Consider the following 57,671-nt stretch of genomic DNA (forward strand, 5'->3'; position numbering starts at 1 on the left):
TCCCTGCCTTCGCCATCACGAATGGCGGTCTCGCGCAGGCGACGCGCCCATTGCACGGCGTCTTCACGCCCATTCAACTTGCCAATGGTATCGAGCACCCGGGTGAACTTGGATTTGCCCCGGTCGTGCGTGTCGGAGTATCCTTTGATCAGTCTGCGGCACTTCAGCACTTCCACGCCCAGCTCATAATCCTTGTGCGCTGCCTCGCTGACGCGGACCAGCCAATCGGCGATGTGCGCCGTCTCTGTCTGGTGGCGCAGTGATGCGCGTCGCCATCCGCGCAACCCGCCCACTACATACAGGACTACGAACCAACCGATCGAATAAGTCCGCACCCGACGGCCCTTGTCGATCCTGCGGTCCAGCCAGCCGTAGAATCCGGCCTTGCTCTGCAGCCAGCGTGCAAGTCTGGCGGGCAATATGCCGGCCAGCTCCTCCAAGCGCGGGTGCATGTATTCCGTTGTTTGCAGGATCTGGTCTTCGCCCACGCCGATCTCCCCGGCTATGCGCTTCCTGCGTTGCGCTCGCGTCTTCAGGTCAGCAACGCGCACGATGTCGTCATATACCATTGCATTCGCAAGGTATTTCGCTGCCTGAAAGGTCAGTTCGTGGTCGCGGCCGGCGCCCTTGAGCGAACGGTCCAGCTCCAGTAAGCCCTGCAACCGCGCCAGATACTCTGCGCCATAGGCAACGTCCTGGAAATCGACTACCTTGGCCAGCCCATGCAGTGCCATTTCTGTCACCCGCTGCGGCAGCCCCATGGCCTCAACCCGGCGCGCCAGACCTTCCATGCGCGCATCGGCGAAGCGCGGCATCCGTCCCGTTGGTGCCATCTCCGCCGGCTTTTCGGCCACTGCAGGCACTTGGGGCTCCTCTCGGCCCTGCGCCCGGTCGAACGCCGCGTCGAATGTGCGCAAGCTTGCCGCCACACCCTTGCCCTCGGCGGAAATCACCGCGTGATAGGCTTCGCGGGGGAAGGGCAGGGCGCCCGATCCCGCCAGCGCGCCGAACATGGCGGCAGAGATCACGCTGCCATTGGCTGTAGCTAGAGCGTCCATGTCAAACACCACCAGCCGTCGGGCAGTCACGCCAGTCGCATCGTTCACTGCACTGCTGTCGGCAATGCCCAGCCCTGGCGCGCTCTTTTCCGATATTGCCAGTGCGCGGTGATCCGATGCGATCAGCGTGGTCCGTTCTGGCGTGACGATTCCGCGCAGGATTGATCGGCCCGCTTCCATGAACTCGGATGCGATCACGATGTCGACATCGCCCGGCGTAGGCATCTGCGCCAGAATTGGCTTCAGCCCGTCCTGCGCAGGCATCATCTCCACATAGTATATCGTCGCGCCGGTTCGCTGGGCCACGCCGGGCACCGATGTGGATTGGGCCACCCAGCCCGCATCTTCGGCCAGCCGCACCACCCATCCGGTCAACACGCCGCCGCCCTGTCCACCCATCGCCACGATGGCGATCGAAATCGGCCGCTCGGTCGCCTCGCCAGCGGGGGCGATCGCCAGTCGCACGGTTTCGTCTCTAAGCATCAGGCAAACTCCACCGAGATGCGGCGGCGGGCGCGATAGGCCTGCAGCAAGCCGATCACGGCCATTGTCACGCGGGACTTGGTCCGGTCCCACCAGGTCGGGTTGTGGATCACGTCGGCGCGGTAGAACGACGGGCACAGTACTGCCGCTTCCGAAACCTCGCCGCAGTTGCCGCAGCCCACGCAGGAATTGTCGATCGCCGCAACCGGATCGTCGCGCAGCGGATCATCCAGTTGCTTGACCGATAGCGAGGGGCAGCCCGACAGGCGGATGCAGGCGTGGTCACCCGTGCACACATCCTCGTCCACGCCAAAGCGTTCCTTCACCACACGCTGGCCGCCCTTGATCGCCTTGGCGATCTGCGGTTTCACCCGGCGCTGCTTGTTCAGCATGCATTCCGATGATGCGATGATGATCTTGGGGCCTTCTTCGGGCGTAGTCAGTGCTTCGGTCAACACCTCCTTCATCCGGCCTACGTCATAGGTGCGGTCCACTTCGCGCACCCAGGTCGCGCCCACACCCTCCACCGCCTTGATGATCGGGTTGTTGGTCTTGCGATTCCTGTTCGGCGCGCGGGATGAAAGGATGTCCTGCCCCCCCGTGGCCGAAGAGTAGTAATTGTCCACAATCAGGAACACGCCGTCGTGCTTGTTGAACACGGCGTTGCCGATGCCGCTGGTCAGGCCGTTGTGCCAGAACCCGCCGTCTCCCATCACCGCGATTGACCGCTTTCCGCCCTTCTGGCTGAACGCGGCTGACGATGCAGCGCCCAGTCCGAAGCCCATCGTCGTGGTGCCGATGTTGAACGGTGGCAGGATCGAAAACAGGTGGCAGCCGATATCGGCCGAAACGTGGTGCTCCCCCAAATCCTGCTGGACCATCTTCATTGCCGCAAAGATCGGGCGTTCCGGGCACCCCGTACACAGCCCCGGCGGCCGGCTCGGCACCACGGACTTCAACCGCTCCACCTCAGGCAGCGCCAGCACCGGGCGAGCATCGGGCAGCGGCGGCCGGTTGCCCCGCAGGTGGGGATGGTTCTGGTCCAGGAATGCGTTGATCCCCTCCATCAGCGCCTGCACCGAATAATCGCCGCCCATCGGCAGCACGTCCTTGCCATGCACCCGCGTTGGTGCATCCTTGCGCTTCAGGATGGTGTTGACTGCCTGTTCCAGGTATTCGGGCTGCCCTTCCTCCACCATCAGGATCGCGTCCTTGCCCGCCGCAAAGGCGGCGATTTCGCTGTCGATCACGGGGTAGGTCACGTTCATCACATAAAGCGGCACCTGCGTCCGGCCATAGGCGTCCGACAGGCCCAGGTGCTGCAATGCGCGGATCACGTTGTTGTACATCCCGCCCTGCAGCACGATGCCAACCTTGCCCTCCCGCGGACCGAACCACTCGTTCAGCCGGTTCTCCCGAACGAAGTCGATCGCTGCGGGCAGGCGGCGCAGGATCTTCTCCTGTTCATGCTGATAGGCGGCAGGCGGCAGTACGATCCGGTCAAGGTCGCGTGTCGGTGTTTCCAGTGCATCACGCAGAGTGAACTCTGGACGCACGTTGTCCTTCGCCACGAAGCTGCCATGCATGTGGCAGGTCCGCACCCGCACTTCCAGCATGACCGGCGTGTTCGATGCCTCGGAAAGCTGGAAACCTTTTTCGATCAAGTCGACGATACAGCCATGATCGGGGCGCGGATCGAGCAGCCACATCTGCGATTTCATGGCAAAGGCGTGGGTGCGTTCCTGCATGATCGAGGAGCCTTCGCCATAGTCCTCGCCGATGATCACCATAGCGCCGCCGGTAACCCCGCCAGATGCGAGGTTGGCCAGCGCGTCGGAGGCGACATTGGTGCCCACCGTTGATTTCCACGCGACGGCCCCGCGCAGAGGATACATGACAGAGGCCGAGAGCATCGCCGCCGCCGTCGCCTCGTTGGCCGAACTCTGGAAGTTCACGCCCAGCTCGTCGAGAATGTCCTTTGCGTCCGAAAGCACGTCCATCAGATGCGAGATGGGCGAGCCTTGATAGCCCCCGACATACGAAACACCCGCCTGCAACAGACCCTTGGTGATCGCAAGGATGGCCTCGCCCTTGAAGGTCTCGCCGTCACCCAGGCGGAGGTGTTCTACTTCTTTCGCAAACGAGCGCTCCGCCATGACCTGCCTCTCAAATCTCGATTCCTATGCAAATGCATAGGTTGAGATGTAAAGCAGGTCAAGGTGCCACCGGCCTAGATTGGCGTGCCCGCCAGCGCTCGCGCTTCGTAGTAGGGGGCGATTGCCTTCACGACCGCAGCTGTCTCGTTGCGCGTGTACCCCAGCAGGGCAACCATCGCCGGATCCGGCTCATATGCGATCTGCGTGGTCCTTCCTGCATAGAGCGATTCGTCAACGAACACCGGGTGCGGCTCGTCGCGCACATGGCGGATCGGACCTCGTCCCATGCCTTCGAGGAGCAGATTGCAGTAATGCTCGTACGTCCAAGTTTCGTCCCCCATGAGGTACGCGGCGCCGCCTTCACCCCGTTCGATCGCACCCGCTGCGGCTTCGGCAAAGGCATTGGTTGAAATGAAGTTGGAGCCGCCAGGAATGATCCACGCATCGTCCCCTTCTGCGATCAGGAATCGCACCAACGCGTCGATCGGTAGCGAACTTACGCCGTCCACCTTCCCCGGCACGAACGGGGCATTCAGCGAGCAGACCCGGAAGGTATCGTCCGAAAGCGCCAGCAGCGCTTTTTCCGCTGCAAGGCGGGATCGAAGGTAAGGCTCGCCAGCCACCACTTCGGGCGCCACCAGATGCGGGTAATAGGTACCCACATAAACGCAGCAGGCCATGCCGGCGCGCTTGGCCCGCGCGATGAACGCTGGAACCCCGATCGTGTTCGCGTGGTGGAAATGGTTTCGCTCGGCATCATCGGGTGGAACCTGGCGCAGGTCGTTCCCGGCCGCGAATACCAGTGTGTCGAAAGGGGCTAGCCTCGCCTTGTTGATTGCAGGATCCAAGAAGCTTCCCTGCATAAAAGCGATACCATCCAGGCCCCCTTTTGCCGGGGCGCGGCGGCCCATGATTGTCACGTCATGGCCAAGTGATCTCAAGTGGACAGCGATAGCACCGCCGATCAGGCCGGCTCCCCCGACAACAAGAACACGTCGCATCATCTTTTCTCCCCCTTTGACCGACCGACCGGGGAGTCCATCCCGGCTGGAGGCCAATCACCCACCCGGTCGTTGCCGGTGTCGGATTGAGGTATGAAGACCCCAAGCCGGCATGTCGACCATTCATGGAGGGCCGCGCGGAGATCACTGCACGACAGGGTCAGAGGCAGGGCAGGGGCAGTTCGGCTTCAGGTCAGGCCAGTGTCAGGTCAACCCGCTGCAGGTTGAGGCTGAATCCTGGCATCGATCGTTTGAGCACACCAGTCTCGATTATCGTGCGCTCTTGCGCGGTGGTGGCCTTAGCCAGTGCAGCCTCCAGTTCGCCCTCGTGTGCACCGAACTCGCGAATGCCCTTCAGGTCGGGCCATACCAGCCAGAACGACTTGCCATCCGGTGCTATCCATCCCGGTGCGATTTGCGGGGCATAGGCGCGTGAAAGCGGATCACCGCCTGGGGTCCAGGCCGTGTCCTCGTGGATCTGGCGCCACGGGCCGGTCGGCCTCTCGGCCACCCACAGGCCCATATAGCTCGGCTTGCCGAACTCCGTGCCATCGTCTGCCACGCCGATGCCGGCGCTCGCCATCATGTAAAGGCCGAGCGGCGCATTGTAGACCACGCTGGGCAGCCATGATTCAACCACAAGATCGCCGGGAAACAGGTTCACGCTGTTCACCCATCCGCGCGGGAAGGTGTGGACCGGCCGGTGCTCGGCAATGTCGGCGCTCCAGCGCGGTTTCCCGGCGGAATCATGGCCGGCAAAGAAGCGATAGCTCTGCCGCAGGGCCAGGTCCTGCGGTCGTGCGCGGAACAGCACAAGTTCGTTCATCATGCCGTCGGTGCTGCCGTTCAGCCCATAGACGTAGACATAGCCGTCCGGCGCCGGCCTGCCCGCGCCATGCTGCAGAACGCTCAGCAGCGAAAAGCAGCCACCGGGTTCGAAGAACACCATGCGCTCGCGGGTCTGGTCCTTCCAATCTTCCCACACCACCGGCGTCGATCCGTCCTGGTTGTGCCACGTTTTGCCGTTGTCGGTGGAATAGACCAGCTTTGCCCCGGTCCAATGGCGCGGCCGATCCTCTGCATGGTCCAGTGTGCCCAGGAACTGATGGATCGTGCTGCCGGTCTGGATCACACCGTGGCCATAGTAATGCGGCGCTTCTGCCGGGCGTTCCGATCGGTTCAGCACCGGATAGCCGGGAAGGGCGGCGAAGCGCGCGTCCAGCGGGCCGCCTGTCATCTGCCAGATGCGCGTGCTGTAGAATTCGCGCGGGGGCTCCGCCCATCCCGGACTGTCGTTCACCACGATCAGCTGCGATCCGTCGGGCCGCAGCGTCATCTTGTAGCCATCGCCCAGTCCGCCCAGGTTGCGTATGGTCTCGTCCCGCCGAACCGCGCCGGTAACCCGGGGCAGGGCACCGGCCAGCGCTCGGCCGGCACCAACCAGGGCTACGGTAGAGGCCAGGCCCTGAACGAGCATTTCGCGCCGGGTGGCCATTGTCTTACTTGATCTCGTCTGCGGTCTTCATTTCGACCGTGCCGTCTTCCTTTACCCGGAACAGCGGGTCTTCGCGGTCGCAAAAGTATTCCATGATCTGGTAATCAGGGTTGCGCTTATAGCCATAGGTGAAGCGATAGGGTTCGCTCAGTACCTTTGGATCGTCGATGGTGATCTGGTTCTCGATCAGGCCCGGCCCGGTCACCTTGATGCGCTCCGTGATCGTCATTTCAAGACTGTGCGGGATCTCGAAGAACCGGGTTTCCGGCTTTACGCCCTTGGTGGTCACGATCAGCGTGTCACCCTCCCAATGCCCTACCGACATGCCATAGAAGTTGGGCGTCATCTCTTCCAGGGGGGGCATCGTCTTGTTCAAGTAGATGCGCCGCGTCTGGGTCAGGAATTCTGCCAGCACGGTCACCTGCCCCGGCGTTTGCAGGAACTCCAGGGGGAAAATCGCGCCCATGATCGAAGGCATGCCTTCTGGCAGGCACTGCGTGCTGGCATCCACCAGCGGGGTGCCCGCCTTCAGCTTGGCATCGCGGTTGGCGCGCAGCGTCTTCCATTCTGTTGCATAGGGTTCGCGCAACTTCGGCCCGTCGCCTGGCACGGGCAGCTCCAGGAACGTGTTTTCCTCGCCTGCGAAAGGATCGGGATAGATTTCCCACACGCCGTTGATGTCTGGTGCTTGGGTGGCAGGCGCGGCTGCCGCAGCAGGTGCGGCCGCCTTGGCCGGCGCATCGGCGGCCCGGGCGCTCACCGAGGCGAAGGCGACGGGTGCCATTGCAGCCACGCAGACCAGCAGGGCGGAGTTGCGAAGACGCATGCAGAATTCTCCCTTGCGGCGCGGTGCAATGCCGTCCGCCTTTGTCTGTTCGGGTGATCGGTACGGGTGTTCTGGGGCAGGGGACGGATAGTCGGCCCCTGCCATCCCGATTTGGCCGTTGCTCACCAGCCGCTCAGCGTGCGGCCGTCCGCCACCTTGATGGTCTTCAGCATCCCACCCGGCTTGCCGTTGCGCAGCGGATAGAACGTGATGTCCACGGTGTCGCCGGCCTTCAGCGTGTTGGGCTTCCAACCTGCCCGGCTCATCATGTTCACGCTGCTGCACTCCAGCGCATAGCGAGTGATGCCGGCGCCTTCCCGCACGTTCACCACCACGAACGAATGCGGATTGGTAAAGCGGAATTCCGCTACAGTTGCCTTTGCCTTCGTGCTGATCTTGGTCTGGTCGAACATGGCGAAGGAATGGTGGGCAACGGCCGGGGCCGCCGCAAACAGGGCAAGGGCACCCGCTCCGATCAGGGCGGCGGCGGTCTTGCGAATGCGGTTCATGTGGTACTCCTCTCGATCGATCAGGCCTGCCGGGACAGCGGCGTTCTTGGCGGCCCCCGCGCATCAGGTGGTCCGCACTGCGGCTCACCCGGCCACTGCCTTGGCAGGATGATCGATTGATGTGGCCGAACCACCTGATTCCGAAGTCGATTACAGTTGTGAAACCGTTACAGTAGCGGCAAGGTGCCCGAATTATGCTGCTTGGCGCACCTTTGTCCTGCTGGACTAGGGGGGGGTGGTTGTCTGTTCCATTTTTGCAACAGAGATTGCATGAATTCTGGAATTGTTGATATTTGATCGAATGAGTCATCCCCCGACCGGAACGTCTGCTGGCCAAGGCGAAGTCAGCGCAGCCATGCGTGCCGCTGCGTCCGAGGTGCGCCCTCGTCTGGGGACGGGGAGGTCTGATCGCCTGCCCGCATTGTTTGATTTCCTGCTGGAGCGCACCCTTGCCGGGGCACCACCCAACGAACAGCAGATCGCTGATGAGGTGTTCTCCAACGGCCGCACCGGGCTTGATCGGCGCGACGCCAATGTCCGGGTCTACATCCATCGCCTGCGTCGGCTTTTGAATGATATGCCGGCCATGGCCGATGGCACCCGGCTGGACCTTCCGGTTGGCAGCTATATGCTCCGGCTGGTCGAACCTTCGGGGGAGAATGTCTTGGACGCCACGCCCGATGTGCTTGCGTCGCCAGCGCCCCGTCCGTTTGGCCGAAGTAGCGCAGGATTTGTCCTCGCGCTGGTTGCAGCAATCCTTCTCGCCATCGGCGGTTGGTTCGCGTTCCGGCCCGCGACGGGTGCGGGTCTGGCCAAGGCCATGCCTTGGGCTGCGCTTGTCGGCTCGGATCGGCCGATCACGCTCGTCATGGGCGATTATTACCTGTTCACCAGCATTTCGGGTCAGGGCGCAGGCGCGGCGCGGCCCATTCAGGTGTGGGATCGCACGGTGCCCACGCGGGAGGACCTCATCATCTACCAGATGCTGAACCCGGACAAGGCGGCGCAAGTCGCGGATCACAACCAGCAATATGTCACCTCCGGCACCATCGCGGCCACGTTCGCCATTCGCAACGCACTGCGGCGCGATGCTGCATTCCGCAAGCGGTCGATCCGGCTTGTCTCCGCTTCGCAGCTTTCGCCCGAACTGCTCAAATCCACCGACGTGGTCTACGTCGGGCAGATGAGCGGTCTTGGCGCGATCCTGCGCGATCCCTTCGTCCAGGCTTCGCCCTTTCGCCTCGACGACAGCCTCGTCGGGATGACCGACATGGCCAGCGGTAAGCAATACCACTCGGATGGCGTGGAACTGCGCGATGAAAAGATGCCCCGCCGCGATTATGGCTATATCGCACGCATCCCGGGGCCAGCCGGCAACAGCCTGCTGGTGATTGCCAGCCTGCGCGATCCCGGATTGCGCGAAATGGCTGATCTCGTGGTGGACACTGTGCGGCTCGGCACCCTGCGCGACACCGTGGCACGGGCGCCACAGGGGTTCGAAGCGCTTTATCAGGTGCGCACCCTCGGCAGCGCCAATCTCGGCGCAACGCCCGTGCTGCAGCGTCCGGTGCGCACCCAAGGCATCTGGGATCGCTCCGCCAGCACGCCCGAGTATCGACCCATCGCTACGTCGACCGCAGGCCAGCGCTGAAGGCGCCGGCTGCGCGGTGTCAAAGCCTTCTGGCCGCGCTGGAAAAGCAATCGTCCGTTTCGGTCATACTGGCAATCCCGGGCAAAGGGCATAACCGTGGCATGAGCAACTTTCCCCGCTTCCATGCTGCCGTCCATTCTGCCGCCGCTTTAAGCCTGGCCATCACGGCCATGCCGGCATCGGCGGATACGGTTGACGATCTCGTGGCCGCAGAACGGGCCCGCGCCAATGTGCCGGGCATCGCCGTCGGCGTTATCGATCACGGCGTCATCCGTCGCCTGCAGGGCTATGGCCTCTCGAATATCGAAACAGCCACCCCGGTCGGGCCTGATACCCTGTTCAAGACCGGGGCGCTGGGCATGCAGTTTACCGCGGCGGGCATCCTGCTTCTGGCCGAAGACGGGAAGGTTGCGCTCGATGATCCGGTACGCAAATACCTGCCGGAACTTCCTGCTACCTGGGCGCCCGTTACCATTCGGCACTTGCTGAACCACACCTCTGGCATTCCCGCCACGCCCAGCGGTGATTTCCAGAAGGAATATACCGAGGCTGAACTGCTCGGCATCATTGCGGGGCAGCAGCTTAATTTCCGTCCCGGTGCGCACTGGCGATTCAGCTATGCCGGTTACATCGTTCTTGGCTTCGTCATCCGCCGCGTTACTCGTGATCACTACGCCACCTTCCTGCAGAAGCGGGTCTTCGCCCCCACCGGCATGGCGCGGGCGCGCGGGATCGATGAACTTGCGGTCATTCCGGGCCGCGCCTCTGGCTATGAACTGCGCGATGGCGCCTGGCGCAATGCCGAACGGATTTCTGCCACGGCCAATTCCACCGCCGATGGCTCGCTTTACCTTTCCGCGCTCGATTATGCCGCCTGGGCGCAGGCGCTCTCGCGCGGCAGGTTGCTCTCGCCCGCGTCTTGGCTGCAAGTTGCTCAGCCGGCCGCCCTGGCCGATGCCGCGCGCTGCGGATATGGCGCGGGATGGTATCTCGAAGGCGAAGGTGGTGGCCACTCGTGGTCGCATGGCGGCAGCTGGCAGGGTTTCCAGACCTTTGCGGTTCGCTACCCTGCGGAGGATCTCACCGTCGTCGTCCTCGCCAATGGTGAAACCGCCGACGTTTCCAGCCTCGCGCGCCGGATCGTTGCAACGCAGCGGCCCGGTCTGGCCGGACCGGCGACTCCGATGCCCGATGCACCCGCCTCGCTGGTTGCGCATGTGGGAACCCTGCTTGATGGCATTGCTGCAGGCCGTGTCGATCGCGCGCATTATGTCGACTTTGCCAGGGTTGATCTCGAAGAGATGGTCGCCCAGTACGCCCAGCTCCTCGCCCCTCTTGGTGCGCGGCGGGAACTGGCGGTTTTCGGCAGCGGGCCGGGCTGCGGCGGCGTCACCTGGCGCCTGCGCGCCCGCTATGATGGCGGTGTGGTTGATATCCGCCTTGGCCAGGATGCAGGCGGCCGTGTCACCTCGCTTGACATCGTTCCCCTGTCCGCTTGGGACGCCCCGCTCTAGCCGTTCTCAATCAAGCCTGCGGATCGAGCTGTTCCACCCCGCGCAGACCTCGCTGTGGCATCGGTTCCCGAGTTGTGCATGCGCGTACCGTCGGCGGCTTCAGGCAGGTTGCGAAAGCCCTTCGGCAATATGCGGGCGAATGTCTTCAGGCCACGGCGTGGCGCGGTGGGTGGTCAGATCCATGCACACCAGTACGACCTGGGCATGAAGGCGCAATTCGCCTTTGCAGGTGAACCGGATGTCGAGATCGCAACTGCTGCGGCCGAGCCTTATCGGCATGACGCCAATTGTCAGGCGATCACCGAGGCAGCTGGGGGCTGAGAATTCGACGGACATTTTCACGGTGGGAACGCCCACCTTGCGCACGATATGCAATTGGTGGAAATCGGCGCCCAACGCCTGTTCGCACCAATCTTCCACCGCGCCGTTGAGCATCTCGAAATAGCGCGGATAGAACACGATGCCCGCGGGATCGACGTGGGCAAATCGCACCTGCGCAGTCGTTTCGAAAGCCTTGGTCACGCGTTCTCCCCCATCATCGTTCTCAATTCTCCAGGGCTTTGGAACAGGCGATTGGCCCCGAGCGCCCAAGTCTTCAAGGCGGGCCAGAGTCGTCTCAAGGCTCGATCCGGCTGCATGTCATCCGCCCTCGCGCAACGCCGCCACAGCCGCAGCTCAGGCGCGCTTGCACCTGCCGGGTCATAGCGCTGAACGATATCGGTCATTCATGATCCCCTGTCGCACCGGTCAGGACCGGTGACGCATGACTCGATCGAGCACGATGGAATCACGGTCGGCGCGGGTGTGGCCGGGCAAAAGGAACGACATTGGAACTTTCATATTCTTTTAGGCTTAAAGCAAAATGGCGCGGGGGCCAAGGGGAATGTCGCATTCCTAGCCCAGCGGATGGGAGGCAACGAGGCGACGGTCGGTCTGGATGCCGTCGATCGAGCGGACTTCGAACAGGGCTTCGTAAAGCTTGCGCCCCGGCTGACGCTGCTCGATCTCCCTGAGCGCCGCTCCATCGGTAACAAGGCGCACCATGTCCTGCGTGGCGAGATCGCCCAGCCCGGTGACGAAGATGATGCGTCGGCCGTCGGCACTGCGCATGCTCGCGACAAGGCCGAGATCGGACTGGCCCGATGGCGTGGCATCCTGGCGGTCTGGCATGGGCGGTACGTGGAGCCGACCAGAGGCAAGATCGCGCACGGCGGCATCGCCATCCGTCCGAAATCGCGATGTGGCGACGAATGTGGACGAGAGCTGGCCCAGATCGGCAAGACGGCCGACGTAGACCACGGTGGGTGCGCGCAGGGCTTGCTCGTCGGCGCCGGACAGCGGCACGACCAGCGACTTGCGCACTTTGCCCGACCGCGTGGGCGGCAGCGCGGCCTGCAGCTCCCAAGCCGCTTCAGCCGTGCCAACGGGCGCGAAATGCAAGTCAAGGTCATAAAGCCTGTAGAATGCATCGGGGTGGGACTTCAGGTGCTGGCCCAGTTGCTCGCGTGATTGGATCGCGGGGTCGCGGATCAACCGGCTGACTACGCGTTGATCGCGCGTTTCGGCGAGGAGGTATGAATCACCGGCGGCCAGGGTGACCGGCGCACCGTCATCGAGATTGCTCCAGAACCGCGATGCGCCCAGCGTGCGGGTGTCGCTGTCGATCCGGTCCGAGGCCGGCAGCAGCACGGCTGCAGCGATGGCGATGCAGGGAATCGCCGCCAGCACCAGCAAGTGGCGATGGGCGCGGCGTTGCACGGATTGCATCAGCAGGTGCAGGCGGCTGGCTGTGGCCGCCGTTACTTCCGGGGCTTGGAGGACAAGGCGATATTCGCCTTTGGGAATGACAAGGCGCGGACCGTCCTGCCCGGCATAGAATTCGTCAATGCGCTTGCGCAGGCGGTGTACATAGACCCGCACGCCTGAATCACCGGCGCTGTCGGCCAGACCCGCATCGTTACCGAACACAGCAAGCGCGATCTCGATTTCCTTGGGCGAGCGGGCATCGGCAGAGCGTTCCGCCAGAAAATCGAACAGCTTGAGCTGCGCCGCCGACCGGCTGGCCGAAAGCGAAGCGCGAAAGCGTGCGATCTCACGCGCCATGTCTGCTGAAACGGGCGTGTCCTTCGCCTCGTCTGGGCTGTCCAAAGCGTATTCTCCCCGCTCGGCCAAGGCATTCACCCGACCGTGGCTGCCGTCACCATAGGGTAGTGTGGCAGCAACATACAATTTGCATTTATTTTATGTTTAAAATAAATCGAGATCCAGACATGAGTCGTGAAGTCGGGCGCACATGCGTTCGAGGCAAGCCGGATCGAAGGGGCGGTTCGGGGCGCTGGACTGTGCCCGTCGAGTTTGCGGACACCGGCCGTAACGGCGTTACAAAAGGGAGAAAATCCAGTGACATCGAAAATCCAGTTTGAACGCATGACCGCGATGAGGGCGATGCTTCTGGTGGGCTGCGCGTTGTCGCTTGCCGGCGTTCCGGGGCTGGCGGTTGCGCAGGAGGCAAGCGATGCTGCGGCCGACGCTGCCGTCGATGCAGGCGCGGTGGGAGAGATCGTGGTGACTGCCACGCGCAAGGCCCAGTCGCTCAGCCGCGTCCCCGCCAGCATCGTGGCCAAGGGGCAGCAGGAGCTGGACGTGCAGGGCGTGCGGTCGGTGGGCGATATCGCCCAGATCACCCCTGGCATCAGCTTTGGCCAAAGCGCCACGCTTTACGGCACGGGGCAGACCACCATCGCGATCCGTGGCGTCGATTCCTCCTCGGGCATTCCGACAACCGGCATCTATATCGACGATACTCCGGTTCAGACCCGCGTGGGGGTCAGCCCTTCGTTGAGCAACCCTTACCCCCAGGTCTTTGATCTTGACCGGATCGAGGTGTTGCGCGGCCCGCAGGGCACGCTCTTCGGCAGCGGGTCGGTTGGCGGCGCGCTTCGCTTCATCATGCCCAAGCCAAGCTATGATTCGATTTCGCTCTATGGCCGGACCGAAATCGCGGCAACGCGCCACGGTGCTGCGAGCTATGAAGCCGGTCTGGCCGTGGGCGCGCCGATCGTCACGGACAAGGTCGGGCTACGCGCCAGCGCGTGGTACCGCCGCGATGGTGGCTACATCGATCGTCTCGATCGCGTGACCAAGCAGGTGGTGCAGAAGGACATCAACGGGTCCGATTCATTCTCCGGCCGGATCGCGCTCGGCCTGAAGCCGAGCGAGACGTTCACGGTAACGCCCTCGTTCTACTACCAGCACCAGACGATCGACGATGGGTCGCGCTTCGAAGTGGCGGTCAGCGACCTGGGTTCGGGTGACCAGCGGTTGAGCCTCAATCGCCTGCCTGAAAGCCACAAGGATGATTTCTACCTTCCCGCCCTGAAGATGGAGCTGGAGCTGGGCGGGGCCACGCTGGTTTCGGACACGTCGTACTTCTATCGCACCACCACCACGCAGAGCGATGATTCGACGCTGAGCCTCGCGTTGCTGGGCCTGGTGTCGGGCGCGTTCCCCGCGGGCTTCGTGGACTACACGCCGAGCACCGCGAGCCGGACGAAGCAGACCGCCTTCACGCAGGAACTGCGGCTGCAGAACGACAATTCCAACGATCCGTTCAACTGGATCGCAGGGGTGTTCTATCAGAAGTCCTATGTGCGAGATCAGTATGCAGGGCGCGACCTGCGGCTGCTGGAGGTGACCAACCTCGGGCAGGACAATCTCGGCGAACCGCGCTTCGCATCGCTGACCGACGTATTCGGGGTGGAGCTCTACCAAGGGCAATACAGCCTGTTCCAGCGCAACATCCATCGCGATGAGCAGATCGCCGCTTATGCCCAGGCGGACTATGAAGTGGTGCCTCGCCTGAAGGTCACGCTTGGCGGGCGATACACCATTGCCAAGTACCGCTTCGAAGGTTTCACGGCGGGTCCGTTCTATACAACCGACGGGCAGACCGAGAACCTGCGCGTGACCAGCCGCGACTTCACGCCGCGGTTGGGCCTGTCATTCCAGTCGGACCGCAACAACCTGTTCTACGCCAGCGCGGCCAAGGGCGTGCGTGGTCCCGGCGTTTCGCCGCCCGTGGGTGCGACCTGCGCTCAGGATGCGGCGGCAGTGGGCTTCGACCCGCTGGCTTCGCTTAACGTTAAGCCGGATTCGATCTGGAGCTATGAAGTGGGCAGCAAGAACCGCCTGTTCGGCGGGAAGGTGGCCATCGATGCATCGGCCTTCCACATTGATTGGAAGAACGTGCAGACGTTGCTGCCGCTGCCGGTCTGTACGATCTACACCACGCTGAACCTGGGCAATGCCAAGATCGACGGGTTCGACCTGTCGCTGGCGGTAAAGCCGGTCGACGAGTTGCAGATCGGCGCCTCGGTCGCCTATACCAACGCGCGCTACACCACGACGATTCCGGGCCCGAACAACAGCGTGATCCGCCGCGCAGGCGAACCGTTCGCCACGGCACCGTGGGCTCTGCAGCTCAACGCCCAGTGGACGCAGCCGGTTGGATCGGGCGATGTCTACGGCCGCGCAGACTTCTCCTACAACAGCAAGAACAACAAGCCGATCGACGTGAATTCGCCTCTGGTGGATCCCGCGTTGCCGCGCCCGCCGGCAACCTCACAGCTGGATCTCCGCTTTGGCGGCCGCTTCAGCGTTGGGGGCAAGTCGGAAGTCGACCTGAGCCTGTTCGTCAACAACGTCACCAATGAACAGCCGCTTCTGGCGCTCTATCACGATACGCCGGATTCAACCTGGTTCCGCGCGGGCAGCTTCCGTCCGCGCACCATCGGATTGACGCTGTCGCTGCGCGATTGATCATCGCCGGCGGGCCATTGGCCCGTAATGACAAAGGCATGACCGCCCGCGCACTCAACCCGAGTTGCGCGGGCGGATTATGATTGCGGGGCTTGCATGCTAGACCTTGCAGGGATTCCACGACGACGGAGCTGGACATGGGCTTTTCCCGCACTTCCCTGATTGCAATCGGCGCGGCCCTGATCGGCATTGCGCCCGTGGCCGCTGCTGCAGAAGAGGAAGTGGGCCTGAAGCCGGTACGCGTGGAGGATCGGGAATACCGTTTCGACAGCGCTGAGCAGCACGGTGTGGCCGTACGCGTGATCGCGCGCGGCCTTTCCCACGGATACAGCATGGCGTTCCTGCCCGGTGGCGATGCCCTGGTGGTGGAGCGTGGCGTTCGCCTTCGGCTGCTGCGCGGCGCCACATCGGATGCGCCGCGGCTGCTGGCCGATGCGATTGCGGGCGTGCCGGACTACAGCAAGCAGGAGCATGTCCATCCCGATGACGTGCTGGGCATCCAGGACGTGGCCCTGCATCCTGATTTCGCGCGTAACGGCCTGATCTATTTCACCAACAACAAGCCGATAACGTTCGACGCCAAGGCTGGCCGGCTCAAGTCGTCGCTGGTTCTGGTCCGTGCCCGGCTGGATGGAACGCGGCTGACCGACATGGCCGAGATCATGACCGGGGCGCCCGAAGTCGGCATTGGCGGATCGCGCATCCAGTTCAGTCGGGATGGGCTGGTCTATGTATCGGTGGGCGGGCTGAGCACTGGCGACGATGCATCTTCCCAGCGGCTGGACACGATCTACGGCAAGGTGCTGCGCCTGAATGCCGATGGGACGCCGGCCGCTGGCAATCCCTTCGCCGGGCGCAAGGATGCCCGACCCGAGATCCTGACATATGGCCATCGCGATCCGCTGGGCCTCGGCATCGAGCCGCGCACCGGCGCGCTGTTCGCTTCGGAACACGGGCCGCAAGGGGGCGACGAGCTCAACCGCATCCTGCCAGGCCGCAATTATGGCTGGCCCACGTCCACCTATGGAAACCAGTATGGTGGGTCGCCGCTGCCGCAAGCGCCCGTGGCTGCGGGCACCGAAGGGCCGACGATGGTGTGGCTGCCGGCCATCGCGCCATCGGGCATCGCCTTCTACACTGGTGACCGGTTTCCCGGCTGGAAGAACAGCCTGTTCATCGCCAGCGCCCGGCGCGGGCAGGTGAATGGCACGGGCGGGATTATCCGCGTGGTGCTGAACGACAGGATGGAGGAATTGCGGCAGGAAGTCCTGCTCGACAGCCTGCACCAGCGCTTCAAGGATGTCCGTCAAGGGCCCGACGGGCTGCTTTATGCGCTGACTGACGAAGATGCCGCAGTGGTGGTGCGCATTTCCCCGGCGGCAGACTGATAGTGAGGCGCCGGGCCTGAAGGCCCGGCGCCTCGATCTCATTTCGAAGCCGAGCGCGATGCGTCGTCGATGATGTAGCGCCAGCCGCCGTCGGCCTGCTTGCGCATCACTTCGATCCCGCCGCCAGTCATCACCTGGGTGGTGCCGTCCGCGCCGGGATAGGTCATGCGCCAGTGGTTGGTGGTCAGCGCCACGTCCTGCCACAGGATGTGCCTGCGATCGCCCAGCACGATCTGGGGTTTGAGCGCGAGAATACCCTCGAAGTCCTTGCGCACGGCGTCCTTGCCATGGAGCAGCACGCCTTCGGGGTTGATGTAGGTTACGTCCTCTACGTAAAGGTCCACGAGCCCTTCGAGATCGGCCGTGTTCATCCGGTTCTGCCAAGCATCATAAAGGTCATCGATGCTGGTGACAGGCGGGACGCGGCCGGGCTTTGCGCTGGCGCCGGCACAGGCCGAAGTGGCAAAACCTGCGGCAACCGTGCCTGCGGCGGCCAGCTTGAGGAAACCGAGCCGCGTCAGGCCTGCTTCGGGCATGCCGTCGGCGGGTGTGGCCGGTGTTGCTCGGTCATGGCCTGCCAAGGCCCGCAGTATCGATCCGATCATTGCCTGTCTCCCGGATAAGCTTCGTCCGCGCGCGATCACGCGGCACGCATGGCCCAACTGTTAATGGCGGCCGGGTGCACCGGCCATTTCAACTTCGGACGAAAACCTTGTCGTTTCGGCCCTTCCGTCCACGGGTCATTTCATGCCCCCGCCCTGATTGTTCGAACGGAAAGGAAAGAGGATGCTTCAGCTTCTTGGAGGGGCGAAAGGACTGGAACGCCTCCACGTTCCCGGCATAGGGTGAACGCGGCCTTGCTGGTGTGTGGCTCGCCATGGTCGGTCATTGGTTGTCACCGGAAACAGGCCTCTGTCGCCGCGCCATGCTCGGCATCACGCCTGTCTCTTCAATGTAGGCGCGCGTGAACGAAGCTGTCTCTGCATAGCCGGCGAGTTGCGCAACCTGGAGGATCGAAAGGTCGGTCTCGCGCAGATACCGGGTGGCGAGGGCACAACGCCGCTGGCGCAGCATCGCGCGAAACGAAACGCCTTCGCGCTTCAGCTTGCGGCGCAAGGTCGCTTCGCTCATGCCAAGGCTCGCGGCCACGCGGCGGCATGATGCATCACCTGTTTCGATCAGCTCTGCCAAAAGGCGATCGACTGCCCCCGCAATCGTGTCGCCTTGGTCCAGCTCGGGCCGGCCGCGCTCCAGCGCATTCTGCAGGATCGAAACCAGGTGGGGATCGTGCATCCGCCCTCGCGATGCCACGGCTCCGGGATCGAGGACGAGCGCATTGCTCGACTGTTCGAAATAGACCGGGCAGCCGAACACGGCCTCGTAATGCAGCCGCGGCCCCGCGCGTGGATGTTGGAAATGCACTTCGCGCGGCGCCTGATCGTGGCCCAGAAAGCGGCGGATCAGGGCGTGCACATACCCCAGTGAAAACTCCACGTCCTGTCGTCGCGGATGAAGGCGATCGTCGAAGATGGAGTAGCGCACCACCGGCACCGCCGCCCGTTCATAGCTCAGCGTGGTCACACCCTGGATGCTGAAGACGGAACTTGCGAACGCCTCGATCGCCTGGTCGAGCGTCGCGGAATGCATGAAGGCATAACCGAGTGCCCCGATCAGTTCCGGGCCCATGCGCAGCGACAGATCCAGCCCCAGGGTCGGTTGCTCAAGGATCTGGGCCAGCCTTTCGAACATGCGCATGTAGCTGCCCAGGGGAATCGATGCGTCTGCCCCCAGCAGATCGTTGTGCCGCAGTTCCTCGGTGTCGAGCATCTGCGTGCGAAGGACCGGGCTGACGCCTGCCGCGTCGAAGATCGCGGTCAGCACCCTGCCATGGATGACCGGCCGGGCATGGGGGATCAGGGATGGCGTGTGCTTCAGGCCCCAGGCTCCATTCCAGCGAAGTTCTACGCTTGCCGAACCATCGATGCCCGTCTTGCGATGTTCGAAAATATCAAGCAATCGCCCGAAACAATCAACCCGGAATAAGACTATCGTCTATTTTAGCTCCAGGACGCCTTCCGGCTTAGTCAGGTGGCGCTTGGGGAGAAACAGCAATGGGCGCGAATGTGCCGGATCGGTTTGCAACTGTCGCGGTGGTCGACACCAATGGCCTGCTGCGCGGGCAGAAAGTCTGCGGGGATGACCTGTCGGGCATTCTGGAAGACGGCATGGGAATGTCTCCTGCTCAGCTCGCGCTTGATCCAACCGACGTATTCCTTCACCTGCCCGGGATCACCGACGACACCTCGGACTATCACGACAGCCGCCTGAAGGTGGACCAGTCAAGCCGGGTCACGGTCCCTTTCGAGGCGCCGCAGGACAGCGCGCTTTATCTGGCCGAATTCACCGGTGATGCCCAGGCTCTCTGCCCGCGCAGCGTTCTGCGTCGGATGGTCGATCGGGCGGCAGAGGCGGGATATGCCGCAACGCTGGGGATCGAACTGGAATACACCCTGTTCGATGAAACCGCACGGACCCTGGCCGAAAAGGATTTCGACCAGCTCCTCACGGCAACCAGGCATGCCAGCCATGACCTCGTGATCTATCAGGCGGCGCAGTCGGAATTCTATGGTGCGGTCGCCGATATGTGTGACACGCTGGGTGTGCGCCTGGCCAAGATGCACGAAGAGATCGGCGGGGGATTCATGGAAGCGTGCATCCGGGCCGCGCCGGCCCTTTCCGCTGCCGATCAGGCCGTGCTGTTCCGCAATTTCGTCCGGGTTCTGGCGATGCGTCGCGGCCAAACGGTCAGTTTCATGCCGCGCTGGTCCGAAGAAGCGGACAGCCAGTCGTCCCACATCCACGTTTCGCTGCGCGACCGCGCCGGCGAACCGGTGTTCTGGGATCCGTCTGAACCGCACAACATGTCGGTAACGTTCCGGCACTTCATCGGCGGGTTGCAGCAGTTCCTGCCCGAAGTGATGCTGGTGTTCGCACCCACCGTGAACAGCTGGCGTCGCTTTGCCGAAGGCACCTTTGCCCCGCCGGCGTTCACCTGGGGGATCGAGAACCGCACCACCTGCCTCCGGGTGGTGGGCGAAAGTGCCGGATCGCTGCGGGTCGAAAACAGGCTGCCCTGTTCGGATGCCAACCCGCATCTGGCGGCGGCCGCCACGATCGCGGCCGGCCTCGCAGGCATCGCCGGCCGGATCGAGCCGGAAGACCCCGTGGTCGGCAACGGCTTCACCTCCGGAGGCGGAAAGCCTCTGGCCAAATCGATGGAAGCGGCCATTGCTGCCATGCGGGAAAGCGAATTTGCAACGCAATGGCTGGGCCCGCGCTTTGTCGAGACGTTTACCGCATCGCGCCTGTCGCAGGTTGAACAGTTCCGCGGCAAGACGCTCATCGATGAACGCCGCCGGTTCTTCGAGCTGGGATAATTGCCATGACGACGATCGGTATCCTGGAATGTGGACGCAACAAGCCGGAATGGCTGGCCGAACATGGCGGCTTTGCCGATTGGTTTCCGCCCCTGCTGAACCCGGTTGCCCCGGATCTGGACTATCGCGTCTGGCGCGTGATCGACGGTGAGATACCGAACGCGCCGGATCAGTGCGATGCGTGGCTGCTCACCGGCAGCCCCGCCAGTACCTACGCGAACGAACCCTGGCAGCAGCAGCTCAGCCAGTTCGTCATCAAGGCGCGCGAGCATCGGCCGATTGTCGGCATCTGCTATGGCCATCAACACCTCCACGCGGCGCTCGGGGGCCGGGTGGAGAAGGCGTCGCACTGGGGTGTCGGGATCACGCGGTACGATATAGGCCGCCAGCCGCCGTGGCTAGATTCCGCAAGCACTCACCTTGGGGCCGATCACTTTGACCTGATCGCGTTGCACCAGGATCAGGTCACCGTGCCTGCCCCGGACACACAGGTGCTTGCGTCCAGCCCGGATTGCCCGCTCGCCGTCACCATGATCGGGCCGAACATCCTGACATTCCAGCCGCATCCCGAGATGACGCCGGATCAGGTGACCCTGATCTACGATCTGCATCGCGATGACATGGGCGAGGAGCTCTGGCGACGGGCGCAGGACAGCCTTGACCAACCTCGAAACGCGCAATTGGCGGCCCGCTGGATTGTGGACTTCCTCCGATCCAACCCCCTGCCGCCAACGCAGTCAACGCCCAGTGGAGATGCCGCATGACACAGGTGCAGATCACACGCCGCCCCACCACCGCGGTCGATCTCTCGGACGCAGGAAACTGGCATGCCGCTGTCCCGCGCGCCGAATTCGCCCGGCTGCGGAAGGAAGCGCCCGTGGCCTGGAACGAACGGCACGATGGCCACCGCGGCTTCTGGGCGGTTTCGGGATATGAGGAAATCGGCCTGGTTTCCCGCGATACAGCGCGGTTCTCCTCGCGTGAGGGCGTGATCAGCCTTGATGATTTCGATCATGCACAAAGCGATGCACGCCGTACCCTGCTTGAGATGGACCCGCCCCAGCACACCGCAATGCGCCAGATCACCGCGCAGGGGTTCGGGCCGAAGGCGATTTCCCGGCTAGAGGCAGACGTTCGGCGAAGGACTTCGGCCCTGCTCGATCGACTGGCAGGGGCTGGCCCGTTCGAAGCGGTTAGCACGCTCACCAAGCAGATCCCGATCGTCACCTTGTGCAGCATTCTCGGCGTGGATGATTCCCGCCGCGATGACCTGGTCCGGTGGAGCGACCTGCTCATCGGCTCGGACGACCCGGATTTCGTCGATCCCGCCTATGCCCACTTCACCCCGCAAGAGCGGCGGATGCTGCCGTTCGGCCATCCGGCCTCGCTCGATGCCTTCGCGCTGGGGCGTGAACTGGCCGAAGCCCGCCGCCAGTCCCCGCAGGATGACATCGTCACCCTGCTCGTCCAGGGCAAGGTTGATCAGCGCCCCCTGAATGCCGACGAGTTCCTCAACTACTTCCTGATGCTCGTCGTGGCCGGCAATGAAACGACCCGCCACACCATGTCGCACCTGCTCGTGGCGCTGGCCGAAAATCCCGGCGAGTGGGCCCGCTTCCGGCGTGACAGTCTGAACCCGCGCCTTGCGGTGGGTGAGGCGCTGCGTTGGGCAACGCCGGTGCATTTCGTTCGCCGCGTCGCGGTTGCGCCGGTCGAGATGGCCGGCGTGACGATCGAAGCCGGGGAAAAGGTTGCGATGTACTTCGCATCGGCGAACCGGGCGGAAAACTGGTTCGAGGAGCCGGACACCTTCCGCATCGATCGTGCGCGCAACCCGCACGTGGCCTTTGGTGGCGGTGGCCCCCATTTCTGCCTCGGCAATTTCGTGGCGCAGCTGCAACTGCGCGTGCTGATCGAGGAAATGGCATCGCGCGTCGCCTCGGTTGAGCTTGCGGGCCAACCCTCGCGTCTGCGCAGCAATCACGTCAACGGCATCAAATCGGTCGAGCTGCAGTTCCACGCGGCCTGATCCTGCCAATCGCCGGCCCCTTCGACGGCGGACCGCCTGCACGGGTCTGGACACGCACGCCTGACGCTTCTATTGGGGCGGCAGCCCGCTTCCTCGCAAGGAAGCGGGCCCGGCAACCGAGGATCAAGGTACGTGTCCAGTTCTGCAACGCCCGCCTGGTATGACGCAGGCCGCCAGCATGTGTGGCTGCCCTATACCCAGATGAAGACCGCCGCGCCCGCGCTGCCGGTGGTCCGCGCGGAAGGCGTGCGGCTGCAACTGGCGGACGGGCGCCAGCTGATCGACGGCATTTCCAGCTGGTGGTCGGTGGTCCACGGCTATCGCCATCCCCACATCGAGCAGGCCGTGCGCGCGCAGTTGGAAACACTGCCGCACGTCATGCTGGGCGGGCTGGCGCACGAACAGGCCTATACCCTCGCCACGCGTCTTGCCGCGCTGCTGCCCGATCCTTTGAACCACGTGTTCTTCACCGATTCCGGGTCGGTGGGTGTGGAGGTGGCCATGAAGATGGCCACGCAATATTGGCTGAATGCCGGCAAGCGGCGCACCCGCTTCGTCTGCTTCCGCGGCGGATACCACGGCGATACCTTTGCCACGATGAGCGTGTGTGACCCGGACGAGGGGATGCACAGCCTGTTCAAGGGCAGCCTCATCGAACAGGTGGTGGTGGACCTGCCGCGCAGTGACGAGGCGGCCGCCGCGCTGGAATCCATGATCGCGCGCGAGGCGGACAGCATCGCCGCGATCATCGTCGAGCCGCTGGTGCAGGGCGCGGGCGGCATGGTGTTTCACGATGCCGCCGTGCTGGAACGGCTGCAGCGCGTCGCCCGCACGCATGACCTGCTGCTGATCTTTGACGAGGTTTTCGTGGGGCTCGGGCGGTTGGGCGGCATGTTCGCCTGCGCGATGACTGGGGTGGTGCCCGATATCGTGGTGCTGTCAAAGGCGCTGACCGGCGGCACTCTGCCGCTGGCCGCCACCATCGCCAGCCGCCGCGTGTACGATGGGTTCCTGTCTGACCGGGGCGATGCCGCGTTGATGCACGGGCCGACCTACATGGGCAACGCGCTCGCCTGCGCCGCCGCCAACGCCTCGCTCGACCTGTTCGAGCGCGAACCGCGGCTGGAACGGGCGCAGGCGATCGGGCGCCAGCTGGAACAGGCGCTGGCCCCGGCGCGCGCCATTCCCGGCGTGGTCGACGTGCGCACCCGCGGCGCGATCGGCGTGATCCAGCTGGACCGCGCCGTGCCCGGCGAACGCGTTACCCGCTTTGCCGCCGAGCGCGGCGTTTGGCTGCGCCCGTTCCGCGACATCGTCTATACCACCCCGCCACTGATCATCGGCGAAGACGACCTCGCCCAGGTGGCCGAGGTTGCCGTCGCGGCGGTGCGGGAGATCGCGGGTTAGGGAGCCCTTCTTCGCAACACCCGATCGGCAGCCCGCCGATCGGGACAAGCGTCAAGGCACCAGGACCACCTTGATGCATTCACCCTGCGCCTGTGCCGCAACGGCGGCGTTGATCTCGGCGAGGGGGAATGTCCGGATCAGGCGATCAAACGGGAAATGGCCCTGAGCCTGCAGCGCCAGCAGTTCAGGGATGAAGTCCTGCGGCACGGCGTCGCCCTCGATGATGCCAAGGATGCGCAGGCCGGGGGTCATCAGCGCGGCGACATTCACGCTGAACGAGGCCCCGATGTCCTTGGGCACGCCGACCAGACCCAGCACGCCGTGCGGGGCGAGGTTGGCCAGCGCGGTTTCGATCACCCCGATGTTGCCGGTCGTATCCAGCGCGGCGTCAACGCCCAGCGGGAGCAGGGCGCGGATCGCCTGGCCGATGTCGCCCGCCGCCGGATCGATCGCGTCGGTCGCTCCGATCTCCAGCGCGATGGCGCGCCGCGCGGCGACAGGTTCAACCAGGATGATGCTTGTGCATCCCTGGATCTTGCCTGCCATGACAGCGGCCAGCCCCACCGGCCCTCCGCCGAACACGATCAGAGATGAGCCGGCCTTGCAGGCCATGGATTTCATCACCGCGCCTGCGCCGGTCATCAATCCGCAGCCGAGCGGGCCCAGCAGTTCGAGCGGCAGCGCGCAGTCCGAAGGAACCTTCACCACGTTGCCGGCGCGGGCCACGGCAATCGTCGAGAACGAGGACTGACCGAAAAAGTGTGAGGAAATGCGCGCACCGTCGAGGCCCGCATAGGCGGAGGTGCCATCGTTGAGCCGCATGCCGGCATAGTTCAGCGGAACGAAATTCTGGCAGTAGCTGGGCAAGTGTTCGGCACAGCGCGGACAACCGCCGCAGCTGGAGAAACCCAGGATGACCCTGTCGCCCACAGCGATGCCGTCCACATCGGGCCCCACCGCTTCCACCACGCCGGCGCCTTCATGGCCAAGCACGGCAGGCTTTGCGAAAGCATCGAACTGGTCGCGGAAAACCAGGTCGGTGTGGCACAGGCCGACACCTGCGATGCGGACATGCACTTCTCCAGCGGCGGGCGGGGCGACGTTGATTTCCTCGATGGTGAAATCGCCCCGCGCTTCGCGCGCCACTGCTGCAATTGCCGTCGCCATCGTACCCTCCCAAATGATGCTGGGAGTGTGTTAATTGATTGATTAAACCGTGTCCAGCGCGTCAGGGGTCGAAATCATCCTCTCGCGTCAACGGTCTGTCGCCAGTTCGCGCTGCCAGAAGCGCAGGGGCGCGCAGGCCTGAACAAAGCCTCGTGCGTCCGCTGCTGCTGTCAGCTCGATGCAGCCTTCGTCAATTTCGTCGGCCAGCCCGGCCGCCTGCCACAGCGCCGCCGCTTCCGGGGAATAGGCGATGAACTTGCAATGGCCAAAGGCGTCACTGAGGAAGTCCTTCGCCACCTTGTCCCTCGCCAGAAGGGCGCCACTTTCAGCTGAGCAGAGCACGGCCACGGCATCAAACAGCACTGAAGGGCCACCATTGATCTTGTGCTTGGCTGCTAGCACCGCGCCGTCTGAAAGGGGAACACCGCCAACCTTGGGTGCGATCACCTCGAACACCGCGCCTGCTTCTTCCACGGCCTTGACCAGCGCATCGAACAGCGCCCGGTCGGCGCCGTCGCCCAGCAGGATGCCCAGCTTGCGCCCTGTCAGCGCCTCTGGCCCGTTGCCCACGATGCTGAGCGCGGGCGAGGGGGCAAGATCGGTGCGCGGTTCGCGGGCCGCGGTGGCCGGCTTCGGCCTCGGCATACCGAGGCCCTCGGCCACACTGACCACCAACTCGTCATGAATGTTGGCAAGGTGGCTCAGCATCCGTGTGCGGATGTCGGGCCGCTCCACCTTGCTCAGTTCGAAAACCAGTGCATCACCGATGTGCTTGCGCTCGATCGGGGTCTGGCTGATGAAGAACTGCCGCGCCTGGCTGTAATGGTCGGCAAAGCTTTCGGGCCGCAGCCGCTGCTTGGGCCCTTCGGCCTGCTCGGCAAAGCTGGTGATGCCGCGCGCCGGATCCTCGCGCGGGCCGCCCGACACCGGGCCCCAGCTGTTCGGTTCATAGTTTGCACGGCCCTTGGGGTTGCGCACCGCCATGTGCCCGTCCTGCTGGAAATGCGCCATGGGGCAACGCGGCGCATTGATCGGCAGGTTGGGAAAGTTCGGGCTGCCCAGCCGCTTCAGCTGCGTGTCCAGATAGCTGAAGTTGCGTCCCTGCAGCAGCGGATCGTTGCTGAAGTCGATGCCCGGGGGCACGTTCTGCGTGCAGAATGCGACCTGCTCGGTCTCGGCGAAGAAGTTGTCCACCACGCGGTCCAGCACCAGCCGCCCGACGATCCGCACCGGCAAGATTTCCTCGGGGATAAGCTTGGTCGGGTCCAGCACGTCGAAATCGAAGCCGTCGGCAAAGGCCTGGTCGAACAGCTGCACGCCCAGGTCCCATTCGGGAAAATCGCCGCTCTCGATCGCGTCCCACAGGTCTCGCCGGTGGAAGTCCGGATCGGCCCCGTTGATCTTCACCGCTTCGTTCCACAGCACTGACTGCAGCTTCAACCGCGGCTTCCAGTGGAATTTCACGAACGTGGAATTGCCCTCGGCATCCAGCAGGCGGAAGGTATGGACGCCAAACCCTTCCATGAAGCGGAACGAGCGCGGGATGGCGCGGTCCGACATGGTCCACATGATCATGTGCATGGATTCGGGCGTCAGGCTGATGAAGTCCCAGAAATTGTCGTGCGCTGTCTGCGCCTGCGGAAACGCGCGGTCGGGCGCAGGCTTGGCGGCGTGCACCAGGTCGGGAAACTTGATCGCATCCTGGATGAAGAATACCGGGATGTTGTTGCCCACGATGTCCCAGTTTCCTTCCTGGGTATAAAGCTTCACGGCAAAGCCGCGCACGTCTCGCGCCAGGTCAACCGATCCCTTGCTGCCCGCCACGGTGGAAAAGCGGACGAAGGCGGGCACTTGCTCGCCAACCCGCTGGAACACATCGGCGCGGCAGACGTCGGCCAGCGAATCCGTCAGCTCGAAATAGCCATGCGCGCCATAGCCGCGCGCGTGCACCACGCGCTCGGGAATGCGTTCGTGGTCGAAGTGAAAGATCTTTTCGCGAAAGTGCTGGTCTTCCAGCAGCGCGGGGCCGAGCGCGCCCTGGCGCAGCGTGTTCTGGTTGTCTGCCACCGGATGGCCATGCTGCGTGGTCAGCACGTCCACGCCGTTTCCAGCGGTCTGATGCGTTTCGCCGCCGGCCCCCTGTTCTTCGGCGTAATCCGGCACGGGTTGCATGTCTTCGGGTATGCGGGGCGCAAGCTTGGCGGACCAGCCGGGCAGGGGGGTGGGATTGGCGGCTGGGGTCGGCTTGCGTGCCATGAAGGTCTCCGGATGGTCCAGGGGGGAATGGCCTTGCAATCCGGGGTCGGTGCCGTGGTTCCTTCTTCAGTCGCGAGGCCACAGCTTGATCACACGGGGCGACGCCTGTGCAGGCCGAGCCGTTGCCAGCCACTTGCCACAGGCTGCTGCTTTGCCGGTCCATAATCAGGATCCAGTTGTTGCAGCAGGCTGTCAAATCCACCGTCCCGGCCTGTCACCTCCGGGGGGGCAAAGGCGGCCTGCAGCACACGCCTTACCTCATGGCGCCGCTGTGAACTTTCCGTTCGCGTATTCTCGAATGCGTATTCCATGCCAATCGACGGAAAAGCGGGCCAACGGTTCCCGCCGCAATCGTTTTTGGCGGCACTTCGCTGTAAACTGTCGGTTGGTCGCATTTCCGCCATCGTGGTCGCAGTTTGGGTTTGCGCGTAGCGCTCAGACGGGCCACAAATCCTGATTATGGACCGTCCTGCCGCAGCGTGGAATACGTCCAGGAACATGGGGGCTTGGCGATGGCGGCCAGCGTGACGCTGGAACAGGTCCAACTGGGCAGCCACTGGCCGTTCGCCTGGTGCCACCGCTGGGTCAGACGGCCGTGGGCCGGCGCCACCTTGGCGATTGCGCTGGTCGTGATCGGGCTTGCCGTGCGCCTGGCGATGGGGGCAGATGCGCCCGCGCCGCTGCTGCCGTTCTATCCGGCCTTCGTGATTGCCGCCTTTGTCGGTGGGCGGATGCCCGGTTATCTCGCTGCAGTCCTGTCATGGATCCTGGCATTCTATCTGTTCCTCGATCCGGCGCAGGGATGGCACCTCGGTCGGGCATCGGCCATCGCCTTTGCCGTGTTCGTCCCAACCAGCGTGATCGTGCTGGAAGTGGTGCATCGGCTGTGCCGCAGCGCGGTGGCGCTTATGGCGCTGGCCCGCAGGCTTGAGCGTGAGGCGCGCTGGCAGGACGGCCAGCGGACCGAACTGCTGGGCGTGATCGATGAACTGCAGGCGATCTATGACCAGGCGCCGGTCGGGCTCGGCCTGCTTGACGCAGACCTCAAGTTTACCCGCATTAACCGCGCGCTGGCGGAAATGAACGGCTTTACGGCAGAGGAACACCTTGGCCGCAAGGTGTTTGACCTCCTGCCGGATCTGCGCCAATCCGCCGAACCCGTGCTGCGCAAGGTTCTCGACGCAGGCGAGGTGATCCGCGGTGTGGAGATTTCGGGCGAGACTCCGGCGCGCCCGGGTGTGAAGCGGACCTGGTCCGAGGTGTTCTATCCCGTGCACAGCGGAGACGGGGAGCGTCGCGGCGTCGGCATTTTCTGCGTCGAGATCACCGATCTGAAGCAGGCGCAGGAGCGCGAGCACCTGTTGACGCGCGAGGTGGATCATCGTGCCAAGAACCTGCTTTCGGTGGTGCAGTCGATCGTGCGCATGACGAAGCCGGCAGGCGGGGTGGAGGAATACCGGAACTCGCTGCAGGGCCGGATCGCCGCGATCAACCGTGCGCACAGCCATCTGGCACGCCATCGGTGGGACGGGGTTCCGCTGGGCATTCTGGTGGCAGAGGAACTGGAAGCCTATGGCATCGTGATGGACATGGCGTCAGACGTACGCGCGCTGGTGCTCAACCCCGCCGCCGCGCAGGCGCTGGGCATGGTGCTGCATGAACTGGCGACCAATTCCGCCAAATATGGTGCGCTGTCCACTGATGGGGAGGTCACCTTCATCGGCCGCTGGGAAAAGAGCAGCAATGATGCAGAGCCCATGCTTGCCTGCCGGTGGAAAGAGCGGGGCGGGCCGGCGGTTGCGCCGCCCACGCGGCAGGGCTTCGGCACCCGCCTGATCGAAGGGTCCGTGCGGCAAAGCCTGCGCGGCAAGGTGGAGTACCGATTCCTGCCCGAAGGCGTGGAATGCGACATGATGCTGCCGCGCGCGATTTTCCTGGGAAGCCCGGCCGTCGCACAGAATTAGGCAAGCGCGCGGCGATCCGGTTTGCGCAGAGCGCATTGCTGGCTGTCCAAGCTGCAAAATGATGCCCGCGGACCGAAAGGGGGGATGGTCCGCGGGCGAGAGGACTTGGTCGTTGCAGGCGGTGAAGGGTGCCTGCACTGTAAATAAATCCGACAGTGCGAAATGGTTCCCGGCAGCTACGCGGGGTGGAGCACGCCGCGAAAGGCAAGGTCCTCAAGTGCCCTGCCCGCGCCCAATGCAACGCAGTGCAGCGGGTCTTCGGCCAGCGTTACTGACAGCCCGGTCGCTTCGATCAGCACCGGTGCCAGCTCCGACAGCAATGATCCCCCGCCCGTCAGGGTGATCCCGCCATCGATGATGTCCGCCGCGATTTCCGGCGGCGTGTTTTCCAGCGCCACGCGCACGGCATGGACGATCTGGCCCACCGGCTCGGCCAGGGCTTCGGCCAGTTCGGCCCGGGTGATCGCCAGTTCCGCCGGCACCCCGCGGCTCACGTTGCGGCCCTTGATCACGGCGGTCTCGTCCGCGCCGGTCGGCGGCACGCGGGCTGAACCGAGCAGCTTCTTGACCCGCTCGGCGGTGGTTTCGCCAATCATCAGGTTGTGGTTGCGGCGCACCGCTGCGGTGATGGCGTCGTCCATGCGGTCTCCGCCCACGCGCACCGATGTGCTCATGGTGAGCCCTTCGATCGAGATCACGCCCACTTCGGTGGTGCCGCCGCCGATGTCGACCACCATCGATCCCACCGGCTTGGTCACTGGCAGCCGCGCGCCGATGGCGGCGGCCATCGGCTCGTCGATCAGCCACACCTGCCGCGCACCGGCGTTGGACACCGCATCACGAATGGCGCGGCGTTCCACCTTGGTGGCGTTGGAAGGCACGCAGATCACCACCTGCGGCGAACGGCGCAGGCGCCCGCCCTGGTCGCCCCGCGCCTTGCGGATGAAGTGCTTGATCATCTGCTCCGCCACTTCCAGGTCCGCCACCACGCCATTGCGCAGGGGGCGGATGGTGCGCACGTTGTCGGGTGTCTTGCCCAGCATCAGCTTGGCATCGTCCCCCACCGCGCGAACCCGCGTGATTCCCTCAACAGTTTCAAGTGCAACTACCGAAGGCTCGTCAACCACGATGCCCTGTTCGCGGACGTAGACCACGGTATTGGCGGTTCCCAGGTCGATGGCGAGATCGGCCGTCGCGAACTGGAACATATCCATGAAAGTCATGGCTTTGCAGATTTCCTCCCCCGCCGGAACATGGCGTCGGGAGAAGGCTAGACCGGGCCGTTCCTGTCGGACGGATGAACGGGTCCGTGAAGCGGCCTTGCGGCAGGATGAACGGCTCTAAACCCCCTCTCAACCGTTTTCAGCCCCCGCTCAGCCGTTCTCAATTCATCACTTTTCGGCCTCATAGACCAGCAACACGTTGCCCGGCATCTTGCCCGCAAAGCCATAGCCGGAGTTGGCGATCACCAGCCCATCGTACGCCACGGGTGCGGCGCCGCCGCCGATTGATCCACCGTGCGCAGTGCGTCCGTCCACCGCCACGACGTTGGTTGTGGTGTCGGTCTCCCACACGATCCGGCCATTGGCGGCGTCATAGATGCGCAGATAGCCGTCGTTGCCACCGGCCAGCACCAGGCCGTTGGTCACGGTGATGGAGCCGCCATAACCGGCATGGCAGAACGGCCGCTCCCTGCAGGTGTCACCCGTGGGCCGTGCCGCCCACAGCGTCCTGCCCGTCGCCACGTCGAGCGCGAAGATTCCTGGTTGCGGATCAATATCGTACGTGCGCCCATCGGGCACATCGCTGACGGGGAAAAAGGCGGTGCCGCCCGAGGCCGCAAGGCCGAAGTGGATGCCGCCGACCACGCCGCCGCGGCCCACGCGCTGCTTCCACACCAGCCTGCCGTTGTCCGGATCGATGGCATAGGCCCAGCCGGATTTCTGCCCGGCGAGCACATAGTCCTTGCCGTTCGCTCCCTGCGCCAGAACCGTACCTGCGCCGAAATCGGCATCGGGGCCTGCCTCGTCGGGGCAATTGACCTTGCTCGCCTCGTCGCACGATCCGTTCCAGGCATCGTTCGCCAGCGCCTGATAATGCCACTTGATGGCGCCGGTCGTAAGATCGAGCGCGACGATGGAATCGCTGAGGTCCGTGGCGGGGCTGGAATAATTGTCGCCGGTGGCGACATACATCTGGTTGCGCGCGACATCGATCGATGGCGTGTTCCACACGGGTACGCCTGAGGGACCGAACCTGTCGATGCCGGCTGCAGTCTTGCCCGTTGGCTTGGGTTCATCGACCAGATAGGTGCGCCAGATCTCTGCTCCGGTCTTTGGATCAAGCGCATTGATCGCACCCCGGAAGGTGCAGCAAGGGAAATCGGGCTTGCTTGCCGAGCCTTCCTCAAGCGAGGAGACGGGCACGTAGAGCTTGTTCCCATGCAGCACCGGAGTGCCGGTGAGGGTGGTGCCGGCGTGATCGCTGACCTTTACCTTCCACACTTCCTTGCCGGTGCGCATGTCGATGGCATAGGCCGACCCGACCAGGTCGCCAAAGTAGACCAGTGGCTGCGCCTTGCCGTCGCCGGCGGTCCAGGGGCTGACGACGATGCCGGTGCGCACTTCGGCAGACGCGGAGTAGGTCCAGCGCGCGCAGCCGGTCTTGATGTCGAGCGCATAGACGGTGCCATTGTGGCTGCCGACAAAGATCGCGCCGCCTGCAATGGCAGGTTGCGACCGTGCGCGCAGGGCATTGGGGAAAGCTAGAGCCCACTTGAGCTTCAATCTTGGGGCGGTGGCAACGCTGAGACGGGACACATCAGCCGGGATTTCATGCGTGCTGCGCGCATCGATGCCCCACCCCGCGAAGGCAGGTGGCGCACTCATGTCAAAGGTGGCCTCGCGCAGTGCGCAGCGCCTTGGCTCAAGGCTCGCCTCATCGCCAAAGGCATGTCCGGTAACGTATTGTGCAACCGATTTGCGTTCGTCGCTGGTGAGCGTGCCGCCCACACCCTGCATGACGCCGCTGGTCAGTGCGCGCAGCACCGATTCCGGCGTCATCTGCGCCAGAATGAAGCGCTGCGGCGCCCGGTTCATGCCGGTTTCATGGCAGGATGAGCAGATCTGGCCATAGACGCGCTCGCCAGTCGCCTGCGTGACGGGATCGAGCGTATCGGTCTTGTCCCGATAGCTGTCCGCTTCGGCGTGCGCAGATACGGGGGCAGAAACAGGGCCGGTAACCGGCGCTGACGCGGGCGGGCGATCCTGCGCGGCAAGCGCCGCCGTCCAGGCGGCTGCGCCTGCCAGTGCCAGCAGGCCGGGCTTCACCATGTGCAGCAAGGTGCGCTTCATGCTCTCTCTCCCGTTCTCATTGCCCTGCAACGCAGCCGCGCCCGGGATTTGCACCCGTCGATGCACCAAAGCAGGTCCCGTCGCCCACTCGTCTTTCGATCAGGCGGTCTTGAAACCCGCACTGCCGCCTTGCTGAAACCAAGTGGGCGCAACGGGGTTTGAGGCCGTCAACCCGAATAAAGGAGCCGCATTCCCGATGATCACCCGCACCGCCACCGCCCGCTACGAAGGCATGGGCAAGACTGGCCAGGGCTGGATTTCCACCCAGTCCGGCGTGCTGCAGCAGCAGCGCTATGGCTTCAACAGCCGCTTCGAGGATGGAGCCGGCACCAATCCCGAGGAACTGATCGCCGCCGCGCATGCCGGTTGCTTCACCATGGCACTGTCCTTTGCACTCGCGGGCAAGGGGATCGAGGAAGGCACGCTGGAAACGACCGCCAAGGTGAAGGTTGACCGCGACGGCGAAGGCTTCAAGGTCACCCGCTCGGACTTGTCGCTGACCGCCAGCGTGCCCGGCATCGCGGACGAGGACCTGCGCGCCCTGGCCGAGACCGCCAAGGTCAACTGCCCGATCTCCAAGGTGCTGAATGCCGAGATGACGCTGGACGTCACCATCGGCAATCCGTGACGGCAGGCTGATCCGGTGGGAGTGCGCGACATGGACCGCGATGCCATCGATTGCGTGGTGATCGGCGCGGGACCGGCCGGACTTACCGCGGCGATCTACCTTGCGCGCTATCACCTGCGCGTGCGGGTGATCGACGCGGGCGAGAGTCGGGCGGCCATGATCCCGCGCTCGCACAACCACGCCGGCTATCCCGGCGGGATTGCCGGTGTTGACCTGCTGGCGCGGATGCGGATGCAGGCGGCGGAGTTCGGCGTTGCGGTTGAGCGCGGCACGGTCAGCCAGATCGCGCAGGGCGAAGTTGGCCTTGTGGCGCAAGGCAGCTTCGGTCGCCTGTCGGCGCATACGGCACTGCTGGCAACCGGCGTGGTCAACCATCGGCCGGCCATGGCCGAGGCCCTGCATGAGGAGGCGCTTGCGCGCGGCCTGCTGCGGTATTGTCCGGTCTGTGATGGCTTCGAGGTGACCGACCGGCGGATCGGGGTGATCGGTACCGGCGGACACGGCGCGCGAGAGGCGCTGTTCCTGCGGAGCTTTTCCGCCGACGTGACTCTGCTTGCCCCCTCCGGCCCCCATGCGATGGAAGCGGCAGATCGGGAGCGGCTGGCCAACGCCGGGATCGCGCTGGCCGATGGGCCTTGCGGTGATCTGCGGATCGAGCAGGGCGGCATCGTGGCACCGGCTGCCAAAGGCGAACTGCGGTTTGACACGATCTACCCCGCGCTGGGTTCGGCGATCCGTTCTGACCTTGCACTGGCCCTGGGCGCAAAGGCCTCGGGCGAGGGGTGCATCGTGGTCGACCGGCATCAGCGGACCAGCGTGCCCGCCCTTTATGCCGCGGGCGACGTGACCCGGGGGCTGGACCAGATCAGCCACGCGATGGGGGAGGCGGGGGTTGCCGCCACCACCATCCGCAACGACCTTGCCGAACGCCGCCCGCTGTACCGGTAGTCTCGGCGAAGGCGCCTCAGGCGTCCTTCTTTTCCATGAACACGCGGGCGCGGCCGGCCGCCCAGGTCTGCAGCGCTTCGGTGCGCAGGCGCGCGCCTTCGGGATCCGCCTCAAGCGGCAGGACGGAATCGACGATCCGGTCGTAATGGGCGCGCAAGCCCTCCTTCGCCTCGGGGTAGGGGATGATATAAAGCTGGTTGGCCTCGATACCCGCCTTCACGTGTTCGGCCAGTTCCACCGGGTCCATGCCGTGCTGGTGGATCGAATGGAGCGAGGCAATCGAATCCTCGTTCTCCACATAGCCGCTCTGGCCGAACTGGGCAGGGCGCAGGCGGCTGGCTTCGGCGATGTTTGACCGGATGTTGGCGGGGCACAGTACCGAAACCCCGATCCCATGCTTTTCAAGACCCAGGCGATAGCTTTCCATCAGGTTGACCACGGCCGCCTTCGCCGCCGAATAGGGTGCCGCGAGCGCGCTGCCCATCAACCCGCCGAGCGACGATGTGGTGACGATGTGGCCGCCCTTGCCCGCCGCGATCATGCGCGGAACGAACGTGACCATGCCGTTGATCACCCCGCCCAGGTTCACGCCGATGATCCAGTCGAAATCGTCGTAGCTGGTATTCTCCACCGGGCCGAAGCTGTTCACGCCGGCGGTGTTGAACAGCAGCGTCGGTGGCGCGCCGAACACGGCCTCCACCTCGTCAGCCGCGCGGGCATAGGCGGCGCGGTCCATGATATCGAGCGCAATGCCATGGGCGGCAATGCCTTCGTCCTTCAGTTGGCCCACCGCCTTTTCGACCGCGTCGGCGCGGATGTCGGCCACCACGATCCTTGCGCCCGCACGGCCGAACACCTGCGCCTGTCCGAAGCCTGCGCCCGATGCGCCGCCGGTGATGAAGGCAATTGCGTTGTCGAAGCCCTGCACGTTCGCATCCTCTCGTCTATTTTGTTAGGCTTACGTACAAAATAGACGAGAGTGGAGCAAGTGGGAGACGGATCTGCCGGCGCGATCTGCGGCCCGATTGACAAGGGCTTGAAGACGACTGAGAGCGGCCTGAACGGCGCTGAAACGGGTTCAAGCCTGGCATAGGGAGTAAAGATATGCGTTCGATCGTTGTCACCGGCGGCTTCGGCATCCTGGGCCGTGCCGTGGCAGAAGCTTTCCGCGCAAACGGAGACCGTGTCGCGCGCATAGACTTCGCGCCTTCCGCTGCCGACGAAAATCCGGGCGGGATCGACCTCGGCAGCGTGGACCTGACCGATGCTGCTGCCACCTCGGCCGCCGTAGAGCGCGTGATCGCAGCGCAGGGCGGGATCGACGTGCTGGTGAACGTGGCAGGTGGCTTTACCTGGCAGACCCTGGCCGACGGCGGGCCGGAGACCTGGGCGCGGATGTTCTCCATGAATGCAACCACCTGCGTCACCATGACCAAGGCCGCGCTGCCGACGCTCAGCGCCACAAAGGGTGCGGCTATCGTCAACATCGGTGCGGGCGGCGCAATACTCGCGGCTGCGGGGATGGGCGGCTATGCCGCATCCAAGGCCGCGGTGCACAAGCTGACCGAGAGCCTTGCCGCCGAACTGGCCGGCACCGATTGCACCGTCAATGCCGTGCTGCCCAGCATCATCGACACACCGACCAATCGGGCGGACATGCCCGATGCCGACACCTCGCAGTGGGTCCAGCCCGCCTCGCTGGCGCAAGTGATCGTGTTTCTCGCCTCTCCGGCCGCGCGTGCGATCAGTGGTGCGCTGATCCCTGTTTCGCGCGGAGGCTAGCGCCCCATTTCTTTGGTTTGCATCACCACAACAGAGCCTGTCCCGGCCCGGCGCCGGGCGTGGCGGACTTGTTGCCGGCGCAAGGTGGAAGGCGACGCGACGGGCCATAGGCGGCCCGTCGCTATCCCCTCCCAGCGCCTCAGTGGTGCTGCCTGTCAGACCTGACTTCAGCGCGCGGCCAGTTCGCGAATGTAGGCCAGGGCCTGTGGCGTCGAAGGCAGGGTGGGGTTGCATTCGATGCCGATGGGGCCGGTGTAACCCACGCTCGCGATCAGATCGAGCATGCGCGGCCAGTCGATGGTGCCCGCGCCGGGTTCACCGCGGCCATTGGTGTCGGCAATCTGCACGTGTTCGACCATGTGCGCCACCTGCGGCAGGACAACTGCGGGGTCCTCGCCCTCGGTCACCGAATGGTAGAGGTCGTAGAGCAGGCGCATGCGCGGCGAGGCGACCTGTTCGATCACGGCCACCGCATCTTCGGTGCGGCTGAACAGCACGCCGGGATGGTCCACGCGGATGTTTACCGCCTCGGCGATGATGGTCAGGTCGTATTCCTCGGCGATCGGCACGACAGAGGCGATGGCCTCGGCCACGATGGCCAGCTGCACCGGGCGCTTCATCCACGGCACGCCGGGGCCCGATCCGACGACGATGCGCTTGCAGCCCAGCGCGGCCGCATCGTCGCAGGCCTTGCGGAACATCTCGCGATAGCCTTCGTGCGTTTCCTTTTCGATCAGACGCGTGCGCGGGTCGGCCACCACGGTCCACAGCGTGGCGCCATTGTCGTCAAGTGCGCGCTTGAGCGAGGCGATGTCGCGCCCGCCGGTGGTGAAGATTTCCACCTTCGAATAGCCGGCGGCAGCCGCCGCGGCGACGCGGTCTTCCAGCCGCTCACCCGCTTCGTTGAACATGTATTCCAGGTTGACCGAGATTTCGAAAGGCATTCTGTTTTTCCCATGAAATGGCGGGAGCGCAGTGCGTGCGTCCCCAGCCCGTTGGCTCAGGCGGCGAGCGCCAGGTTCTTGGTATCCTTGGTCGTCGGAACGAAGGGCAGGTAGGACACCCTGTAGCGCACCGCGAAACCGATCGCGTGCTCACCGGCGGAAAGCCCGCCGTTCAGCGCAATGATCGTGGCCTTCTCGCCAAAGTTCCAGCGGTTGTCATAGCAGGTTTCCATCTCGTCGAGCGTGTAGGTCTTGCCGCGCACGGCAAAGCGGATCGCCTCGCGCGGCAGCGCCTCACCTTCGACGCTGACCTGGATGTCCTCGATCATCGAGAGCCCGAGGCCACGGTAGTAAGGCAGCCGCCCGAGGAACGAGAAGCCGCCCTCCACGCCCTGCAGGCTGCCTTCCACGATCATCTTGTTGTCCATCATGGCATTGCGCTCCTCAGGCTGCGACGGGAGTCTGCAGGGCGGGCACCCCGGCTTCGCCCAGAAGCCTTGCCAGCATGACCTGCTGCCGGCGAACCTGCTCAACCGAGTCAGGTTCCTCGGCATCCTCGATCCAGCGGTTGCCTTCGTATTCCGAACAGATGTAGCCGTCATAGCCGCCCTGTTTCAGCACGCGCACGATCTCGTCATAGGGGATCGACGGCTCCACATAGTCCTCGGTCATCTGGTAGAACTTGCCGTGGATGTTGTGGATGCGATGCATGTGATCGAGCATCCGCCTCGGCTCGAACGCCCCATTGTGGCGCAGGAGTTCGGCCATGGCGAGCGATGGTCCGGTGCCGCCCATCTGCTGCACGTTCAGGATCACGTATTCCGAAAGGACCCGGTCCTCATACGCTTTCACGATATATTCGGCGATGTGCGGCGGCACACCCTGGCGCAGGAACCGCTCCACGAACACGGGGGGATAGGTGAACAGGAACATGCCCATGTCGGGCAGGAAGCCCAGTGCATCCGAGCCGGACTTTTCGAACGCCTCGGCATGGCGGATGATCCACGGATGGTCGAAGTGCAGCGGTGCATGCACCTCGATCAGGATCTTGATGCCTTTCTCCTCGGCATAGGGTGCCGCCGCAACCAGCACTTCGGGCGCGATGGACACCAGCGCGCGGATGAATTTCATCCCCAGGCGTGCCCCGAAATCTATATCGTTCTTCACGCTGGCGACCTGCTCGGCAAAGGGCATGTCGCGCCCCTTGTACCGCTTGTAATCGACCATGAAGTCATGACTCACCGGGGTGCAGTCATACTTGGCGATCAGGCGGTGCCAGGTGTCGATATCCTCCTGCGCCACGCCACATTCGGGCCAACCCCAGAAGGTCTGCTCACCGATGATCTCGATGCCCCTGGCGCCAAGGTGCGCGCTGGTGCGGATACAGTCCTCAAGGCTCATTTTGCCCTGGAAGGTTTCGTTCTGGTAGGAATAGAGGCTCACGCCCCGCTTGATCGAATGGGTCAAGACACACCTCCTGCGGTTCTCGGTTTCGGGCCGGCCAGAAGCCCCGTCCGCGATCGCGGCGCACGCTGCCGAGTCTTAGTGCCGGAGAGGCAGCGACGCATCTGGCCAGGGCGGGCCAGTGGCGGGCAGGCGCGCATGCGGGTGGTTGCCTGACCGCCCTCTCCTGGGGTCTCACGCCCCTATTGGAATTGATATTCCTATATCTTGACAACCGCGTGTCAAGCCGCAACCGCAGCGCTTGACGAATTTAAGAATAGGAATACTATTTCTTAAAACCTGCAGGCATCGCGGGGGAACGATAGGGGTATCCGAGGATGAGGCCGAAGGGCGAAACCGCGAGGATGGGGCGATGAAGTGGCGGATTGCCGCCGCCTTGGTGCTGGCCTTGCCTCTCACAGCGCTGTTTGCCTTCGTCGGTTGGTACAAGGCTTTCGCCCCGATTCCCGAACTTGCCGAGCATCACGCCTGGACGGTGTGGCTGCCCGAAGGGCTCGGCCGTCTGGTGGGTTGGAGCGAGATGGCCTGCGCGCTGGTGCTGCCCGGCGTTGTCCATCCCCGAACGCGCGCTTTCGCTGCCGGAGGGGCGATGATCCTCGTAGCGAACCAGATGATCGCTGCCGTCTTTCACATCCGTCATGCCGAACTGGCCTCGCTGCCGCAGAACGCAGTGATCACGGCGCTGGCAGCGGGAGTGATCTTCTTTTCCAGAACACGAGCAAGGGAGATTTGATGATGCGGATTGCCAGGATGATTGCGCCCGCCGCGCTGATGCTGGCAGGGGGGGCGGCAATGGCTGCCGATGCCTCGCCCAAGGCAGAGGTCGCGGCGCTGAAGGCAGAAGTGGCCGAACTGCGCCAGATGGCCCAGGCCAGCAAGGACCGCGCCTCGGTCGAGAACCTGTTCTCGCGCTACATGTACCTGCACAATGCTTTCCGCGACACCGACATCATCCCCCTGTGGGCGAAGAAGGGCACGCCGGGCGTGAGGTCGCAGTACAGCAACCTGGGCGTCTACACCGATTGGGACAAGATCATGTCCTATCACCAGGGCCGCCCTGCGCCGGTTAGCAAGCTGGTGTTCCATTACATCACCACGCCCGCGATCGAAGTCGCCGCAGATGGCCAGACCGCCAAGGGCCTGTGGATCGTCAACGGGCTGGAATCGGGCCTCGTCGATCCCGAGCTGGCCAAGAACATGCCCGCGTGGATGTTCGAGAAGGAGCTGGTCCAGGGCAAGAAGGTGTGGATGCACAACGTCTACCTCAAGTATGGGCTCGACTTCATCAAGCAGGATGGCCAGTGGAAGATCTGGCATTTCCACTGCTTCGAAGTGGCGCGCGCACCCTATGGCATGGGCTGGATTCCGTTTGCGGCGGCGGCCCAGGACGATTCCTTCAATGTCGACCTGATGTATGTCGGTGAAGACGGGAAGCCGGTGTTCATGCCCAAGGTCGATGGTCCGGCGACGGTCCTTTCCAACACCTATCGAACCGATACCTCGCAGAAGCTTGAGGCGCGTCCGCCCGAGCCCTATCGTACCTTCAGCGAAACCTTCGAATACTGAGGACATCACGATGATCCGCAAGGCAATCGGCGTCGCGGCGTTCTGCCTCGCGGCATCTTTGCAACCGGCGCTGGCCCAGTCGGTGGTCAAGACCACCGCAGGCGCCATACAGGGCGCTGCGAGCGGCGGGGTGGAGGCGTTTCTCGGCATCCCCTATGCCGCGCCACCGGTGGGCGATGACCGCTGGCGCGAACCCCGGCCGGCACGCCCGTGGGAAGGCGTACGCGATGGCTCGGCGATGGGCCCCTCGTGCCAGCAGGCCGAAGCTGGCGGCTGGGGGCCATACAGCGCCGAGTTCATTGCCGCACCGCCTTTCAGCGAAGACTGTCTGACGCTCAACGTGTGGAAGCCCGCAGGCAAGGTGCGTGGTCGGCTGCCGGTGCTGGTCTTCATCCACGGCGGCGGCTTTGGCGGCGGTGGCAGCGCGGTGCCGCTCTATAATGGCGGCCGCCTTGCCGCGCGCGGCGTGGTGGTGGTGACCATCAATTACCGCGTCGGCGTGTTCGGGTTCCTCGCCCATCCACAACTCACGGCGGAATCCCCGCTGAGAAGCTCGGGCAACTATGGGCTGCTCGATCAGATCGCCGCGCTCGGCTGGGTTCGCGCCAATGCTGCCGCGTTCGGTGGCGATCCTGCCAACATCACCGTCTCGGGCGAATCTGCGGGCGCGGCCTCGGTCAATGATCTGATGGTCTCGCCCCTGGCCAAGGGCCTGTTCGACAAGGCGATCGCCTTCAGTGGGCCCAGCATGGCTGTCGACGTGCCTTCGATTGAAGAAGGCTATGCCGTGGCCAAAACGATCGCGGCGAAGGTGGGCGCAGCCTCGCTGGCAGACCTGCGCGCGGTTCCGCCCCAGAAGCTGGTCGATGCCACGCGCTATGTTCCGGGCGAAAGCAGTGGCCCGGCGCGGCTCGTCCACGTGCCGCACCGCGATGGCGTGGTTTTGCCGTTCGATCCGTTCCGCGCCGGCGGCCCTGTGGTGAACGCGGTGCCGCTGCTTGGCGGATACAATGCGGCGGAAATGATCGACCCAACGGTGCGCACGCCGGCCCAGTTCGAAGCGGCGGTAAAGGCGCGATATGGCGATTTTGGCCCGCGCCTGCTTGCGCTTTATCCCCATGCCAACGATGCCGAGGCCGTCGCGTCCAACACCCTGCTGGCGCGTGACCGCTATATGGCGGGGCTGCTGCTGTGGTCGCAGGACCGCACGCGCTCGGTGAAGCAGCCGATCTACGCCTATGTCCACGATCACGCCTATCCCGCACTTCGTGGGGGGCAGAGCTGGGGTGCGTTTCACAGTTCCGGCCTGCCCTATGTCTTCGGCACCGTCGGTATCGGTGATCGCACTTTCACGGCGGCAGACCACGCGTTGGCGAAGCAGTGGCAGGATCGCCTTCTGGCATTTCTGCGCACGGGCAAGCCATCGCTGCCGGGCAGGGCATGGCCGCCGGTGAAGGCAGGCGATGCGCGCGTCATGCGCATTGGCGATCGCGCTGGAATGGTGTCGTCTGTTTCCACCCCCGCACGACTGCAGGCGTTGCGGGACTATGCGGCTTCCGGCGGCAAGCTCGGCCTGTTGTAACGCCCGACCTGCCGCATCGCGACAGGCCGGGATCGGGATTACTTGGTGGGATAGTCCTTGGCTTCTTCCAGTACGGGCAGGGTTACCTTGCCCGTCGCCGCCCATTCGGTCCCGCGAAGGATCAGAGTCTGCAGTGGCTGGAAATGCAGCGAAACCTCATCATGGCCGAGCGTGATGGAGAACACGCGGCCCTTGCCGTAGTCCGCCGTCCACACCTGCGGGTGATCGGCGTCGATGCCCTTCATCGCCTTCAGCTTTTCGGGCGTATAGGCGGCGGCAGGGTACTTCGGACCGGTCAGCCTCGGGTCATAGGCGGCGGCGGCATCGTGTGCCGTCGCCAGCACGTGGATCTTCGCCTCCGGATCCATCGCCATGTTGGTGTACATGTCGTCGTTGTAGGTCCACACGAACTCGCGCATACCGGCAGTGATCGGATGGTCGCGGTCCACGATGTGCACCGGGAACGAACCCGGAGGAGCGCGGCGCGATGAACCCGGCTCCATCGTGGCGCCAATCAGGCGCTTGTATTCGGGAATGTCACGACCCCAGGTGAACGAAGAGTGGTAGGCGACCAGTCCGCCGCCTTCGCGCACATACTGGTACAGCGCCTTGAAAGCATCGTCAGACCACAGGTGCTGCACCGGGTCGGCATAGTTCCACCGGCTGGAATAGTTCAGCAGCACCACGTCATAGGCTTTCAGTTCGGCCAGCGTGCCGTGGTCGAAGTCCTCGGTCACGCGAACGTCGAAGCGCTTGGTGTCCTGCATCATCGTGCGCAGCATGTTGTTCACGCCGGTCCAGTCATGCTCATAGCTGTTCTGGCCCGAAACGATCAGCACGCGAAGACGCTGTTCCTTGGGATTCACCGGGATCGCCACGCGCTGCACCGTTTCAGGCGGGCGATAATCGATGGTGACAATGACCTGAGCAGGGGCAGGGCAGGCCGCAGCCATGGCGGCGCACGTCAGCACCGCCGCGATCGGCGTCGTCTTCATCGGCATTCTCCCCGTTGTGGCTATCTGTTTCAACCTGCGGGCGCGAGGCGCTGCGCAATGTCCTCGCGAATGCGATCGTGCATGCGGTCCATGGGCCAGAAAATCACCACCAGCACCTGCAGGCTCAACAGCACCACCGCGCTGCCATAATAGGACCAGCGGATCGTATCGCGCGCGGCGTCGGTAACCGCGCCTGCGGAGTAGCCCGCCTGGCCCAGCGCGTAGGCGAAGCCTGCCGTACCCACCGCCATGCCCACCTTGGTGGCCAGGCTCACGCCCGAGGAAAGCAGCCCTTCATGCCGCACGCCAAAGCGCCAGTCGTGATAGTCTACGGTTTCCGCGATCATGGTGAAGGCCGCGACGATGGTGACCGAGGTCGACAGGCAGGCGGCGAGGTATACCGCCAGGAACGCGGGCACGCTGTTTTCGGTGAAGGGCAGGATCGCAAACAGCGCCGTCGCCAGCGTCAGCACGCCGATGCACCCGCGGCGGATGCCGAAGCGGGCATAGAGCGGCGGGGCGACGAACGAGGACAGCAGCAACATGCCCGAAACCGCAGGCAGCATCACCGCGATCATCCAAGGCCGGTGCAGCACTTCGATCGCAAAGTAGGGGGTGGACGACATCATCACGCCAAAGCGCATGAAATACGTCAGGCAGAAACCGAAACAGACCAGCCACGCCCGGTTGCGCAGCATGTCTTTAACCGCCGGCCAAATGGCGAACTTCGGGCTGCCTTCGTCCTCGTACCTTTCGCGGCAGTTGCGGAACAGTGCGAAGGTGCAGATCAGCCCTATTACTGCAAACAGTGCCGCCACAGACAGGAAGCCGCGCTGCTGGTCGCCGCCACCGAACAGGCCGACCAGCGGCATCGTCGCTGCCGTGCCCAGCACGACCGACACCGACGTGCCCACCGATCGCATGCCCGAAAGCTTCAGCCGGTCACCGGTGTCCTCGGTCATCATCGGCATCAGCGCGGTATAGGGAATCGCCTGCAAGGACATCAGGATGCCCAGCGCCTTGAAGGTGAGGAAGGCATAGATCAGCTGCGCCGTCTGCCCCCAGGCCGGCACGTTGAACAACAGCACCGTGACCACGGCATAGGGAACCGCGGTGAACAGGAAGTACGGACGCGTCCGGCCGAACCGGGTGCGGGTCTTGTCCACCGCCACACCCACGACCATGTCGATCACTGCATCCAGCAGGCGGGCGACCAGGAACACCGTGCCCACCGCCGCAGCAGGCAGCTTCACCACGTCGGTGTAGTAGAACAGCAGGAACGCGCTCGCCATGTTATAGGCAAGGCTCGTGCCCAGATCGCCGAAGCCGTAGCTCAGTCTTTCGACGAAGGTCAGTTTCTTTTCAGCCACGATCCTCTCCCGGGATGCAGCGGATGGGAACGCTCAGACTCCGAGCGCCTTGCGGGTGATGGCGAGCGATTCCGCCATCGGCACGGTCGGGAAGTATTCCAGCCCGATCGCGCCGTCATAGCCGAGATCGCGCAAGGTCGAGACGACTTGGCCCCAGTCGAGCGTGCCCGTGCCCGGCTCGTTGCGATCCGGCATGTCGGCATACTGGACGTGTGCCACCAGGTGCGTGCGCCCGCGCAGCACTTCGGCCATGTCCTCGCCCATTACAGCGCTGTGCCAGACATCGTAGAGCAGGCGAAGCGCGGGACTGTCGACGGCTTCCACGATGTCGAGCCCCAACTTCGTGCTGACAAGGTACATTGCCGAAAACAGCTTGGTGTTCAGTGGTTCGAGCACCAGCAGCACGCCGGCCTCCTCGGCCAGCGCGGCGGCCTTCTTCAGCACGCTCACCGCGTTGGCGAAGTGCTCTTCCTCGCTCATCCCCTCAACGCGGAAGCCCGATGCAACGATCAGCGGCGGCTTGCCCAGCGGCGCTGTGGCGGCAATCGTCTCGCGCACTGCGGCCAGCATCTCGTCATGCTCGGCCGGATCGACGATCGAGCGCCGTGGATCCACGCAGATCCCGGTCAGCACGACGCCCGTCTCTTGCAGCGCAGCAGCGATAGCGCCCATATCCTTGTCGCGCCAAAGGTGGAATTCGGCCTTGGCGAAGCCCGCGTCACGCGCGGCGCGGATGCGGTCCTCGACTCCGCCTGCTTCGGTGAACTGCCATTCGACACAGGATGAAAGGGTGGAGGGTACAGGCAACGTCGATCTCCCAATCGGCGGCCCCGGGGCGGTACGCCCGTATGCCTGGCGGCCTCACTGCCGCTACTTTATTGGAACCCCTGTTATAATTGAAGGGGGCCCTCGTCAAGGGGCTGGCATGCAGTCAGGTGCTGACTGGTGGCACGACCGCGGTGATGGCATCCAGAAACCACAGCAGCCCGGCATCGTCTGCACGGGCGCGGTGATACTGGATCATTTCGTGCATCGGGGGGAAATCGAAGGGAAGGGAGGCAATGCGGATATCGGTCTGTCGTGCAGCCTGCCGCGCCAGCCGTTCGTGCATGATCGCCAGTCGGCCGGTGCCCACCAGCAGGTCGGGCACCAGCGTGAACGATGGCACCACCACCTCCTCGCGCCGGGTAATGCCGCGAGCGCGCAGCTGCGCTTCGGCATAGGTCAGCCGGGTGATTCTCCCCAGCCTTACCGAGATATGCCCAGCCGCCACGAACGCCTCGGCCGTCATCGGCGCGTTCATCACCGGGTTGTCCCGCCATCCTGCCACCACATGCTGTTCCTCCAGCAACAGGCGCGCCGGGTGCTGGGGACTCACGAACTCGCGCGGAATGATCAGCATGTCCAGCTCGCCGCGCTCCAGCATGTCCTGCCCGGTGTCCTCGGGAGGTACGATGTCCAGCTCTATCCCGGGCGCGCTTACCGCGATTTCCGACAGCAGTGGCCGCAGCACCACGCAGGTGATGTAATCCGACGTGCAGATGCGGAACCGGCGGTGCGTGGTGGCGGGATCGAACAGGACCGGCTGCGTCACCAGCGTCTCCACGCTGGCCAGCAGTTCGCTCAGCATCGGCTTCAGTCGCAGCGCATAGGGCGTCAGCATCAACCGCTTGCCATGCGGAATCAACAGCGGATCGCCGAACCATGTGCGCAGGCGCGCCAGAGCTGCGCTGGCCGCAGGTTGGCTCAGGTAAAGCCGTTCGGCCGCGCGGCTCACGCTTGCTTCGGCCAGCAGCGCATCCAGCGCGACGAGGAGGTTTAGATCGAGACCCTTGAACCGCATGCTTGCCTTGTATCCGTAAGATTGATGGAAATCCATCCGAACAAATTGTTTTATCGATTGGTCCAGTCAGCGTATTGCAGCTGCCAGGAGGAGGTGTTGGCAAAGGGCCAATGCCACAGGATGGGAGAGAGCATTGCCCCTTTGGCGGCGATGCATACGGCACCATGAACAATCTTTCGATTCTCGTTGTCGGCGGCGGCATTGGCGGGCTTTCTGCCGCGATTGCACTGCGCCGCAAAGGCCATGCCGTAACCATCATCGAACGCGATCCGCAGTGGTCGGTCTATGGCGTCGGCATCATCCAGCAGTCCAACGTCATCCGTGCGATGGATGAACTCGGCGTGCTCGACGCCTTCCTCGATTCCGCCTTCGGATTCGATGCGGTGGAAATCTTCCTGCCCGATGGCACCAAGGTTGCGCGCGTTCCGTCGCCGCGGCTGGTTGAAGGCCGCCCCGCCAGTGTCGGCATCGGCCGCCGAGCCCTGCAGAAGGTGCTGGGGGATCGCGTCAAGGATCTCGGCGCGGACCTGCGTCTCGGCCTGACGGTTCAGACGTTGGCAGACAACGGCGAGCAGGTCGACGTTACCTTCTCCGATGGCACTGCGGGCACGTTCGATGCGGTGATCGGCGCGGATGGCGTGTTCAGCCAAGTCCGCGAAATGGTGCTGCCCGATGCCGAAAAGCCTCGCTTCACCGGTCAGGCGGTGTGGCGCTACAATTTTCCCCGCCCGGACGATCTCGATGCCCTGCAGGTCTACAATGGCCCCACCGGCGCGGGCCTGGTGCCGATGAGCCGTGACCTCATGTACATGTTCGTGACTACGCCAGAGCCTGGCAATCCGTGGTATCCCAAGGAAGGGATCGCCGCCGCGATGAAGGCCAAGCTTGCCAACTGCGCCCCGGCGATCCGCGAACTGGCTGAACAGATCACCGATGACGACGGCGTGGTCTATCGCCCGCTCGAAGGCATGATGGTCTACGGCCCGTGGAGCAAGGGCCGCGTCGGCCTGCTCGGCGATGCCGTCCACGCCACCACCCCGCACCTGGGGCAGGGCGCGGGCATGGCAATCGAGGACGCCATCGTCCTGGCCGAAGAGTTTGAGCGGCATGACAACGTCGCCGTTGCTCTGAACGCCTATCGCGATCGCCGCTTCGAGCGCTGCCGCTACATCGTCGAAAGCAGCCTCGCCATCTGCCACGGCCAGCTGGGCCTCGCCCCGCCGGTCGACAATCATAAAGCGACCGCCGAGATGTTCGCCGTCGTTTCACAACCGCTTTGAATACCAAGGAAGATCCCAGCATGAGCCGCGTGACCGAAATCCGCTACGTCGGATATGGCGTAACAGATCTGGAAGCTGAAAAGACCTATTACGGCGAAGTCTTCGGCCTCGAAACCGTGCCCAGCAGCGATGGCATGGCCTGGTTCAAGACGCCGGGCAATGATGAGCATCATGTGGTGCGCCTGCGCGCCAACGACGAGAACCGCGTCGACGTGATCGCGCTGGCGGCCGACAGCCGCGCCGATGTTGACGCCCTGCACGCCAAGGTCGAGGCGGCGGGCTGCAAGATCGTCAGCACGCCGCACGATCTCGCCACGCCCGGCGGTGGCTATGGCTTCCGCTTCTTCAGCCCGGATGGCCTGCAGCTTGAAATCTCGGCCGAGGTGGCCCGCGGTGACAAGCGCGATCTCACCCGCTGGGAAGGCGTGCCGGTGAAGATCAGCCACATCGTGCTTCACTCGCCCGATCACCATGCCGCCGTGAAGTTCTTCACCGACGTGCTGGGCTTCAAGATCTCCGACTGGCTGGGCGATTTCATGTGCTTCCTGCGCTGCAATTCGGCGCACCACCGCATCGCCATCCTGCCCGGACCGGCCTGCCTCAACCATGTGGCCTACGATATGCTCAGCGTGGACGACATGATGCGCGGCATCCACCGCCTCAAGGTCAAGGGCACCGATATCGGCTGGGGCCCGGGTCGCCACACGGCCGGCAACAACACCTTCAGCTACTTCGTCACCCCCAATGGCTTCGTAACCGAATATACCTCTGAACTCGAAGAGGTCGATTTCGAAACGCACGAGCACAAGGTCCACGTGCCTGCGCCGATGGTCATGGACCAGTGGGGCATCGGCACGGGCGGCCCCCAGACGCTGCCCCATCCGCATCCCAACCCGGGCCTGTTCGTGGCGGTGGAAGCCTGAACCATGGCGCTCTACGAACCGTTTCCGAACTACATCTGGAACCTGTCGGTCTCCATTGCCATGGAAAGCGGCGGGCAGATCGGCGAGATCGTCGACATGTGCCAGCCGATCATCGAAGCGGCGGCCAATGGCGGCGATGCCGGCACGCCTGCTTTCATGAAGCAGTGGTCGGCCTACGGCGACAAGCTGATCGAGCTGGCCGCGGAAGACGAGGCCAAGGGGCGGATGTTCTCCGCTTCCGACAAGCTCGAACGCGCCTCGCTTTACCTGCTGGTGGCCGAACGCATGCAGGGCCACGGTGCACCGGGCCGCGTTGAGACCTATGCCAAGGCACGGGCCGCGTTCGACAAGTCCACAAAGCTTGGCAAGATCAACCGCGAACGCGTTGAGATTGCGCTGAAAAACGGCACAATGCCGGCGCTTTACACCCGCGCTCCGGGTGAAGGCCCGCACCCCGTGGTAGTCTATTGCAACGGTCTCGATAGCTGCAAGGAGCTGCTCTACTGGAGCCGCCTGCCCGAAGCGCTGGCCCGTCGCGGCATCTCCACGCTTTGCGTCGACCAGCCTGGGTCGGGCGAGGCGCTGCGGCTGCAGGGCCTGCCGGTCGATCCGCACTCGGAATCCTGGGCCAGCAAGGCGGTGGACTGGCTGGAACAGCAGGCCGATGTCGACCCTGCACGCATCGGGATGACTGGCATCTCGCTCGGCGGCCACTTCGCCCCGCGCGCTGTCGCCTATGAGCCGCGCTTCGCCTCGGGCGCAGTGTGGGGCGCCAACCACAACTGGCGTGAAGTGCAGGACAAGCGGCTGAAGCGCGAAGGCGAGAACCCCGTGCCGCACTACTGGGCGCACGTGATGTGGGCCTTTGGCGCAAAGGACATGGACGAGTTCATGGCCCTGTCCACCGACATGAACCTCAATGGACACATGGACCGGATCAAGGTGCCGTTCCTCGTCACCCATGGTGCGCATGATCGCCAGATCAGCGTGGCCTATGCCGACGATCTCTATGACCAGCTGGTCAACGCGCCGCGCCGCGAAAAGGTGATCTTCACCGCGCGCGAAGGCGGCGTGGAACATGTCGGCGCCGACAACATGGCCTACGGCCGTGACTGCATCGCCGACTGGTTTGCGGAAACACTGGGCGGGATGACCGCCTGAAATCGGCCAGCACGAACAAGACGCGATGTCGATGGCACATGAAGGTTAGTTCTTTGATTTGATTGCAATTCGAAAGCGCCCGAGGCGCATACTGGGAGGAGAAGAGTGATGAACAGGGGGAAGGTCCAGATTTCGCTTCTGGCGAGCGCCGCCATGATGGCTTTCAGCGGGTCTGCCTATGCACAGGCCCAGGCACAGGCCGGCGCCGACGATGTGGACGAAAACGTCATCATCGTCACAGCGCAGAATCGCAGGCAGGACGTGAACGACGTTCCGATCAAGATCGACGTCATCAGCGGCGAACAACTCAAGAAAATCGGCTTCTCCGACATGAACGATGTCGGCAAGATCGCTCCGATTGTGCAGATCAACCAGGATCAGGGCACCGTCAAGGTTACCGTGCGCGGCATCGGTACCAACTCGGCTGACGAAGCTCAGGACACCTCGGTCGTCGTCAACGTTGACGGCGAATACATCAACCGCCCGAACGTCATGGGCATGGCGCTGTTCGACATGGATCGTGTCGAAGTGCTGCGTGGGCCGCAGGGCACGCTCTATGGCCGCAACTCCACCGGCGGTGCAATCAACTTCATCACGCGCAAGCCGGGCAACCAGTTCGGGTTCAACGGTACGGTTTCCTATGGCAACTACAACGCCGTGCGTGCGGATGCCGGCGTGGATCTGCCGCTGGGTTCGACCGCAGCCTTCCGCGTTGCCGGCTTCTATGAAGACCGCGATGGATACAACAAGCACCCGGCCGGTGGTGGCTTCTTCGTGTTCCCGGCCTATGCCGCAGGTCGATCTGACGACAACCAGGCCTATGGCGGCCGCGTTTCCCTCAGGCTGGACCCCACCGATCAGCTTTCGGTGAACCTTGGCGGCGAATATGCCAAGCGCCGCTTCACACCAGGCGTCTTCGCGGCCGGAGACCTCAACGCTGCCGGCAACGGGCCTACCAGCGGCCAGTGCGACAACGGCTTCACCAGCGTCGCGCCGAACTACCCGCAAGTCCTCTGCGTGCCCAGCCAGACTAACCTGCTGTCGAAGGTGGACCGCAGCAACTATGCCGCGCCGCTGTTCGGGATCGGTCGTGTCAGTGCTGAAACCTGGGCCGTGCGCGGTCGCATCGCCTATGAATTCAGCGAAGCAGCCACGCTCACCTATATCGGTGGCTATCGCAAGTATATCGGCGGGAAGAACGAGCGGCTGACCCTGCCAACCGTCTATCAGTCCTACACATTCCTCGACGACGCGGAAACGCAGAGCCACGAATTGCGGCTCAACGGCACTGTCGGCGGAATCGTGTACCAGGTCGGTGGTTTCTACTTCAAGGAGAAGCTGGCGCGCGAAAGCGCCTTCATGCTGCCAAGCTTCATCTTCGGCCTGCCGCCCTTCGGCGCCAATGGTCCGACCCCAGGCACGTTCCTCAGCTACTTCTCGCGCGACGTTGACAGCACCAGCAAGTCGCTGTTCGGCCAGGTTGAAGTCCCGCTGGGTGACAAGCTTACCGCCGTCGGCGGCCTGCGCTATACCAAGAACGATCGCTCGGCGATTTACATCAACACCTCTCCGTTCGGCCGGTTCGGACCCGATTTCGGGCTCGTCGGCGCCGGGCCCGCACGCAAGGACTTTTCCAAGCTGCTCTATGTCACCACCCTGCCGCTGGGCAGCAGTGACAGCAAGGTGACCTGGCTCGCCGGGTTGAATTACAAGCCCAATTCCGACACGCTGATCTTCGCCAAGGCGTCGACCGGCTTCAAGGGCGGCGGCTTCGACGCTGTCGGCACCTATCGCCCGGAAACCAACACCGCCTTCGAAGCAGGCTGGAAGCAGACCTTTGGCGATCATGGCCAGCACCAGTTCAACCTGGGTGGCTTCTACTATGACTACAAGGACTTGCAGGTCTCGGTCCTGCTCGATACGGCGATAGGCGGTCAGATCTTCAATGCGGGCAAGGCCAAGATCTGGGGTCTCGAAGCCTCGGCCGACATCGCGCTGGATGACAACACCACGTTCCACACGTCTGCCAACTATCTGAACGCGCAGTACAAGGAGCTGTTTGCCCAGTTCAACGTGTTCTGCACGCCCGCTGCGGGGCAGGCTGCGGCGACCTGCAACGGCATTAACGGCGTGGGCGATCTCGATCCCACCGCGCCCGATATCCAGCAGCCGAACTTTGCCGGAAATACGCCGCCGTTCTCGCCAAAGGTGATCATCACCGTGGGTCTGGACCATGTATTCCACATCGGTGAGAGCACCTTGACCGCCCGGGCGGACTCGGTCTTCAAGTCGAAGTACTTCACCGATTTCTACAACTATCGTGACGGCACCCAGGAAGCTTTGACCCAGTCCAACCTGAGCCTGGAATTCCAGCCGGGGAACAAGAAGTTCTCGGTCATGGGCTTCGTGCGCAATCTCGAAGGGACGCGTCCTCTGACCTATGGCTCGTTCATCTCGGCCGGACCGGATGACATCTTCAACTGGCAATTCGGCGCGCCGCGTACCTACGGCGTCCGCGTCAGCGTAAACTTCTAAGCAGGCGCAGGCCGATCTGCGCTTTACCACGGGTCGCCCGGAGCCTTGCGCTCCGGGCGATTTGCGTATGGCAGAAAGCGCAAGTGGCTGTCACGCAACAGAAGTTCGACAAATCCTGAAATAGAACTACCGTTCTTGACTCCCTTTCTGAAATTAGTATTTCAATTTTGTGATTCGAGGATGCCATCCAGTAAAAGGCTGGCCGCGTCCGTTGAGGGAGATGGAACTTGCGTAACCGTATCGTGATCGCCGCGCTGTGCGGCGTGTCCTCTGCTGCAGTCGCCGTGCCTGCCTGCGCGCAGGAGGCGGCAGTCGAAGCTGCCCCCGAAATCATCGTGACCGCGCAGAACCGCAAGGAGAACGTGCAGAACGTTCCCATCGCCATTTCGGTGGTCACTGGTGAGGCGTTGAAGGACCGCGGTGTGACCGATTTCACCTCGGTCCAGAAGGTTTCGCCCGCGCTCAACATCACTAACGACACCAACAACACCCGCGTCAGCGTGCGCGGCGTCGGTTCGCTCACCAACAACGAGGCGCAGGACCAGTCCATCGCGGTCAACATCGATGGGGAATACATCAACCGGCCGACCATCCTGAATGCCGCGATCTTCGACCTCGATCGGGTCGAAGTGCTGCGCGGCCCGCAGGGTACCCTATATGGCCGCAACTCAACCGGCGGCGCCGTGAACTTCATCACGCGCAAGCCCGGCAACGATTTTGCGGTCAACGCCTCGGCCACTTATGGCAACTACAACCAGGTGCTGGTTGAAGGTGGTGTAGACCTGCCATTTGGCGACGTCGGCGGCCTGCGCGTTGCGGGCTTCTATCGTTCGCACGATGGCTTCAGCAAGCACCCCAACACGCCGTTCAGTCCCACTGCAGCCTTCGTGCCCAGCACTGCCAACCGCAGCGATAACGACAACACCGGTGGTGGCCGCGCCAGCCTCCGCCTGAAGCCCACCGCAGCACTGACGGTCGATCTGGCCGTCGAATACGTGCAGCAGGACATCATTCCCGCCGCGCAGGCTTGGGCCGACATGACCAGCTCGACCAACGGTCCCGGTACGAACCCCACCACCTGCGGCAATGGCTGGAGCGTGATCGGCACGGTGACCGGTGGCGTGCAGTGCCTCCCCACCAATACCAATATCCTTGCGGGCTATGACCGCCACGAATACAACTCCCCCATTCTGGGCGTTGGCAATCTGCACCAGTCGTCCACCGCGCTGCGCGGCCGCGTTTCCTATGACCTCGGCGGCGCCACGCTCACCTATACCGGCGGCTATCGCTCCACCAAGAATCGTGGCCAGAACACGCTTTCGCCGGCTTTTGCGTTCACCAACTTCGGCGCTTCGGTGAAGACGCAGAGCCACGAACTGCGTCTCAATGGCGAGACCGGCCCGGTCAAGTGGCAGGGCGGCGTGTTCTACTTCCGTGAAAAGCAGAACACCAATGGCGGTCTCTACACGCCGTTTGTGGGCCCCAATGGCTCCTATGTGAACTACTTCCGCCACCCCACCGACACCAAGAGCGTGTCGGGCTTCGGCCAGGTTGAAGTTGCGCTGAACGACAAGCTGACCGCCGTCGTTGGCGGCCGCTACACCCACGACAAGCGTGATGCGGTGTTCACCAACTTCAACCCGTTCTTCTTCGTCTTTGGCGGCGGAACCGGCACGTTCAACACTGGTCCGGTCAACCTCGCCGGGCAGGAAGATGTCTATGGCGTCACCGCCACCCCGCTGCTCTATTCGGGCAGCAAGTTCAGCTGGCTCGGTGGCCTGAACTACAAGTTGAACAGCGACACGCTGATCTACGCAAAGGTCTCCACGGGATACAAGGCCGGCGGTTTCGATGGTTCCGGCACCAGCTTCCGTCCCGAGACGAACACCGCCTATGAAGGTGGCGTGAAGCTCACTTTCGGTCGCAACACCTTGAACGTCGCCGGCTTCTACTACGACTACAAGGACCTGCAGAACGACGTCCTGCTCAACCCGGCGATCGGCGCGCAGACCTTCAACGCGGGCAAGGCGCGCATCTATGGCGTCGAGGCTGAAGCAGTGTTCCGGCCCACCGGCAACGACACCATCACTGCATCGGCCAGTGCGATGAGTGCGAAGTACAAGTCCTTCGTGGCCAGCGTACAGTCGCTGAACATCGGCAACCCGCCTGTTGATGCGGCGACGATCGACCTTGGTGGCAACCGCCTGCCCCAGGCGCCCAACTTTGTCCTGACGCTGGGCTGGGATCACGTGTTCGATCTCGGGTCGGCCGGCACGCTCACTGCCTCGGCCTATTCGAAGTACAAGGGCGACTACTACCTCGACTTCTACAACTACCAGGACTCGCACCAGAAGGCGCGTACGCAGAGCGACTTCAGCCTCGAGTACAAGCCCGAAGGCGGCCACTATGGCATCCAGGCTTTCGTCCGCAACATCGAGGACTACCGCTCGCTGGCCTATGCCGGCAACACGGTCGTCCCAGGCGTGGCGAACATCTACAACTGGCAGTTCTCCGCTCCACGCACTTACGGCGTGCGGCTTTCGGTAGACTATTAATGCTATGCGCGGCGTGCAATCTTGGTTGCTCGCTGCGCTCTGGTTTAAGGGGTGGCCCGTGCGTGGCTGCCCCTTTTGTGCTTCAGTGCGGCGGCTGGGCGCTGGCCCGCGATGGGAGAAGGCAGGCGTGACAGAGGCGACACAGGGATGGAACCGGCGTGATTTCCTTGGCGGGGCGGCGCTGCTCGCGCTTGCCCTTGGCGTGCCGGTGGGGGCCTTGTCGCTCACCAGCCTGCCAGCCGATGAAGCCCCAACCGATCGCCAGCGCCTTCTGGCGCGCCATGTTTCGCAACTGGTGATCCCCCGCACCGAGACGCCCGGCGCAGGCGATGTCGGCACCGGCGATTTCCTGATACTCGCACTGGTCCATGGCCTTGAAGGCACGCGTGCGCCAGTGGTTGCAGCCGCCATGCCGGCCTTGGGCGCGTTCCAGCGCGGCGATGGTTCGCTGCGGCATCTTGCCTGGCTGGAGCACGAACTCGATCGTCGCGCTAATGGCGATTTCCTCGCCCGGTCATCTGCGCAGGGGACCACGCTGCTCGCGGCCCTCGATGCCGAAGCCTATGCCGAGGGCGCCCCGTCGCATCCGTGGAAGCCGATAAAGGCCCTCATTCTCACCGGATATTATACCAGCGAAGTCGGCGGTTCGCAGGAACTGCGGTATGAAATCGTCCCCGGCCGCTTTGACCCCGATCTTCCCGCCACCGCGCAGACCCGGGCGTGGTCCAGCGATTGGACCGCGGTGGACTTCGGCTGAGCCTCAAGGAGCAACAACGATGGAATTCGATGCGATCGTCGTCGGCTCGGGCATTACCGGGGGCTGGGCGGCCAAGGAACTGACCGAAGCAGGGCTGAAGGTCCTGATGATCGAGCGCGGCCGCGAGATCCGCCACCAGGTGGACTACGAGACCGAGACCAAGGCGCCGTGGGACATGCCGTTCCGCGGCCTGGGTGATGCCGATCTCTATCGCCGCGAATATCCGGTGCAGATGGTCAACCGCCACTTCACCGAATTCACCCAGAACCACTTCGTGAACGATGCCCAGAACCCCTACACGGCGGGCGTTGGCACCGATTTCACATGGTTCCGCTCCTATCAGCTCGGCGGTCGTTCGCTCACTTGGGGCCGCCAGTCCTATCGCTGGTCGGATTACGATTTCGGCGCGAACAAGCGCGATGGCCACGGCACAGACTGGCCCATCCGGTATGCCGATCTTGCCCCGTGGTATGACAAGGTCGAGGAATTCATCGGCGTTTCCGGTTCGCCTGAAGGGCTGCCGCAGCTTCCCGATGGCCGGTTCCAGCCCGGTATGGCGCTCAATGCCGTCGAAACCCATGCGCGCGAAGTGATCCGCAAGCAGTGGCCCGAACGCTGCCTCACCATCGGCCGCACCGCGAACATGACCGTTGCGAAGCCCGAAGAGGGCCGTTCCGCCTGCCAGAACCGTTCGATCTGCGCGCGCGGCTGCTCCTATGGTGCCTATTTCTCCACCCAATCCAGTACGCTACCCGCTGCACAGAAGACCGGCAACCTGACCGTCATCACCGATGCGGTGGTTGAGGCGCTTGACTATGATCCCGCCACGCGCCGCATCACCGGCGTGCGCTATATCGATACGAAGACGAAGCAACGTCGCCGCGCCACCTCGCGCATCGTCTTTCTCAATGCCGGCGCGTTCAACTCGGTTCACGTCCTGCTCAATTCGGCCAGCGATGCGATGCCGCACGGCCTTGCCAATTCCAGCGGTGTGCTCGGCACCCACATCATGGACCACGCCAACACGCTTTCGGCGTTGGCGCTGTTCCCGGGGTGGGAAGGGCACACCACCTTCGGCAACCGCCCCACCGGTGTGGTCGTTGCGCGTTATCGCAACATGGACACCATGGACGGCGTCGGTCACAGCCGCGGCTTTTCGTTCCAGGGCGGCGCGCTGCAGAGCACGTGGACTGGTGGTAAGCGCGAGGCGGGCATCGGTGAGACCTACAAGGAGCAACTGCGCCATCCCGGCATGTGGCGCATGGTCCTCGTCGGCTTTGCCGATTGCGTGCCGCGTGCCACCAACCGCCTCACGCTTGACCGCAGCCGCACAGACGCCAATGGCCTGCCTCTTCTCAAGATCGATTTCGCCTTCGGCAAGGAAGAGCACGCGGCGCTGGCGCAGGCCAAGGCCGACGCGGCGGAAATGCTTACCGCTGCGGGTGGCAAGGTCATCATGGGCAGCGACCAGCCTGGCCCCGGCGGCACCGCCATCCACGAAATGGGCGGCGCGCGCATGGGCCACGATCCGCGCACCTCTGTGCTCAATGCGTGGAGCCAGGCGCACGACGTGCCCAACCTCTTCGTTACCGACGGCGCGCAGATGAGCTCTTCGGCTTGCCAGAATCCCTCGCTCACCTACATGGCGCTCACCGCCCGTGCCTGCGATGCCGCCGTGCGGATGCTGCGCGAGGGCAAGATCTGACGTGACCTCTGCCGAAGCCATGACCGTCCGCCAGAAGTTCCTGGCGCTGCTGACGCTCGTCATCGCCCTGGTGCTCGAGATTGTCGACCTGACTATCGTCAATACCGCGCTGCCCGCGATCAAGGCCAGCATCGGCGCAGACGCCTCCGCATCTCAGTGGATCGTCGCCGGCTATTCGCTCGCTTTCGCACTGCTGCTCATGGCTGGCGGGCGGATGGGCGACAGCTTCGGTTACCGTCGCCTGTTCCTGATCGGCGTTGCCGGCTTCACCGTGTCTTCGGTGCTTTGCGGTCTTGCCCAAAGCGGCGAACAGCTCGTCACCGCGCGGCTGTTGCAGGGAGCTACAGGCGCTCTGATGGCGCCGCAGTCTATGGCGCTGCTGCAGGTCCTGTTCGATCCGCTGGAGCGCGTGTCCAAGCTTGCGCTGTTCGGGGTGATTGGGGGGCTCGCCTCCATCGCTGGTCCGATCATCGGCGGCCTGCTGATCAAGGCAGACCTGTTCGGACTCGGCTGGCGGCTCGTGTTCCTCATCAACGTGCCTGTCGGCATTCTCGCCATGGCCATGGCCCGCGCCTACCTTCCGGCCACGCGGTCAGACCGGCACAGCGGCTATGACAGCCCGGGCATGGTGCTGTTCGGCGCGGCCGTCGCCGCGCTGCTCTGGCCGCTGATCGGGGCTGAGGGGGAACAGGCCGATCCCGCCGCGTTCCTCGTCCTGCTCGCCTGTCCGCCGCTGGCGTGGCTTGGCTGGCGGCATGTTGCCGCGCGCACCCGCGCCGGGATGCCCGCACTGTTCGATCCTGCCATTTTTGCCATCCCCACCTACCGTCTGGGCCTTGCGATGTCGGTCGCGTTCGGCGCAGCAAGCGCGGGATTCCTGCTAGTCTTCGCCTTCGCGCTCCAGGCGCAGCGCGGCCAGACTCCGCTTGTCACGGGGCTGCTGCACATGCCTTTCGGCTTTGGCGCGATGTTCGGCATCGGCGTACTCAGCCGCAAGCTGCTGCCCGCGCTGGGCAAATGGCTGCCGCTGGGCGGGGCGCTGCTCATGGCTGCGTCCGCCACGCTCGTCCTTGTCGCCACTGCCCGGCCGGACTGGCCGCTGTGGACCATCGCCCCGGCCA

At 64.0% G+C, this 57,671-nt stretch carries 46 protein-coding genes (2 of these 46 running past the window's edge); 23 read left to right on the forward strand and 23 right to left on the reverse strand.

Translation table 11 applies throughout. From position 1 onward, the window contains the following. From POM99_RS11130 to POM99_RS11155, 6 genes are all read right to left on the reverse strand, one after another. Positions 1–1,541, reverse strand: partial view of an indolepyruvate oxidoreductase subunit beta family protein gene (locus tag POM99_RS11130; protein ID WP_277277757.1) — the 5' portion only. Its footprint begins 40 nt before the window's first position; only the first 1,541 of its 1,581 coding nucleotides appear in the window; it begins with the start codon at positions 1,539–1,541; its stop codon lies beyond the left edge, outside the window. Then, positions 1,541–3,697 carry a thiamine pyrophosphate-dependent enzyme gene (locus POM99_RS11135; protein WP_277277759.1) on the reverse strand — a complete coding sequence of 719 codons (2,157 nt, stop codon included), beginning with the start codon at positions 3,695–3,697 and terminating at the stop codon, positions 1,541–1,543. The genes POM99_RS11130 and POM99_RS11135 overlap by 1 nt, the downstream gene beginning before the upstream one ends. Positions 3,698–3,771: 74 nt before the next feature. Beyond that, positions 3,772–4,701: an NAD-dependent epimerase/dehydratase family protein gene (locus POM99_RS11140; RefSeq protein WP_277277761.1), complete on the reverse strand. Its 930-nt coding sequence runs from the start codon at positions 4,699–4,701 to the stop codon at positions 3,772–3,774. 190 nt (positions 4,702–4,891) lie between these two features. Then, a complete protein-coding gene (locus tag POM99_RS11145; RefSeq protein ID WP_277277763.1) occupies positions 4,892–6,175 on the reverse strand; it encodes a glycoside hydrolase family 183 protein in 1,284 nt (427 codons plus the stop codon). Positions 6,176–6,197: 22 nt separating this feature from the next. Next, entirely contained in the window at positions 6,198–7,019 is an 822-nt protein-coding gene (locus POM99_RS11150) for a hypothetical protein (RefSeq protein ID WP_277277765.1), read from the reverse strand. A 122-nt stretch (positions 7,020–7,141) separates the two neighbouring features. After that, positions 7,142–7,528: a DUF6152 family protein gene (locus POM99_RS11155; protein WP_277277767.1), complete on the reverse strand. Its 387-nt coding sequence runs from the start codon at positions 7,526–7,528 to the stop codon at positions 7,142–7,144. 301 nt (positions 7,529–7,829) lie between these two features. On the opposite strand from POM99_RS11155, the gene POM99_RS11160 reads away from it, so the two are divergent. Continuing rightward, the gene (locus POM99_RS11160; protein WP_277277769.1) at positions 7,830–9,179 is read left to right on the forward strand and encodes a helix-turn-helix domain-containing protein; all 1,350 of its coding nucleotides are present in this window, start codon (positions 7,830–7,832) and stop codon (positions 9,177–9,179) included. Between the two features lie 101 nt (positions 9,180–9,280). Further along, a complete protein-coding gene (locus POM99_RS11165) occupies positions 9,281–10,693 on the forward strand; it encodes a serine hydrolase domain-containing protein (protein WP_277277771.1) in 1,413 nt (470 codons plus the stop codon). Positions 10,694–10,792: 99 nt separating this feature from the next. Here POM99_RS11165 and POM99_RS11170 read toward each other — a convergent pair whose 3' ends face one another. The 3 genes from POM99_RS11170 to POM99_RS11180 form a co-directional block, all read right to left on the reverse strand. Beyond that, the gene (locus POM99_RS11170) at positions 10,793–11,215 is read right to left on the reverse strand and encodes an acyl-CoA thioesterase (RefSeq protein ID WP_277277773.1); all 423 of its coding nucleotides are present in this window, start codon (positions 11,213–11,215) and stop codon (positions 10,793–10,795) included. Continuing rightward, positions 11,212–11,418, reverse strand: a complete 207-nt coding sequence (locus POM99_RS11175; protein ID WP_277277775.1) for a hypothetical protein — start codon at positions 11,416–11,418, stop codon at positions 11,212–11,214. The genes POM99_RS11170 and POM99_RS11175 overlap by 4 nt, the downstream gene beginning before the upstream one ends. A 169-nt stretch (positions 11,419–11,587) precedes the next feature. Then, positions 11,588–12,841: a hypothetical protein gene (locus tag POM99_RS11180; protein WP_277277777.1), complete on the reverse strand. Its 1,254-nt coding sequence runs from the start codon at positions 12,839–12,841 to the stop codon at positions 11,588–11,590. A gap of 252 nt (positions 12,842–13,093) precedes the next feature. Here POM99_RS11180 and POM99_RS11185 point away from each other — a divergent pair, with 252 nt between their 5' ends. Beyond that, positions 13,094–15,511 carry a TonB-dependent receptor gene (locus POM99_RS11185; protein WP_277277779.1) on the forward strand — a complete coding sequence of 806 codons (2,418 nt, stop codon included), beginning with the start codon at positions 13,094–13,096 and terminating at the stop codon, positions 15,509–15,511. A gap of 137 nt (positions 15,512–15,648) precedes the next feature. Continuing rightward, positions 15,649–16,899: a PQQ-dependent sugar dehydrogenase gene (locus POM99_RS11190; RefSeq protein ID WP_277277781.1), complete on the forward strand. Its 1,251-nt coding sequence runs from the start codon at positions 15,649–15,651 to the stop codon at positions 16,897–16,899. 38 nt (positions 16,900–16,937) lie between these two features. Here POM99_RS11190 and POM99_RS11195 read toward each other — a convergent pair whose 3' ends face one another. Further along, positions 16,938–17,504: a YybH family protein gene (locus POM99_RS11195; protein ID WP_277277783.1), complete on the reverse strand. Its 567-nt coding sequence runs from the start codon at positions 17,502–17,504 to the stop codon at positions 16,938–16,940. Between the two features lie 280 nt (positions 17,505–17,784). Beyond that, positions 17,785–18,915 carry an AraC family transcriptional regulator gene (locus POM99_RS11200; RefSeq protein WP_277277785.1) on the reverse strand — a complete coding sequence of 377 codons (1,131 nt, stop codon included), beginning with the start codon at positions 18,913–18,915 and terminating at the stop codon, positions 17,785–17,787. A gap of 95 nt (positions 18,916–19,010) precedes the next feature. Here POM99_RS11200 and POM99_RS11205 point away from each other — a divergent pair, with 95 nt between their 5' ends. The 4 genes from POM99_RS11205 (at position 19,011) to POM99_RS11220 (ending at position 23,772) form a co-directional block, all read left to right on the forward strand. After that, positions 19,011–20,336 carry a glutamine synthetase family protein gene (locus POM99_RS11205; protein ID WP_277277787.1) on the forward strand — a complete coding sequence of 442 codons (1,326 nt, stop codon included), beginning with the start codon at positions 19,011–19,013 and terminating at the stop codon, positions 20,334–20,336. Between the two features lie 5 nt (positions 20,337–20,341). Continuing rightward, entirely contained in the window at positions 20,342–21,100 is a 759-nt protein-coding gene (locus POM99_RS11210) for a glutamine amidotransferase-related protein (RefSeq protein WP_277277789.1), read from the forward strand. After that, complete coding sequence (locus tag POM99_RS11215) at positions 21,097–22,365, forward strand: cytochrome P450 (RefSeq protein WP_277277791.1); 1,269 nt, start codon at positions 21,097–21,099, stop codon at positions 22,363–22,365. The genes POM99_RS11210 and POM99_RS11215 overlap by 4 nt, the downstream gene beginning before the upstream one ends. A 132-nt stretch (positions 22,366–22,497) precedes the next feature. Continuing rightward, entirely contained in the window at positions 22,498–23,772 is a 1,275-nt protein-coding gene (locus POM99_RS11220; RefSeq protein ID WP_277277792.1) for an adenosylmethionine--8-amino-7-oxononanoate transaminase, read from the forward strand. A gap of 51 nt (positions 23,773–23,823) precedes the next feature. Here POM99_RS11220 and POM99_RS11225 read toward each other — a convergent pair whose 3' ends face one another. Further along, positions 23,824–24,939 (reverse strand): NAD(P)-dependent alcohol dehydrogenase, encoded by a 1,116-nt coding sequence (locus POM99_RS11225; RefSeq protein WP_277277794.1) that lies wholly within the window; start codon positions 24,937–24,939, stop codon positions 23,824–23,826. 87 nt (positions 24,940–25,026) lie between these two features. Beyond that, entirely contained in the window at positions 25,027–27,195 is a 2,169-nt protein-coding gene (locus POM99_RS11230; protein ID WP_438823008.1) for a catalase, read from the reverse strand. Between the two features lie 512 nt (positions 27,196–27,707). On the opposite strand from POM99_RS11230, the gene POM99_RS11235 reads away from it, so the two are divergent. Next, entirely contained in the window at positions 27,708–29,159 is a 1,452-nt protein-coding gene (locus POM99_RS11235) for a sensor histidine kinase (RefSeq protein ID WP_277277868.1), read from the forward strand. A 176-nt stretch (positions 29,160–29,335) separates the two neighbouring features. On the opposite strand, the gene POM99_RS11240 is transcribed toward POM99_RS11235, so the two are convergent. Next, positions 29,336–30,382: a rod shape-determining protein gene (locus POM99_RS11240; RefSeq protein WP_277277796.1), complete on the reverse strand. Its 1,047-nt coding sequence runs from the start codon at positions 30,380–30,382 to the stop codon at positions 29,336–29,338. 168 nt (positions 30,383–30,550) lie between these two features. Then, complete coding sequence (locus POM99_RS11245) at positions 30,551–32,512, reverse strand: outer membrane protein assembly factor BamB family protein (RefSeq protein ID WP_277277798.1); 1,962 nt, start codon at positions 32,510–32,512, stop codon at positions 30,551–30,553. Positions 32,513–32,708: 196 nt separating this feature from the next. Between POM99_RS11245 and POM99_RS11250 the strand changes: the two genes are divergently transcribed. Then, positions 32,709–33,140, forward strand: coding sequence for an OsmC family protein (locus tag POM99_RS11250; RefSeq protein WP_277277800.1), 432 nt, complete (start codon positions 32,709–32,711; stop codon positions 33,138–33,140). A gap of 30 nt (positions 33,141–33,170) precedes the next feature. Beyond that, on the forward strand, positions 33,171–34,088 hold the full coding sequence (locus POM99_RS11255; RefSeq protein WP_277277802.1) for an NAD(P)/FAD-dependent oxidoreductase: 918 nt from the start codon (positions 33,171–33,173) through the stop codon (positions 34,086–34,088). Positions 34,089–34,104: 16 nt separating this feature from the next. Here the strand turns inward: POM99_RS11255 and POM99_RS11260 are convergent, their stop codons facing one another. Then, positions 34,105–35,016 (reverse strand): SDR family NAD(P)-dependent oxidoreductase, encoded by a 912-nt coding sequence (locus POM99_RS11260; protein ID WP_277277804.1) that lies wholly within the window; start codon positions 35,014–35,016, stop codon positions 34,105–34,107. 176 nt (positions 35,017–35,192) lie between these two features. On the opposite strand from POM99_RS11260, the gene POM99_RS11265 reads away from it, so the two are divergent. Continuing rightward, entirely contained in the window at positions 35,193–35,870 is a 678-nt protein-coding gene (locus POM99_RS11265; protein WP_277277808.1) for an SDR family NAD(P)-dependent oxidoreductase, read from the forward strand. Between the two features lie 167 nt (positions 35,871–36,037). Here the strand turns inward: POM99_RS11265 and POM99_RS11270 are convergent, their stop codons facing one another. The 3 genes from POM99_RS11270 to POM99_RS11280 are packed head-to-tail and all read right to left on the reverse strand — an operon-like array spanning position 36,038 to position 38,281. Then, positions 36,038–36,814 carry a TIM barrel protein gene (locus tag POM99_RS11270; protein WP_277277810.1) on the reverse strand — a complete coding sequence of 259 codons (777 nt, stop codon included), beginning with the start codon at positions 36,812–36,814 and terminating at the stop codon, positions 36,038–36,040. Positions 36,815–36,870: 56 nt separating this feature from the next. After that, entirely contained in the window at positions 36,871–37,245 is a 375-nt protein-coding gene (locus POM99_RS11275; RefSeq protein ID WP_277277813.1) for a C-glycoside deglycosidase beta subunit domain-containing protein, read from the reverse strand. A 13-nt stretch (positions 37,246–37,258) separates the two neighbouring features. Next, positions 37,259–38,281: a sugar phosphate isomerase/epimerase family protein gene (locus tag POM99_RS11280; RefSeq protein ID WP_277277815.1), complete on the reverse strand. Its 1,023-nt coding sequence runs from the start codon at positions 38,279–38,281 to the stop codon at positions 37,259–37,261. Positions 38,282–38,657: 376 nt separating this feature from the next. Here POM99_RS11280 and POM99_RS11285 point away from each other — a divergent pair, with 376 nt between their 5' ends. The 3 genes from POM99_RS11285 to POM99_RS11295 are packed head-to-tail and all read left to right on the forward strand — an operon-like array spanning position 38,658 to position 41,426. Next, positions 38,658–39,011 carry a DoxX family protein gene (locus POM99_RS11285; RefSeq protein WP_277277870.1) on the forward strand — a complete coding sequence of 118 codons (354 nt, stop codon included), beginning with the start codon at positions 38,658–38,660 and terminating at the stop codon, positions 39,009–39,011. Next, positions 39,011–39,844, forward strand: a complete 834-nt coding sequence (locus tag POM99_RS11290; RefSeq protein ID WP_277277817.1) for a nuclear transport factor 2 family protein — start codon at positions 39,011–39,013, stop codon at positions 39,842–39,844. The genes POM99_RS11285 and POM99_RS11290 overlap by 1 nt, the downstream gene beginning before the upstream one ends. Positions 39,845–39,854: 10 nt before the next feature. Then, positions 39,855–41,426, forward strand: coding sequence for a carboxylesterase/lipase family protein (locus POM99_RS11295; protein ID WP_277277819.1), 1,572 nt, complete (start codon positions 39,855–39,857; stop codon positions 41,424–41,426). A 38-nt stretch (positions 41,427–41,464) separates the two neighbouring features. Here the strand turns inward: POM99_RS11295 and POM99_RS11300 are convergent, their stop codons facing one another. The 4 genes from POM99_RS11300 to POM99_RS11315 form a co-directional block, all read right to left on the reverse strand. Continuing rightward, complete coding sequence (locus POM99_RS11300; RefSeq protein WP_277277820.1) at positions 41,465–42,421, reverse strand: ThuA domain-containing protein; 957 nt, start codon at positions 42,419–42,421, stop codon at positions 41,465–41,467. Between the two features lie 29 nt (positions 42,422–42,450). Beyond that, positions 42,451–43,791, reverse strand: a complete 1,341-nt coding sequence (locus POM99_RS11305; protein WP_277277821.1) for an MFS transporter — start codon at positions 43,789–43,791, stop codon at positions 42,451–42,453. 33 nt (positions 43,792–43,824) lie between these two features. Continuing rightward, positions 43,825–44,598, reverse strand: coding sequence for a TIM barrel protein (locus tag POM99_RS11310; RefSeq protein ID WP_277277823.1), 774 nt, complete (start codon positions 44,596–44,598; stop codon positions 43,825–43,827). A 124-nt stretch (positions 44,599–44,722) separates the two neighbouring features. After that, positions 44,723–45,634 (reverse strand): LysR family transcriptional regulator, encoded by a 912-nt coding sequence (locus POM99_RS11315; RefSeq protein WP_277277825.1) that lies wholly within the window; start codon positions 45,632–45,634, stop codon positions 44,723–44,725. A gap of 164 nt (positions 45,635–45,798) precedes the next feature. On the opposite strand from POM99_RS11315, the gene POM99_RS11320 reads away from it, so the two are divergent. From POM99_RS11320 to POM99_RS11355, 8 genes are all read left to right on the forward strand, one after another. After that, positions 45,799–46,914: an FAD-dependent oxidoreductase gene (locus POM99_RS11320; protein WP_277277827.1), complete on the forward strand. Its 1,116-nt coding sequence runs from the start codon at positions 45,799–45,801 to the stop codon at positions 46,912–46,914. A 20-nt stretch (positions 46,915–46,934) separates the two neighbouring features. After that, positions 46,935–47,837 (forward strand): VOC family protein, encoded by a 903-nt coding sequence (locus POM99_RS11325; protein ID WP_277277829.1) that lies wholly within the window; start codon positions 46,935–46,937, stop codon positions 47,835–47,837. A 3-nt stretch (positions 47,838–47,840) separates the two neighbouring features. After that, positions 47,841–48,998 carry an alpha/beta hydrolase family protein gene (locus POM99_RS11330; RefSeq protein WP_277277831.1) on the forward strand — a complete coding sequence of 386 codons (1,158 nt, stop codon included), beginning with the start codon at positions 47,841–47,843 and terminating at the stop codon, positions 48,996–48,998. A 108-nt stretch (positions 48,999–49,106) separates the two neighbouring features. Beyond that, a complete protein-coding gene (locus POM99_RS11335) occupies positions 49,107–51,533 on the forward strand; it encodes a TonB-dependent receptor (protein WP_277277833.1) in 2,427 nt (808 codons plus the stop codon). 227 nt (positions 51,534–51,760) lie between these two features. Next, positions 51,761–54,088, forward strand: coding sequence for a TonB-dependent receptor (locus POM99_RS11340; protein WP_277277835.1), 2,328 nt, complete (start codon positions 51,761–51,763; stop codon positions 54,086–54,088). Between the two features lie 127 nt (positions 54,089–54,215). Beyond that, the gene (locus tag POM99_RS11345; RefSeq protein WP_277277837.1) at positions 54,216–54,845 is read left to right on the forward strand and encodes a gluconate 2-dehydrogenase subunit 3 family protein; all 630 of its coding nucleotides are present in this window, start codon (positions 54,216–54,218) and stop codon (positions 54,843–54,845) included. A gap of 19 nt (positions 54,846–54,864) precedes the next feature. Further along, positions 54,865–56,550: a GMC oxidoreductase gene (locus tag POM99_RS11350; RefSeq protein WP_277277839.1), complete on the forward strand. Its 1,686-nt coding sequence runs from the start codon at positions 54,865–54,867 to the stop codon at positions 56,548–56,550. 1 nt (position 56,551) lies between these two features. Further along, on the forward strand, positions 56,552–57,671 hold the 5' portion of the coding sequence (locus POM99_RS11355; RefSeq protein WP_277277841.1) for an MFS transporter. It continues 290 nt past the right edge of the window; only the first 1,120 of its 1,410 coding nucleotides appear in the window; it begins with the start codon at positions 56,552–56,554; its stop codon lies off the right edge, out of view.

The organism is Novosphingobium cyanobacteriorum, from assembly GCF_029436685.1.
Taxonomy (GTDB): Bacteria; Pseudomonadota; Alphaproteobacteria; order Sphingomonadales; family Sphingomonadaceae; genus Novosphingobium; species Novosphingobium cyanobacteriorum.

Excerpts from the sequence above, each read along its gene's own strand:
- POM99_RS11335 (WP_277277833.1), top strand. The coding sequence starts at position 49,107 with ATGAACAGGGGGAAGGTCCAGATTTCGCTTCTGGCGAGCGCCGCCATG.
- POM99_RS11150 (WP_277277765.1), bottom strand. The coding sequence starts at position 7,019 with ATGCGTCTTCGCAACTCCGCCCTGCTGGTCTGCGTGGCTGCAATGGCA.
- POM99_RS11270 (WP_277277810.1), bottom strand. The coding sequence starts at position 36,814 with ATGCCTTTCGAAATCTCGGTCAACCTGGAATACATGTTCAACGAAGCG.
- POM99_RS11145 (WP_277277763.1), bottom strand. The coding sequence starts at position 6,175 with ATGCTCGTTCAGGGCCTGGCCTCTACCGTAGCCCTGGTTGGTGCCGGC.
- POM99_RS11330 (WP_277277831.1), top strand. The coding sequence starts at position 47,841 with ATGGCGCTCTACGAACCGTTTCCGAACTACATCTGGAACCTGTCGGTC.
- POM99_RS11210 (WP_277277789.1), top strand. The coding sequence starts at position 20,342 with ATGACGACGATCGGTATCCTGGAATGTGGACGCAACAAGCCGGAATGG.
- POM99_RS11350 (WP_277277839.1), top strand. The coding sequence starts at position 54,865 with ATGGAATTCGATGCGATCGTCGTCGGCTCGGGCATTACCGGGGGCTGG.
- POM99_RS11160 (WP_277277769.1), top strand. The coding sequence starts at position 7,830 with ATGAGTCATCCCCCGACCGGAACGTCTGCTGGCCAAGGCGAAGTCAGC.
- POM99_RS11295 (WP_277277819.1), top strand. The coding sequence starts at position 39,855 with ATGATCCGCAAGGCAATCGGCGTCGCGGCGTTCTGCCTCGCGGCATCT.
- POM99_RS11245 (WP_277277798.1), bottom strand. The coding sequence starts at position 32,512 with ATGAAGCGCACCTTGCTGCACATGGTGAAGCCCGGCCTGCTGGCACTG.
- POM99_RS11240 (WP_277277796.1), bottom strand. The coding sequence starts at position 30,382 with ATGACTTTCATGGATATGTTCCAGTTCGCGACGGCCGATCTCGCCATC.
- POM99_RS11230 (WP_438823008.1), bottom strand. The coding sequence starts at position 27,195 with ATGGCACGCAAGCCGACCCCAGCCGCCAATCCCACCCCCCTGCCCGGC.
- POM99_RS11325 (WP_277277829.1), top strand. The coding sequence starts at position 46,935 with ATGAGCCGCGTGACCGAAATCCGCTACGTCGGATATGGCGTAACAGAT.
- POM99_RS11265 (WP_277277808.1), top strand. The coding sequence starts at position 35,193 with ATGCGTTCGATCGTTGTCACCGGCGGCTTCGGCATCCTGGGCCGTGCC.
- POM99_RS11175 (WP_277277775.1), bottom strand. The coding sequence starts at position 11,418 with ATGACCGATATCGTTCAGCGCTATGACCCGGCAGGTGCAAGCGCGCCT.
- POM99_RS11165 (WP_277277771.1), top strand. The coding sequence starts at position 9,281 with ATGAGCAACTTTCCCCGCTTCCATGCTGCCGTCCATTCTGCCGCCGCT.
- POM99_RS11225 (WP_277277794.1), bottom strand. The coding sequence starts at position 24,939 with ATGGCGACGGCAATTGCAGCAGTGGCGCGCGAAGCGCGGGGCGATTTC.
- POM99_RS11275 (WP_277277813.1), bottom strand. The coding sequence starts at position 37,245 with ATGATGGACAACAAGATGATCGTGGAAGGCAGCCTGCAGGGCGTGGAG.
- POM99_RS11235 (WP_277277868.1), top strand. The coding sequence starts at position 27,708 with ATGGCGGCCAGCGTGACGCTGGAACAGGTCCAACTGGGCAGCCACTGG.
- POM99_RS11155 (WP_277277767.1), bottom strand. The coding sequence starts at position 7,528 with ATGAACCGCATTCGCAAGACCGCCGCCGCCCTGATCGGAGCGGGTGCC.
- POM99_RS11215 (WP_277277791.1), top strand. The coding sequence starts at position 21,097 with ATGACACAGGTGCAGATCACACGCCGCCCCACCACCGCGGTCGATCTC.
- POM99_RS11315 (WP_277277825.1), bottom strand. The coding sequence starts at position 45,634 with ATGCGGTTCAAGGGTCTCGATCTAAACCTCCTCGTCGCGCTGGATGCG.
- POM99_RS11205 (WP_277277787.1), top strand. The coding sequence starts at position 19,011 with ATGGGCGCGAATGTGCCGGATCGGTTTGCAACTGTCGCGGTGGTCGAC.
- POM99_RS11135 (WP_277277759.1), bottom strand. The coding sequence starts at position 3,697 with ATGGCGGAGCGCTCGTTTGCGAAAGAAGTAGAACACCTCCGCCTGGGT.
- POM99_RS11320 (WP_277277827.1), top strand. The coding sequence starts at position 45,799 with ATGAACAATCTTTCGATTCTCGTTGTCGGCGGCGGCATTGGCGGGCTT.
- POM99_RS11190 (WP_277277781.1), top strand. The coding sequence starts at position 15,649 with ATGGGCTTTTCCCGCACTTCCCTGATTGCAATCGGCGCGGCCCTGATC.
- POM99_RS11250 (WP_277277800.1), top strand. The coding sequence starts at position 32,709 with ATGATCACCCGCACCGCCACCGCCCGCTACGAAGGCATGGGCAAGACT.
- POM99_RS11300 (WP_277277820.1), bottom strand. The coding sequence starts at position 42,421 with ATGAAGACGACGCCGATCGCGGCGGTGCTGACGTGCGCCGCCATGGCT.
- POM99_RS11195 (WP_277277783.1), bottom strand. The coding sequence starts at position 17,504 with ATGATCGGATCGATACTGCGGGCCTTGGCAGGCCATGACCGAGCAACA.
- POM99_RS11140 (WP_277277761.1), bottom strand. The coding sequence starts at position 4,701 with ATGATGCGACGTGTTCTTGTTGTCGGGGGAGCCGGCCTGATCGGCGGT.
- POM99_RS11290 (WP_277277817.1), top strand. The coding sequence starts at position 39,011 with ATGATGCGGATTGCCAGGATGATTGCGCCCGCCGCGCTGATGCTGGCA.
- POM99_RS11255 (WP_277277802.1), top strand. The coding sequence starts at position 33,171 with ATGGACCGCGATGCCATCGATTGCGTGGTGATCGGCGCGGGACCGGCC.